We start from the raw sequence: 43,729 nt of genomic DNA, 5'->3' as shown, positions 1-43,729 counted from the left end.
AGCCAAGCGGACTGACGAAAACGCCCAGAGTTCCTGAGTGGTTCCGTCCATCCGGCTGAGTGCCGGATGCAGCGTAAGCCGGATGCCGCACTCACGCACGGCCGGAAGCAGGCCCCGTGCCCTCGCGATCCCCTTGCGCGCCTGTATTGACGCCGGGTTAATAGTAACCCGGGGCCGCCCCGGGGCATCCAAGCCCCGAAGCCAAGGCGATACGGGCCCGGAGCGGGTTTCTGCAGGGCTCGCGCGGGAAAGGAGTGCCGGAAATGAAAGGGCGCGGAGTTTGGGGGGCCGTCGTCTCGGGGGTTCTCGTGCTTCTATTCGCGGCCGGGGCCCGGGCCGAGGTCCGGGCGTTGGACACCCAGGACGTGCGGGCCCTTCTGAACCGGGAAGGGGCCGAGGTGTTCCTTCTCGACGTCCGGACCCCCGGGGAGTACCGCCGCGGGCACATCCCGGGGGCGGTCTTGATCCCGATGAACGAGGTGCCGGCCCGGTTGAGGGAGATCCCCCAGGATAAGAAGATCGTCGTAGTGTGCGCGAGCGGGGCCCGCAGCGCGGCCGTGGCGCGGTTCCTCGACTCCCGCGGGTACCCCTGGGTGGCGAACTACACGGGCGGGGTGTTCGACTGGGCCCGGGCGGGGCTTCTCCTAGACCGCTAGCGTCGCGGCCACCCGCTCCCACTCCGCACGGGCCGCCTCGTCCGGGAGTTGTCCCCCCGCGAGTTCGAGCATCTCCCGGGCCTCCCGGGCCCAGCCCCTGGCGTGGTACGCCTCGGCGACCCTGAGCAGGTACCACCACCCCCGCTCCGGGTCGATGCGGGCGCAGCGCTTGAACACCTCGGCGGCCCGCTCGGCGTGGGCCTCGCCCTTTCCCAACAGAATCCGGCCCAGGGGCACCAGCGCCTCCACAAGATCGGGCCGCCGGGCCAGGACCTCCCGCAGGGCTTGGAGCGCGTCGTCGGTCCGGCCGACGGCCTCCAGGGCCCGGGCCCGCAGGAGTCGGGGCTCGGGCCGGTCCTCGGGCAACGCCGCCTGGGCGCGATCGAGGGCCTCCAGGGCCGCCTCGGCATCCCCGGCGTCGAGCCTGAGCGCCCCCAGCCGAAGCCAGGCCACCCCGTCCCCGGGGTGTTCCGTAACCCACCCCTCGAGGAGCTCGACCGCCCGGTCGGGCCGACCGCCTTCCCGGAGCCCGTCGGCCAGGTGGTGCACGGCCGGCGCGAGGTCCGGGGCGGCCTCCAGCGCCTGGCGCATCCGGTCCTCTGCCGCCTCGAGCTCCCCCGTGAGGAGATGGAGGACCCCGAACGCGTAGTGGACGCCGGGGGCGTCCGGGTGCTCGGCCTCGGCCCGTTCGAGCCAGCGCCGCGCCTCCTCGGCCTCGCCCTGCTGGAGGGCCACGAACCCCGTCCGGAAGGCCTCCCCCAGCCCCTCGAGAACGGCCCGTTCCGAGGGCTCGAGCGCCTCCAGGTAAAACTCGAAGAGGTCCGCGTCGGGTCCGGTTTCGGGGAGTTCGTGGGGATCGGGCTCCGACGCGCAGGGGGCGGCACACGCACACGGGGTCGCGAATCGCGGCTGCGGGCGCGGCTCGGCCTCGGGCCGGGGGGCGATGCGGGCCTCCAGCCCCCGGATCCGGGCCTCCAGTTCGGGGTCCTCGCCCCCGAACTCCCGGGCCAGGGCCAGGTGCTCCCTCGCCCGGTCCGGATCGCCGGCGTTGAGGCACGCCCCCGCTTCCTCCAGGTTCAGGGTGGCCAGGGCCCTTCGGCACTCCCGGATCTCCTTTTCGAGGCCGGGGGGCGCGTCCGGGGCTTGGGCCGCGGCTTCCAGGTGGGAAAGGGCCTCCCCCCACCGCCCCTGCCGGGCGAGCTTGCGTCCGGTCTCGGCCAACGCCTCGACGCCCGCTTTCCGTTTCCGAAACCACCAGAAGGCCATGGAAAGCCCTCCTGCTAGGGGAGGCGGACCTGGGCACGCCCGGGCCCGAGCTGATACACTGCACCGCCTCGTGGGGGCCCCAGGTTCCTCGGGCCCGCCGCCTCGGCGCGGGCTAGCCTAGAGGGGCGGTTCGACGCGTGTCAAACGGGGAGACGAGGGTGGCCGATACCGAACGGACGGTGATCTACACGGACGGGGCGTGCCTGGGCAACCCGGGACCGGGGGGATGGGCGGCCGTGATCGTGGAGCCCGGGAACCGGGTCCGGGAGATCGGGGGGCGCGACCCGGCCACCACGAACAACCGGATGGAGCTCACCGCGGTGATCGAGGGCCTTCGGCAGACCCGGCCCGGATCCCGGGTGCACGTGGTCACCGATTCCCGGTACGTCCACGACGGCATCTCCCGGTGGATCCACGCGTGGAAGAGGAGGGGTTGGCGCAAAGCCGACGGCGGCGCCGTGCTGAACCAGGACCTCTGGGAGTCCCTGGACCGCCTGGCCTGGGGGGAGGGCCGGGATGTCACCTGGGAGCACGTGCGGGGGCACCGGGGCCACCCCTTCAACGAGCGCTGCGACGAGCTGGCCACGGCCTTCGCCCGGGGGGAGTCGCCCGAGCTCCGAAGCGGCGATGGCGCGTGGATCGGGGGTGAGGGAACCGAGGGGCATCGGTCCTTCCCCTGCTACGTGAGCCGGGTGGACGGGGAGATCCGGCTCCACGACACCTGGCCCGAGTGCGAGGCCCGGGTGAAGGGGGTGAGCGGTGCCCGGTACCGCAAGGTGCGAAGCCCTGTTGAACTCGAGGCGGTCCTGCGGGAGTGGGGGGGGGCCTGAGCCGTGGGCGAGGAGCGGATCCGAAACGCCTTCGTGCTGGCGGCCGGGTACGGCACCCGACTCCGGCCCCTGAGCCGGGTGGTGCCGAAGCCGGCCTGGCCCCTTTTCGACGTGCCCCTGGCGGCGCGGGTTTTGGACCTCATCGCGGCCGCGGGCCTCCGCCGGGCCATCGTGAACCTCCACCATCTGCCCGAGGTGCTGCGGGCCCGGCTGGAGCCCTGGATCCCCGGGGGGCTGGACGTCGCCTGGAGCTTCGAGCCGGAGATCCTGGGCACGGGAGGGGCGCTTGCGCCCTGGAGGGAGACGTTGCGGCCCGAACCCTTCGTCTTGGCCAACGCCGACACCTACCAGGAGATCGACCTCCCGGCGATGGTGCGGGAACACGCGGCCAACGGGGCCCTGGCCACGCTGTCGGTCGCTCCCGCGGCCGGTGGCCCCCTGGAGGTGGACGAGGAGGGGCGGATCGTGCGGTTCCTCGACGCCCGGGCGCCGGGTGCCGGGGCGGGGCGGCCCTGCGAGTTCACGGGGATCCACGTGCTGGAGCCCGAGGTGCTGGACCACGTGCCCGACCGCAGATGCTGCATCAACGCCGACGTGCACCGCCACCTGGTGGCCCGGGGCGCCCCGGTGTTCGCCCACGTGTTGCCGGCGGACGCCTTTTGGAGCGATCTCGGGACGGTGGAGCGGTACCTCTCGGCACACCGGGACCTCCTGGCCCGTGGCCGGGTCCCGCGGGCGCCGGGCGAGGTGGTGGAGACGGAAGGGGGGCGCTGGTACCGGGGGACGGGGGCCCGGATCGGGGTCGGGGCCCGTGTGGGACCCGGGTGTGCCGTGGGACGCGGGGCCGAGATCGCGCCGGGGGCCCGGCTGGCCGGGAGCGTGGTCTGGCCAGGGGCCCGCTGCGGCGACGCCGTGGGGTGCGTGGTCCCGGACGTGGGTCCGGTGGTGGGGGCGCGGATCCCATGAGCCGGGACGACGGGATCCTGGTCGGCGGAGAAACCGGGTATCGGGTGCGCCTCGAGGGGTTCGAGGGGCCTCTGGACCTCCTTCTCCATCTCATCCGCAAGCACCGGTACGACATCTACGACATCCCCATCGCCCGGATCCTCGAGGAGTACCTGGAGGTGCTCGACACGATGCGGGAGCTCGACCTCGACGTGGCGAGCGAGTTTCTCGTGATGGCCGCCACCCTGGCCGAGATCAAGTCGCGGATGCTCCTGCCGAGGCCCGAGGAGGAGGAAGAGGAGGGGGAGGACCCCCGGGCCGAGCTGGTGCGCCGGCTCCTGGAGTACGAGCGGATGCGGGCGGCCGCCGAGCGCCTCGCCGAGCGGCCGCTCCTCGGCCGGGAGGTGTTCGCCCGCACGTTTCGCTCCCCGGACCTGGACGAGATAGACCGGCCCGACGCCCCGATCGAGGCCGATTTCTTTCAGCTCCTCCTGGCGTTCCGCGAGGTCCTGGCCACCGCGTCGGAGTCGTTCGCCGAGGCCGTGGCCCGGGAGCGGATCTCGATCCAAGAGGCCATGCAGGAGGTGCTCGGGCTCTTCGCCGCGAGTCCCCCGGGCCGGGGCCTCGCGTTCCGGGACCTCTTCCCCCCCCGGCCGACCCGGACCCGGGTGGTCACCGTGTTCCTCGCGGTGTTGGAGTTGGTGCGGCTGCGGGCCCTGCGGGTGGTGCAGGTGAGCCCGTTCGGGGAGATCCGGCTCTTTGCCGTTCCCGTGGAGGAGGAGTAGGCATGGATCGGGAAGCGGTGGCCCGGGTGCTGGAGGCCGTTCTGTTCGCGTCGCCCGAGCCGGTGGCGCTCGGGAAGCTCGTGGAGCTGTTCGCGCCGGAGGGGCTGGGCCGGCAGGAGGTCCTGGACGGGCTCGGGGCCCTCGGTGAGGCCCTCGGCGGCCGCGCCCTCGAGCTCCGGGAGGTGGCGGGGGGCTACCAGCTGCGCACCCGGGCCGAGTACGCGCCCTACCTGGGCCGGCTCGAGATTCCCCGGCCCGTGCGGTTCAGCCGGGCGGCCCTCGAGACCCTGGCCATCGTGGCGTACCGCCAGCCCATCACCCGGGCCGAGGTGGAGGAGGTCCGGGGCGTGGACTGCGGAGGGGTGCTCAAGGCCCTCCTCGAGAAGGGGCTTGTCCGGGTGGTGGGGAAAAAGGACGTGCCCGGCCGGCCGCTTCTGTACGGCACGAGCCGGAAGTTCCTGGAGGTGTTCGGGCTCACCTCGCTCGCGGACCTGCCCAGCCTCCAGGAGATCGAGGAGATGCTGGCCGAGGAGGTCGAGGAGGAGACCGGCGAGGGCCCGGCGGGGCCTCGGGAGCCTCCGGAAGATGCCTGAGCGCCGCGGCGAACGGCTTCAGAAGGTCATCGCGGCCCGGGGCCTCGCGAGCCGGAGAACCGCCGAGGAGTGGATCCGACAGGGCCGGGTCCGGGTGGACGGGGCGGTCGTGACCGAACTCGGGGTCCGGGTGAACCCCGACGTACAGGCGATCGAGGTGGACGGCCGGCCGATCCCGCCGCCCCCGGAGCGGATCGTGGTGGTCCTCCGGAAACCCCCGGGCTACGTGACCACCCGGTCCGATCCCCACGCCGCGGCCACGGTCATGGATCTGGTGGCCGACCTGGGGGCCTCGGTGGTCCCGGTGGGCCGGCTCGACCGGGATTCCCGGGGTGTGCTCCTCCTCACGAACGACGGGGGCCTGGTGCACCGGCTCCTCCACCCCCGGTCCGGGGTGGAGAAGGTGTACCGGGTGGAGGCGCGGGGCCGCTTCGACCCGAGGGCCCTCGAGCGGGGGGTACGGCTCGACGACGGCCCCGCCCGGGCCGACCGGGTGTGGGACGTGGAGCGTCATGGAGAAACGCTACGGTTCCGGTTGGCCCTCCACGGGGGCCGAAAACGCCAGATCCGCCGGATGGTGGCCGCGCTCGGGGGCAGGGTGGTGGATCTCGAGCGGGAGGCCTTCGGGCCGATCCGGGCCGACGACCTCTCCGAGGGCCGCTGGCGCCCCCTGACGGCCGACGAACTGGAGGCCCTCGACCGCGCCGCACGGCGGGCCGGGGGACCCGACGGGAAGACGAGATGAGCGATCCCAAGAAGCGCCTGGCCGAGCTGCGCTCGGCCATCGACCGGATCGACCGGGAGATCCTGGAACGGCTAAACCGCCGGGCCGAGCTCGCGCGGGAGGTGGGGGAGATCAAGCGGGCGAGCGGGGCGCGGTTTTACGCCCCGGGGCGGGAGGAGGATCTCCTGCGCCGGCTCGAGGCCGAAAACCCGGGGCCCTTCCCCGCGGCTGGGGTGCGGGCCGTGTGGCGGGAGATCATCTCGGCGTCGCTCGCCCTCGAGGCGCCGATGGTCGTGGCGTACCTGGGGCCTCCGGCCACCTTCACCCACCAGGCGGCGCTTCGCCGGTTCGGGGAGTCGGCCCGGCTCGAGCCCGCCCGCACCATCGGCGAGGTGTTCGAGCGGGTCGAGAAGGGCAAGGCCGCCTACGGCGTGATCCCCGTGGAGAACACCACCGAGGGGGTCGTGAGCCACACCCTGGACATGTTCCTGCGGTCCGATCTCAAAATCGTGGCCGAGGTGTACCTGCGGGTGGCCCACCACCTGCTGAACCGGTCGGGGCGCCTCGCCGACGTGGAGCGGGTGTACTCCCACCCTCACGCCGTGGCCCAGTGCCGCCGGTGGCTCGAGGAACACCTGCCCGACGTGCCCGTGTTCGACGCGGCAAGCACGGCCCAGGCCGCCAAGATCGCCTCCGAGGACCCAGGGGCCGCGGCCATCGCGGCCGAGGTGGCGGCCAAGGTGTACGGGCTCGCCGTGGCCGAGGCCCGGATCGAGGACAACCCCAACAACACCACCCGGTTCCTCGTGATCGGCCCCGACGTGCCCGACCCGAGCGGCCGGGACAAGACCTCGCTGGTGTTCGCGGTGCGGCACGAGGTGGGTGCCCTCTACCGCATGCTCCAACCCTTCTATGACAACGGGGTGAACCTCACCAAGATCGAGTCCCGGCCCATGCCCGAGGAGGCCTGGCAGTACGTGTTTTTCGTGGACCTGGAGGGGCACCTCACGGAACCCCGGGTGGAACGCGCGATCGCCGAACTGCGGGGCCGCTGCCGGTTCCTCAAGGTGCTGGGGTCCTACCCCCAGGGAAGCCCCTGACCCGGTTCGTCGCCCCGGGATCGCCTGGACGTCTGGGGGCGGCTTCGGCTATACAGGGCGCCCGTGCCGGGTGCCAGGTGCCAGAAGACAGACGACAGAGGACAGGGGACAGGGGTTCTCTGATATCTGACCTCTGAATTCTGGCCCCCGATACGGCAGCCGCTCCCACGGGGTGGGACAGCCGCTGGCGAAGGAATCACAAAGGATTTTAGCATCCTAGCGTCCTAGCCTCCCAGCGTCCCAGCGAGAAGTTACTTGGAAAATCCCATGACCGACACCGACCGTTTCGGCTCCCTCGTGAGCCCGTTCGTGCGCGAGCTGGAACCTTACGTCCCGGGGAAGCCCATCGAGGAGCTTCAGCGGGAGCGGGGCTTCGACCGCGTGGTGAAGCTCGCGAGCAACGAAAACCCCCTGGGCCCGTCGCCGCGGGCCGTGGAGGCCGCCCGGCGTGCCGCGGCTGAGGCGCACCGCTACCCCGACGGATTCGGCCGGCGGCTCAAGGAAGCCCTGGCCGCCCGCTGGGGCGTGGGGGTGGAGAACCTCGTGCTCGGAAACGGGAGCTCCGAGGTGATCGAGATGGCCGTGCGGCTCCTGGTGCGGCCGGGCTCCGAGGTGGTCGTCGCGAGCCCTTCGTTTAGCATCTACGAGCTCACGGCCCGGGCCCAGGGGGGCACCATCCGGTCGGTCCCGCTCAAAGACCACCGGGTCGATCTCGAGGCCGTGGCCCGGGCCGTCGGGCCGGCGACGGCGCTCGTGATCCTCGGGAACCCCAACAACCCCACGGGCACGGCGTTCACCGCCGCCGCGTGGGAGCGGTTCTGGAACGCCTTGCCCGAGGACGTCGCCGTCGTCCTGGACGAGGCCTACGCCGAATACGCCGACGATCCGGGGTTTCCGGACGGGGCCCGGTACGTGGGCGAGGATCGGCCGCTCCTCGTGGTGCGCACGTTCTCCAAGGCCTACGGGCTCGCGCTCCTGCGCATGGGATACGGCATCGCCCCGGCCGGCCTCGTGGACTATCTGAACCGGCTGCGGCTCCCCTTCAACGCCAACGGCGTGGCCCAGGCCGCGGCCGTGGCCGCCCTGGAGGATGGGGAGTACCTCGAGCGGGCCCGCCGGGTGAACCGGGAGGGCCGGGAACGGCTCTACGCCTTCTTCTCCCGGCTCGGGCTCGAGTACCTGGAGAGCCAGGCCAACTTCGTGGCGGTGCGGGTGGGCGACGGCGATGCCGTGTACCGGCGGCTCCTCGACCACGGGGTGATCGTGCGCTCGATCCGGAGTTTCGGCATGCCCGAATGGATCCGGGTCACGGTGGGCCTGCCGGAGGAGCTCGACCGGTTCGAAACGGCCTTCGCGGCCGTGCTCAAGGAAGGATAGCCCCCAAGGGATGGGTGGGGGCCTCGATCGGCAGGGGGGCGAGCGTCCCAGCCGCAGAGCTTTCTAGCGTTCCAGCTTCCCACGAAGGGGACCGCGATGATCATCGTGTTGCGACCGGACCACAAAGAGGAAGACCGCCTCCAGCTCGTCCAAACCCTGCGGGCCCTCGGGTTCGCGGTGCATGAGTCGAAGGGGGTGCAGCGCACGATCCTCGGCGCCATCGGCGACGAGGAGGCCCTGCGGGACCTGCCTCTGGAGTCCATGCCGGGGGTCGAGCGGGTCATCCCGATCCTGAAGCCCTACAAGCTCGTGAGCCGCGAGTTCCACCCCGAGGACTCCCGGGTGGAGGTGGGGGGGGTGACCTTCGGTCCGGGGCCGGTCCAGATCATCGCCGGGCCCTGCTCCATCGAGGACCGCCAGCTCCTCCTGGAGACGGCCCACGCCATCCGGGAGGCCGGGGCCACCTGCCTGCGGGGCGGGGCCTACAAGCCCCGCACGAGCCCCTACGCGTTTCAGGGACTGGGGGAGAAGGGGCTCGAGCTCCTGGCGGAGGCCCGCGAGGCCACGGGGCTGCCGGTGGTCACGGAGCTCATGGATCCCCGCGACACGGTGCTCGTGGCCCGGTACGCCGATATCGTGCAGATCGGCGCCCGCAACATGCAGAACTTTCGCCTCCTCAAGGAGGTGGGGAACCTGGAGAAGCCGATCCTCATCAAACGGGGCTTGGCGGCCACGATCACCGAGTGGCTCATGAGCGCCGAGTACGTGGCCGCCCAGGGGAACCGGCGCATCCTGCTGTGCGAGCGGGGCATCCGAACCTACGAGACCGCCACCCGAAACACCTTGGACATCTCGGCCGTGCCCGTGCTCAAGAGCCAGACCCATCTGCCGGTGCTCGTGGACCCGAGCCACGCCGCAGGCACCTGGGAGCTCGTGGAACCCCTGAGCCGGGCGGCCGTGGCGGCCGGGGCCGATGGCCTCATGATCGAGGTCCACGCCCGGCCCGAGGCCGCCCTGTGTGACGGGAACCAGAGCCTGAAGCCCGAGCGGTTTGCGCGGCTGGTGGAGCAGGTGGCCGCCGTGGCCCGGGCCGTGGGGCGGGGCGTGGGGGGGCGGCCATGACCCCCGGCACCCTGGCCGTGATCGGGCTGGGCCAGATCGGCGGGAGCGTCGCCGCGGCCGTGAAGGTCCACGGCCTGCCGTACCGGGTGCGGGCCTGGGACCGGCGGGCCGCGGCGGTGGGCATGGGCGCCGAGCGGGGGTGGGTGGACGAGGCGGCCGCCGGACCGGTCGAAGCCGCCCAGGGGGCCGATCTCGTCGTGCTGGCGGCGCCGGTTTCGGCCGTGCGCCGGCTCCTGGGGGAGGTGGCGCCGGCCCTTCGCCCCGGGCAGGTGGTGACCGACGTGGGAAGCACCAAGGGGTCCATCGTGGCCGAGGCCGGCCGGGTGCTCCCCGAGGGGGTGGTGTTCGTGGGCGGGCATCCGGTGGCCGGCACCGAGCGCTCCGGGATCGAGGCGGCCGACCCGCGGCTGTTCGACGCGCGGCCGTGCGTGCTGACCCCGCTTCCGGGGGCGCCGGAGGAGGCCGTGCGGCGCGTCTCGGATTTTTGGACCGGCCTGGGGGCGCGGGTGGTCACGATGGACCCCGAAGCCCACGACCGGGTGTTTGCCTGGGTCAGTCACCTGCCCCACGTGCTCGCCTACACCCTGACCTGGGCCGTGCTGGAACGCCTGGACGACCGGGCCCTGGGTCTTGCCGGCCCGTCCCTTCGGGACTGGACCCGGGTGGTGGGCAGCCCGCCGGCCCTGTGGCGGGACATCTGCCTCGAAAACCGGGACAGCCTGGCCGAGGCGATCCGGGAGTTCGAGGCGGAACTCCAGGCGGTGCGCCGCCGCATCGAGACCGGGGACGCCGCGGCCCTGGAAACCCTGTTCCACGGGGCCAAGGAAGGGAGGAGCCGGCTGTGGACCGTGTGAGGGTGGCCCCCCCGGGGCCCTTCGATCGGGAACTGCGGGTGCCGGGGGACAAGTCCATCTCCCACCGGGCCCTCCTGTTTTCCGCCTTGGCCGAAGGGACCTCGCGGATCCGGGGGCTCCAGGCCGGCGAGGACGTGCGCTCGACCCGCCGGGCCCTGGAGGCCCTCGGGGTGGCGATCCGGGACGAGGGCGAGGTCGTCGTGGTGGAGGGCCGGGGCATCGGGGGGCTGCGGGAGCCCGAGGACGTGGTGGACTGCGGGAACTCCGGCACCACGATGCGGCTCCTGGCCGGCATCCTGGCCGGCCACGGGTTCCTTTCGGTTCTCACGGGCGACGCGAGCCTGCGGCGCCGGCCCATGGCCCGGGTGCTCGACCCCTTGCGGGAGATGGGTGCCTTGGCCCTGGGCCGCGACGAGGACCGGCTGGCGCCGCTGGTGCTCCGGGGCGGGAGCCTCCGGGCCCTCACCTGGACCCTGCCGGTGGCGAGCGCCCAGGTGAAGAGCGCGGTTCTCCTCGCCGGACTCCACGCCCGCGGGGTGACCTGGGTCGAGGAGCCCGCCCCGTCCCGGGACCACACCGAGCGGATGCTGGACGCCCTGGGGGCCGAGGTCCTGCGGGAGGGGAGCCGGGTGGGGATCCGGGGGCGGACCCCCCTTCGGTCCGCCGACTGGCAGATCCCGGGCGACCCCTCCTCGGCCGCCTTCTGGGCGGCGGCGGCGCTCCTCGTGCCCGGGGCGCGGGTCCGGGTGCGGGGGGTGTGCCTCAACCCCACCCGAACGGGGTTCTTTCGCCTCCTCCAGCGGATGGGAGCCCCGGTGGAACTCCGGGAGACCGGGGTGGCCGGAGGGGAGCCGGTGGGGGACGTGGTTGTCCAGCACGGTCCGCTGAGCGGCGTGGAAGTGGGGCCGGAGGAGGTGCCGGCGGCGATCGACGAGTTTCCGGCGCTGGCCGTGGTGGCCGCGCGGGCCGAGGGCGAAACGGTGGTGCGGGGCGCCGAGGAGCTGCGCCACAAGGAGTCCGACCGGATCGGCACGCTGGCCCGAGAGCTCCGCAAGGCCGGGGTGGACGTGGAGACCTTCCCGGACGGGTTTCGGATCCGCGGGCCGGCGGCGCTGCGGCCGGCCGCGTTCGAAAGCCACGGCGACCACCGGCTGGCCATGGCCTTGGGGGTGCTGGGGCTTGCGATCCCAGGAGGGGCCGAGGTCGACGGGGCGGACGCGGCCTCGGTCTCGTATCCGGCGATCTGGGACGAACTCCCCGGGGCCGACCGACTGTCTTCTCGGGCGTGACCCGGCCGGGGATGTCGAAGATTCTTAAGAGGACGGATTCGTGAGCACCGAAGAACCGAAGAAGGGAAAAGGGCTGTTCGGCCGGCTGTTCCGCCGCGGACGGGCCGAGGAAGCGGCACCGGAGACGGAACCGGAGCGGGAGGAGACGTCGGTACCCGAGGAGGAGCCGATCTCGTCCTCTCCCGCCGGACCGGAGGAAGGGGAGGTTGGGGAGGAAGGGGCCAGGGCGCCCGAACCCGCTCCCGAGGGCCCACCGGCCGGGGCGGCCGAGGACGAACCCCCGGGGGAGGAGGAACCGCCCGCGCCGGAGGGAGAGCCGCCCGCAGAGGAGCCCGAGCCATCGGGGGAGGAGGAAACCGGGGCGCCCGAGGCGCCCTCTCGGGGGGGGCTCTTCTCCCGGCTTCGCCAGGGGTTTTCCAAAACCCGCCAGGGGCTCGTCCAGAAGGTCGACCGGATCCTGTTCGGCAAGAAGGAGATCGACGCCGAGACCCTGGACGAGCTCGAGGAGGCCCTGGTCACGGCCGACCTCGGGGTGGCCACGGCCATGCGGCTGGTGGACGAGATCCGCGACAAGGTGGGCCGAAAGGAGCTCCGGAGCCCCGAGGCCCTGCGGGAGCATCTGAAGGCCGCGATCCGGGAGATCCTCGTGGCCGAGGAGGCCCGGTTCGAGCCCCCGGCCGAGGGGCCCTGCGTCATCATGGTGGTGGGCGTAAACGGGGTGGGCAAAACGACCACCATCGGGAAGATCGCGGCCCAGTACCGGGCCCAGGGCAAGCGGGTGATCCTGGCGGCCGGCGACACCTTCCGGGCGGCCGCGATCGAGCAGTTGGAGATCTGGGGCCAGCGGGTGGGGGCCCAGGTGATCCGGCACCAGCAGGGCTCCGATCCGGCGGCCGTGGCCTTCGACGCGGTGGAGGCGGGCAAAGCCCGGGGGGCCGACGTGGTCATCGTGGACACGGCCGGCCGGCTCCACACGAAGCGAAACCTCATGGAGGAGCTCAAAAAGGTCCGCCGGGTCATCGGGAAGGCCCTTCCGGGAGCGCCCCACCAGGTACTCCTGGTGCTCGACGCCACCACCGGCCAGAACGCCGTGAGCCAGGCCCGGCTGTTCCACGAGGCCGTGGGGGTGGACGCCATCGCGCTCACCAAGCTCGACGGCACGGCCCGGGGCGGCGTGATCGTGGCCATCTGCGACGAGCTCAAGATCCCGGTCCAGTACATCGGCATCGGCGAGGGCGTGGACGACCTGCGGCCCTTCGACGCCCGGGCCTTCGTGGACGCCCTGTTCTGAGCCGGGGGGCCCCTCCGGCCGAGCCCCGGTTGCTTTAGTTTTTCAGCCGTCTGGCCGAACCGTGGCCGGACGGGACCCGCTTTGGTGTTCGGGAGGAACGAGCCATGGAACGTCGACGCCTGGGCCGCGCCGCTGCGGCCGTCCTTCTTGTCACCCTATGCGCCTCGGCCGCCTGGGCCTCGGGGGGCGAGGGTGGGGCCGGGCTGGGGAGCGAGCTCCACCTGTACTGGGGGATCCCGTTCGCCGGGATTCTCCTGTCCATCGCCCTGTTTCCGCTCCTGGCGCCCCGGTTCTGGCACCACCATTTCGGTAAGGTCTCGGCCTTCTGGGCGCTGGCCCTCGCCGTGCCGTTCCTCATCTCATATCGGGGTGAGGCGCTGCACCACATCATCCACATTTATCTGGCCGACTACATCCCGTTCATCATTCTGCTGTGGTCGCTCTACACCGTGGCCGGTGGGATCCTGGTGACCGGGAGCCTGGCGGGTACCCCCCTGGTGAACTTGATGCTTCTCGTGATCGGGACGGCGATTGCCTCGTGGGTGGGCACCACCGGCGCGGCCATGCTCCTCATCCGCCCGTTCCTTCGGGCCAACGCCTGGCGGAAGCGCCGGACCTACCAGGTGGTGTTTTTCATCTTTCTCGTGTGCAACATCGGGGGCGCGCTCACCCCGCTGGGGGACCCGCCGCTCTTCCTCGGGTTCCTTCACGGGGTGCCGTTCTTCTGGACCTTCAAGATCTTTCCGCCCATGCTGGTGGTGTCCGGGGTGCTGCTGGCGGTCTTCTTTGCCATGGATTGGTACTACTACCGCAAGGAGGAGGGACAGCCCCCGGCACACGACGGGTCGAAGCTCCGGGTCGAGGGCGTCCACAACCTTCTCTTCCTGGCCGGGGTGGTCGCCGGGGTGCTCCTGAGCGGGGTGCTCCACACCCGGCTTGGCGAGGTCACGATCCTGGGGGTCCACCGGGCCGTGGCCGACATCGCCCGGGACGTCCTGCTCGTGGTCATGGGGATCCTGTCGCTTCGGACCACGAAGCGGGCCATCCGGGAGCGAAACGAGTTCACCTGGTTTCCCATCCTTGAGGTGGCCTACCTTTTCGCCGGGATTTTCGTCACCATGATCCCGGTCCTCGAGATCCTGAAGGCGGGCACCCACGGCCACTTCGCGTTCCTGATCGAGGCCGTGAAGAAACCCTTCCACTACTTCTGGATCACGGGGATTCTGTCGAGCTTCCTGGACAACGCCCCAACGTACCTCGTGTTCCTGAACACCGCCCTCGGGAACTTCTTCCCCGGGGTGCCCGAGCGCCAGGCGATCCTGAACTTAATCCAGCACAAGGAGATCTACCTCGAGGCGGTGGCGGCCGGCGCCGTGTTCATGGGGGCCAACACCTACATCGGCAACGCCCCCAATTTTATGGTGCGGTCCATCGCCGAGGAGGCCGGCGTGGAGATGCCGAGCTTCTTCGGATATATTTTGAAATACTCGCTTGTGTTCCTTGTCCCGACGTTCGTCCTCGTGACCCTCGTTTTCTTCCTGTGAGGGGGAGGTAGCCATGGAAGCGATCCGCAAGGTTTTGTTCCCCACCAAGTTCGAGGATCTGTCGTTCCGCTGCCTAGAGCGCCTCCTGCCGCTCAAGGAGGCCGGGCTCGAGGAGGTGATCCTCCTGTTCGTGATTGACCGGGACGAGGTGGCTTACAACCTCTTCCGGGGATTCGACAAGAAGCTCGCGGACCAGCTCCGGGAGGAGGCCCGCATCCGGTTCGAGGACTGGGAGAAGGAACTCGCCGAGCGCGGTGTGAAGGCCCGCCACCTGATCGAGATTGGCTCGCCCGAGGGGAAAATCCTGGAGATCGGGTGCCGGGAGGAGGTGGACCTCATCGTGGCAGGCCGCCAGCACGAGCACCTGGCCGACGCCGTGTACCTGGGCGGCACCACCATGGGGATCCTCCGGCGGTCGGCCATCCCGGTGTACGTGTGCAAGCACCCCCCGGAGGGGGCCTGCGAGGTGCCGAGCACGAGCCCGTTCGAACGAGTCCTCTATGCCACCGATTTCTCCCCCGACAGCGAGCGGGCGCTGGTTTTCGTAAGGGCCCTGGGGCCGCTCGTGAAGGCCGTGGACGTGGTGCACGTGATCACCGAGCGGGACTTCCAGAAATGCCCGCCGGAGGAGGTTGCCCGGGCGGAGGCCGAGGCCAAGGAGCGCATGGCCGCCGTCTGCGACGACCTCAAGGCCGCGGGCAGGGAGGCCGACTGGCACCTGCTGGCCGGGAACACGGCGGCCGAGATCCTGAAGGCCGCCCAGGATCACCACAGCACCCTGATCGTGATGGGCACGAAGGGCAAGCACGGCATCAAGGAGATGTGGGTCGGAAGCGCCTCCCACCGGGTGGCCGAGCTCTCCCCGGTGCCCGTGGTGCTCGTGCCCACGGAACGGGCCGAGTGCTACATCTGAGGGCCGGCCCGGGGGCTTAGCCGGCCCTGGGCGGCTCCCGGAGCACAGCCGCGAGGTCCCCGGGGTCGGTGATGGGGGCCTGGCAACTGAAGTTCTGGCACACGTAGGCGGCCGCCCGGCCGCCTACGGTTTTCATGCCCCGGGTAAAGGGCGCGATCTCGGCCAGCGATCCGTCCGGGGGGGCGAGGAGCACGGTGGTTTCCGGCGCGTAGGCCGATCGCACGGCCTCCATCAGGGCCCGGGTGTCGTCGTAGCCGGGCTGCCCCGCGATCACGACCTCCCGGGTCGGTTCCACCAGAAGCGCGAGCCCCGCCAGGTACCCGGTGAACGCGGCCGGGTAGCGGGCCACCCGGCCCGCGAGGGCCCGGGCCAGCGCATGGGCCCGCTCGGTCCAGGCGGGTTCCCCCGTGAGGAGCCCGAGTCGCGCAAACGACTCCAGCGCCACGCTGTTGGCAGAGGGGGTGGCCCCGTCGTACACCTCCTTGGGCCGCCAGAGGAGCGCCTCCCCGTCCGCGGGGGTGTCGAAGAGCCCGCCCTCCCCCTCGTCCCAGAACCTCCCGAGGAGTTCCTGTCCCAGTTCCAGCGCCCGGGCGAGCCACACCGGGTCGAAATCGGCCCCGTAGAGGTCGAGAAAGCCCCGGCAGAGAAATGCGTAGTCCTCGGCCACGGCGTCCACCGCCGCCTCGCCGTCCCGGTACCGGCGAAGGAGCTTCCCGTCCCGGCGCAGGTGCTCCCACAGGAACTCCGCCGCCCCCCGGGCCGCCTCGGCGTAGGTCTCGTCCCCCAACACCGCGGCCGCCCGGGCCAGGGCCGAGACCATGAGCCCGTTCCACCCCGTGAGCACCTTGTCGTCCTTGAGCGGCCGGGGGCGGGTGGCCCGTCGGTCCAGGAGCCGGGCCCGGTCCTCCTCGAGTTCCCGCTCCAGGGCCTCGGGATCGAGGCCCCACTCGGCGGCCCATGCGGCCACCGGCCGCGGGAGGTGGAGCACGTTGGCGCCGGTGCGTTCGCCGGTGGCCTCCTCCCGGAAGTTCCCCTCCTCCGTGATCCCGTAGATCCGGCAGAACCGCTCGCCCCGTGCGGCGCCCAGCACCTCCAGGATCTCGGCCCGGGTCCAGACGTAGAACTTGCCCTCCACCCCCTCGGAGTCGGCGTCCTCGGCCGAGTGGAACGCCCCCTCGGGCCCCCGGAGATCCCGAAGCACGTAGGTGAGCACCTCCCGGGCGGTGCGGCGGAACAGGGGGTCTCCGGTCGCCTGCCACGCCTCGAGGTAGGCGACCGCGAGCCCGGCCTGGTCGTAGAGCATCTTCTCGAAGTGGGGCAGGAGCCAGTCGGCGTCGGTGGAGTACCGGTGGAACCCGAACCCCAGGTGGTCGAAGATGCCGCCGTGGCGCATGGCCCGAAGGGTTTCGGTGGCCATGCGAAGCGGGTGGTCCTCTCCGGTCCGCCGATGCCGGCGCACGAGGAACACCAGGTTGTGGGGCGTGGGGAATTTGGGCGCCGCCCCGAACCCGCCCCGCCGGGCGTCGAACTCCTGGGAGAAGATCTCAACCGCCGCCGCGAGGAGCCGGGGGGTCGGCTCCCCGGGTTCGGGCTCCCCCAGTTCCCGCAGCCGGCCCACGATCTGCCGGGCCGAGGATCGGACCTTATCGGGGTCCTCCTGCCACAGGGCGGCCGCCCTGCGCACCAGTTCGATCACCCCGATCCGGCCGTGGCGGCTCGTTTTCGGCAGATAGGTGGCGGCGAAGAAGGGCTCCCGGTCGGGGGTGAGGAGGATCGTCAGGGGCCAGCCGCCGGTGCCCGTGAGCGCCTGGCACACGGCCATGTACACCTGGTCCACGTCGGGCCGCTCCTCCCGGTCCACTTTGACGGGCACGGTGAGGGTGTTCAACACCGCCGCCACCTCGGGATCCTCGAAGCTCTCCCGCTCCATGACGTGGCACCAGTGGCAGGTGGCGTAACCGATCGAGAGGAACACGATCCGGTTCTCCGCCTTGGCCCGGGCGAAGGCCTCCTCCCCCCAGGGGTACCAGTCCACCGGGTTGTGGGCGTGCTGCAGGAGGTACGGGCTTTTCTCGTGGATGAGCCGGTTGGGGCGGTGGGATGTGGTCATCGGAACCTTCCGGGTGGTTTCAGGCTAGGCGGCTCGGCGGCTCGGCGGCTTGGCGGCTGACCCCCCCTCGGGGTTCCCGCGCCGTCGCCCGTCCCAACCTATGGGAGCGGCTGCCGTATCGGGGCCGGAGTTCAGAGGTCAGATGTCAGAAAACCCTTGTCCTCTGTCCTCCGGCGTCTGTGTTCTGGCACCCGGCACCTGGCACGGGCGGCGGTACCGTATCGGGCCGATCCTGGCCCCGCCGCTTCGGGGGAAGCGAACGAGGACCGGCGAGGGGGACGTCGGGACTCGGGCGACCAGGGTACCGCAACCGGGGCCCGGCGCCAGCGCGCCCCCCCAAAACACCCGCGGCCGCCCCCCCAGGGGGAGCGACCGCGAGACGATCGTTCGACGGGCTCCGGTCCCGATCGCCGACCGAAACCCCTCAGTTCACCACCTCGGCCTCGTACACCTCGGGCTCGTCGGGGCCCCTGCCTTCCTCGGGCGGGTTCTCCCACCGGACCACGAGGTCGTCGCCCTCCACGTCCACCGTGATCGTGGCCCCGTCCCGCACGTCGCCTGCGATGAGCGCCCGGGCGATCCGGGTTTCGAGCTGGCGCTGGATGTAGCGCTTGAGAGGCCGCGCGCCGTACACCGGGTCGTACCCGGCCTGGGCGATGAACTTCCGGGCCGCCTCGGTGAGCTCGAACCGGATCCGGCGGTCCTGGAGCCGGCGCACCAGGTCCTGGGTCAGGAGATCCACGATTCGCTCGATCTCCTCGAGCGTCAAGGGCTTGAAGAGAACGATCTCGTCGACCCGGTTCAGGAACTCGGGCCGGAAGTGGGCCCGGAGTTCCCGCATCACGGCTGCCCGCGCCTCCTCCTTGATCTCCCCTTGGTCGGTCACGCCCTCCAGGAGGTAGTGGGACCCGATGTTGGAGGTCATGATGATCACGGTGTTGCGGAAGTCCACCGTGCGGCCGTGGGAGTCGGTGAGCCGCCCGTCGTCGAGGATCTGCAGGAGCACGTTGAACACATCGTGGTGCGCCTTCTCGATCTCGTCGAACAGGATCACCGAGTAGGGCTTGCGCCGAACGGCCTCGGTGAGCTGGCCGCCCTCCTCGAACCCCACGTACCCCGGCGGGGCGCCGATGAGCCGGCTCACGGCGTGTTTTTCCATGTACTCGCTCATGTCGATCCGGATGAGGTTTTCCTCGGTGTCGAAAAGCGCCTCGGCCAGGGTCTTGGCGAGCTCGGTCTTCCCCACCCCCGTGGGCCCGAGGAAGATGAACGACCCGATCGGCCGGCGCGGGTCCTTGATGCCCGAGCGGGCCCGGAGCACGGCGTCGGCCACGAGTTGCACGGCCTCGTCCTGGCCAACGACCCGCCGGTGGAGCACCTCGTCGAGCCGGAGGAGCTTCTCCCGTTCGCCCTCCATGAGGCGGGACACCGGGATCCCGGTCCAGCGGGATACGATCTCGGCGATCTCCTCCTCGGTCACCTCCTCCCTGAGGAGCCGGGTGCCGCCGAGGCGGTGGAGTTCCTCCTCCTTCTGGCGGAGTTGCCGCTCGAGCTCGGGCAGCCGGCCGTGCTTGAGTTCCGCGGCCTTCTCGAGATCGTAGTTGCGCTCGGCCACGGCGATCTCCTGGCGGACCCGCTCGATCTCCTCCCGGAGTTGCTGCACGGCCTTGATGGCCTCCTTCTCGTTCTCCCACTGGGCCCGCATGGCGTCGGCCTTGGCCCGCAGGTCCGCGAGTTCCTTCCGGAGTTGCTCGAGGCGCTCCTTGCTCGCCGCGTCCTTCTCCTTCTTGAGCGCGGCCTCCTCGATCTCGAGTTGCATGATCCGCCGGGTCACCTCGTCGAGTTCCGCGGGCATCGAGTCGATCTCGGTGCGGATCATGGCGCAGGCCTCGTCCACCAAATCGATGGCCTTGTCCGGCAGGAACCGGTCGGTGATGTAGCGGTGGCTCAGCACCGCGGCGGCCACCAGGGCGTTGTCCTGGATGCGCACCCCGTGGTGGACCTCGTAGCGCTCCTTGAGGCCCCGGAGGATCGAGATGGTGTCCTCCACCGAGGGCTCCTCCACCAGGACAGGCTGGAACCGGCGCTCCAGGGCCGGGTCCTTCTCGATGTATTTCCGGTACTCGTCGAGGGTGGTCGCACCGATGCAGTGGAGCTCGCCCCGAGCCAACATGGGCTTGAGCATGTTGCCGGCGTCGATGGCGCCCTCGGCCTTGCCCGCGCCCACGATGGTGTGAAGCTCGTCGATGAACAGGATGATCCGGCCCTCGCTCTCCTTGATCTCCTGGAGCACGGCCTTCAGCCGCTCCTCGAACTCGCCCCGGTACTTGGCGCCCGCGATCAGGGCCCCCATGTCGAGGGCGTAGATCGTCTTGTCCTTGAGGCCCTCGGGCACGTCGCCCCGCACGATCCGCTGGGCGAGCCCCTCCACGATGGCGGTCTTCCCGACCCCCGGTTCGCCGATCAGCACCGGGTTGTTCTTGGTCTTACGCGACAGGATCCGGATCACCCGCCGGATCTCGGCGTCCCGGCCGATCACCGGGTCGAGCTTGCCCCGCTGGGCCTCCTTGACGAGGTCGCGGCCGTAGCGCTCCAGGGCCTCGTAGGTGGCCTCGGGGGTCGGGCTCGTGACCCGCTGGTGGCCGCGCACGCCCACCAGAGCCTCCATGAACCGTTCGGCCGTGATGCCGTATTCGGCGAAGATCCGGCCCGCGTCGGTCTCGGTGCCCTCGGCGATCATGGCGAGCACCAGGTGTTCCACCGACACGTACTCGTCCTTCAGGCGCTTGGCCTCCTCCTCGGCCCGCACCAGGAGGCGGTTCAGGCGCTGGGTTACGTAGATCTTGCCGCCCTCCACACCCGGGCCCGAGACCTGGGGCCGCTTGTCGAGCGCCCGGAGCACCTTGGCCCGGAAGTCGTCCACCGAAACGTCGAGCTTTTCCAGGAGCCGCGGGATGAGCCCCTCGGGCTGGTCCACCAGGGCCAGGAGGAGGTGCTCCCCGTCCACCTCCACGTGGCCCCGCTTCATCGCGATCTTCTGGGCTTCGGCCAGGGCCTCCTGGGATTTTTGGGTCAACCGATTCAGATCCATGGTCTCTCTCCTTTCGGCCCCGGCTGGGGGCCGTTCGTTTGTTGGGATGGGATCCGGCCCGCCCGGGCCGTGCGGCCACAAGGTAAGGCCGAAACCCGGGCGTGCAAGGCCTTCTGCCACCGAAGGCAAAAAGAAAGCCCCCCGGGGATGTCCCGGGGGGCACGATTCGGCCGCTTGAGCGGGCCGGCTATTTCTTGAGAATGGCCAGGGCCTTCTCGTCTAACGCCTCGGTCACGTAGGGGATGCCGGTGACCTCCGCGGTCTCCCGGTTCATGCTCATGAGGTCGTCCCGGGAGATGGCCGGGATCGAGAACTTCCGGGCGCCGGCCATGAACTGCTGGAGCCCGCAGGCGATCTTGTCGGCCCAGGTATAGAGCGCGATCGCGCCGAAGGGAATGTTCTCCATCTCCTTCTCGCCCACCTTGTTCTTCACGGCCTCCCACCCGGCGAAGATCTCCTCGGGGTAGGTGCCCACCACCTTGACCGAGTTGGGCAGGCTCTCCCAGTGGCCGTTGAGCTCCACCCGCTTCTCGGGCTTGAACACGCCCTCGATATTGGCGCCGAGGAACCCGGGGATCATGGGCGCCCGGCCCATGCAGACGAGACGGGTGTACGGGGCGCAGATCGCCAGCGCCTTGAACACGTGGTCCTCCCGGGCAAACCCGCCGGCGAGCGAGATGTCGGGGGGACGGATACCCCGCTCGTCGAGGATCTTGCAGTACTCGTAGGTCTTGGCGTGGAGCGGAAGCGACGGCACGCCCCAGTGCTGCATCATGTTCCAGGGGCTCATGCCGGTGCCGCCGCCCGCGCCGTCCACCGTGAGGAGGTCGAGTTCGCAGTCGGCCGCGTACCGGATGGCCATGGCGAGGGCCTCCATGCCGTAGGCCCCGGTCTTGAGGGAAATCCGCTTGTAGCCGAGTTTGCGAAGGTACTCGACCGTGGCCTTGAAGTCCTCCTCGACCGCGTCGGGCGTCGCCCGCTCCGCGGCGCCCAGCCGGCTGTGGCGGGCGAACGATTTGACGGCCCGGGCCTTGTATCCCTCCACCACGATGGGGTCGTAGGGGTCGGGGTCCACCACGTACCCCCGGTCCTTCAGGAACCGGGCGTACTCGATGTCGGTGACCTGGATCTCGCCGCCGATGTCCTTGGCGCCCTGGCCCCACTTGAGCTCGATGATCACCTTGTCGCTGTATTTGTTGATCACGTACTCGGCCACCCCATTCCGGGTGTCCTCCACGTTGAGCTGCACGATGATGGCGCCGTAGCCGTCGTAGTAACGCAGATAGGTGTCGATGCGGCGATCGAGTTCCGGCGAGGACACCACCTTGCCGTTCTCGATCTTCGACTCCTTGTCCACGCCGACGACGTTCTCCCCGACCACGATCGGGAACCCGCACAGGGCCGCGCCCACCGCAAACCCGGTCCAGTACTTGGCGGCGATGAACGTCGAGCCCAGTGCGCCGGTCATGATGGGGATCCGGCAGGGGGTCTCCACCCGACGGCCGAACCGGGTCTCGAGGCTCACGTTGGGGAACACGCAGTCGTCGGCGTTTTCCGAGAGCCCCGGGGGGAGCCCATGGGCGCCGTAGGCGTACCCCTGGATCCGCAGGGCGTGGTACCCGACCCCCACCGCGCTCACGTGGCTCGCGCCGGAGGTGGTGTTGCCGAAATCCCTCGGGTACAGCAACTTCCGGCCCACGAGGGACGAGAGCCAGGTTTCGCATTTGCCCTTGCACCCGCTCTCACACAAGGTGCACAGGCCGGACTCCGCGGGCTGGCCGCGGTTCACGGTTCCGAGGGCGTCGTTCAGCTTGGGCCATTCCATCATTGGGCTCCTCCTTTGGTGGGGTGAGAGTGGCACGCGGTTGCCAAGACGGCGTTTGTGTAGGACAATCGAAACCGGGTAGGCAAGAGAAAAAAATTAGCAACAAAAAAGCAAAATGGGATATGGTCGATTTGCCGGGGAGGAAGGGGGAATGAGGTCGATTTGGGCAAATTTGCCAATAGGAGACGAAGTTCCCGGGCCCCGCTCCGGGGGGGCGGGAAGGGGGGTGAGGCGGGAGCGCCGGCGCCGGGCGGTCCTACGGGTGCTCCACGAGACGAGCCGACCCCTGGGCTCCCATGAGATCGTGAGCGAACTGGCGCGCCGGGGCATCGACCTCGCTGAGCGGACTGTCAGGTCGTACCTCGCCGAGTTCCGGGCCGAGGGACTGGCGCGGAGGGAGGGGCGCCGGGGCTACGTGCTGACTGCCCGGGGGAGGCAGACCCTGGACGACGCCGCCGGGTTGGAACGCGTGTCTCTCCTTTCCGCGAAGATCGACCGCATGACGTTTCAGATGGACTTCGACCTGCGCGCCCGCCGCGGAAACCTGGTGGCGAACACGACGCTGACCCGCCGGGACGCCCTGGAAGCCTGCGCGGACACGATCTGCGAGGTGTTCCGGAAAGGCTACGCCATGGGGTCCCTCCTGGGGTTGCTGGGCCCGGGGGAACGGGTGGGGGCGTGGGAGGTCCCCGCCGGGCGCGTCGGGTTCTGCACGGTTTGCTCGATCACCGTGAACGGGGTCCTCCTGAAGATGGGGATTCCCGTGCGTTCCCGGTTCGGGGGGCTCCTCGAGATCCGCGACGGCCGGCCGGTTCGGTTTGCGGAGGTGATCCTCTACGACGGCACCAGCATCGATCCCCTGGAGATCTTCATCCGCGGCCGCATGACCGATTACTGCGGCGCCGTGGAGAGGGGCGCGGGCCGGATCGGAGCGAGCTTCCGGGAAATCCCCATGGAGAGCCGGGAAACCGTGGTGGAGGCCGCCGGGGAGCTCCGGGATGCCGGGTTGGGGGCGATTTTGGAGGTGGGCCGGCCCGGGGCCGAACTCTACGGCATCCCGGTTCCGGAAGGCCGGGTCGGCATGGTGGTGGTGGGAGGGCTCAATCCGGCCTCCGTGCTGGAAGAGCGCGGCTACCCCGCGGAGTCCAGGGCCCTATGCGGTTTTCTGCCCTATGAGCGGTTTTTCCCGTACCACCGGCTCCGAGACGAACTCCGAAAACTCCAATAAAAAACAGGGCCCGGCCGTTCGGCCGGGCCCTGTGCGCAAGGGAGGGGAAGGGAGGAAGGGTTCGGTTACGCGCCGAAAGACCGGGCGAACAGGTCCTCGATGGCCTTTCGGCCCGCGTCGTTCAGGTTCCGGGTGCCGGTGCCGCAGATCGCCTTGTGGGCGATGACCGGCTCGTCCTCGATCCAGGTGTCGTTGCGCCAGGTGAACCAGTGGCCCCGTTCCTGGTCGAACACGTGGAGCGGCCGGTTCCACATCTTGGCGAGCTCGGCGGCCCAGCCGGTGCCGCCCTTGACCGTGCCGTCGTTCTGGATGGTGCCCACCACGAACACCTGGTACCCGTTGTTCACCTGGTGCCAGATGCTCTGGAGGATCTGGCGCATCCAGGGGCGGGTGGAGTAGTCCCGGTGGAGCCGCTTGGCCACCTCGGTCATGCTCACGTCGCCCTTGGCGAGCTCCTCCGGCGTGAGACGCCGCACGCCCTTCGTGCGATGGATGTGGTGGCCGTCGAACGTGAAGTTCACCTCGGCCACGCCGTAGCCCTCGGCCACCTCGCCGAACGCCGCCTCGGCGCCCCGGGCGCCGCCGCTATAGAGGGTCACCTCTTCGGGTCGCATGCTTCATTCCTTCCTTTCGGCCCCGGCCGAACCGGAAGCCGTGGGTTGTCGGGAAAAGGGCCGGCGTTTATACAGGTCGGAACGGGCCGGGTCAAGAAAAAAAATGGAAAAAACGGGGAAGGAGGGTGGGGCAGGGGTTACGGGCCTCCGAGGAGTCTGCGCACCGCCTCCTCCAGCACCTCCCCCTCCACGTAGCCCTCCCGGCGCTCCACGACCGCGCCCGAACGGTCGAGGAGTATCGTGGTGGGGAGGGCCATGACCCGGTATTTCCGCTTGACGTCCCGGGTGCCCAGCACCACCGGGTAGGGCACCGGGGTTTTCCGCAGGAACCGGTCCACGGCGTCCGGCCGCGTGTCGAGGCTCACCCCCAGCACCTCGAACCCCTGGCCCTGGTATTTCTCGCGGAGCCGGGCGAGCTCGGGGATTTCCCACTTGCACGGCGGGCACCAGGTGGCCCAAAAGTCCACCAAGACCACCTTGCCCTTGAGTTCCGAAAGCCGTTTTTCCAGACAGTCGAGGTCGCAGGTTTCCACGGCGGCCGAAGGTCGGCCCGCCAGGAGGAATCCCGCGACGGCCAGCAGGGTGAAGAGCGCGTTTCGTCGGTTCATGGGGAGCTCCAGTAGGCGCGGCGGCCCGGACGCCCGACCCAGCCTACTGCGGATCCGTCCCCTGTCCACCCGGAAGGCCGAGAAGCTCGCGGACCGCGGCTTCGAGATCGGCCAAGCGAAAGGGTTTTCCTAGAAACCGGTCGGCTCCCGCCTCCAGGGCGCGCGTCGCGACCTCGGGGTGGATCTCCACCGAGACCACCAGGATCGGGACGCTCCGGGTGTCGTCCCGTTCCCGGAGGCGCCGGATCAGCTCGAACCCGTGCTCCCCCGGCATCACGAGGTCGGTGACCACCAGGTCGAACGGGCCGGGGCGCTGGAGCGCGTCGGCCGTCCCCTCGGCCTCGACCACCTCGAGCCCGAGCCGTTTGCGCAGCACCGTTCCGACGATGTCCCGAATGGTGGAAGAGTCGTCGACCACGAGGGCCTTCATGGCATCCCCCTGTGCGTTGCGTGGGTGGGCGGATCGCCCCACGGGTTGGTCAAAATCGTCACTCCGACGGATCGGCGAAGCCCCTCCCGTTCTTTAGGGACGCCTCGGCCCTCGCCTCCGGGGAAGGGGTGAGCCCACCGAGGAAGCCCACCCAGGCATTCCAGTAGGGCTCGCCGCCCACGAAGGCGGGGTCGTCGTGGCCGGCGCCGGGGATGGTTCGGAACCGCTTGGGGCCGCCGTACCGGTCGTAGAGCCGCCAGGCGAGCCCGATGGGGACCACCTGGTCCCGGTCGCCGTGGAGGAAGAGGGCGGGAACCTTCACCTCGGGCGCGAGGGCCAGGTTGTCCCAGAGGGGCTCCAGGTACCGCCGAAAGGGCCAGGACAGGACCGGGTAATGGAACCGGGCGAGGTCCGCGACCCGGGTGAACGCCCCCTCGAGCACCAGGCCCTCCACCGTGGTCCGCGCCGCCGTGTGGAGCGCCACCGCCGCCCCCAGACTCCGGCCGAAGAGCACCACGGGCCCGTCGGCCCGCCGGCGGGCCTCGGCGACGGCCGCGAGGGCGTCGCCGAGGAGCCCGGACTGGGTGGGCCGGCCGTCGCTTCGGCCGTAGCCCCGGTAGTCCAGGGCCAGGATCGACAGGCCCAGCCGCTCGTGGAGCCGAACGATCAGATCGACCCGGTCCGAGAGATTTCCCGCGTTCCCGTGGAGGAAGACGATGGCGGGACCCTCCCGGGTGCCCGGAACCCACCAGGCGTGGACCGTGACGCCGTCCGAGGCGACCAACCGGAGGTCCTCGTACCCGAGCCCCCGGGACCCGGGGGTGAGCCCCCCCGATGCCGACGGGTGGTACACCCAGCGTTCCACCCACGCGGAACATCCGGCCAGCAGCATCGCGGCGACGGCGAGCATGTAGGCAGCTCCCCTGATCGCGGAGGGCGATGACATCCGTTGGCGCAACGTCGGTCCTCGGCCTTTCGGGGTCGGCAAACCGGCAGCCGGCATCGGGTGGGGCGGGGCCGGAGCGCCGAACTTCCCCGGGCCCGACCCCGCGGATTTGGCGTCGCGTTGTGTCCGACACCCAGGTCCCCTAGCATAGAAGGTTCGCCGTTTGTCGCAAACCCGCGCGAGGCCCCGCCCCGGATTCCCGGTGGGCGGCCGCGATTCGCTGGCGCGCGGGAAGGAGGTCACGCCGCACCATGGAACCGCGCTGGATCGACCCCGCCCTCATCTACCGCCGGCTGCGGGCCAGGCGGCCCGGGCCGGCGCCCGAAGGCCGGGTGGACCGGTTCGCCGAGAGGTGGGATGAGGGGCGTGGAGAGGCGCGGGGCCTCGTGGCCCTCGCCGGGGAAGGGGGCCACGAGGCGGTCCTCTACGCCACCCCCACCCGGGTCGGGGGCACCTGCGGGTGCCGGGAGGTATGGCCCTGCGGGCACCTCCTGGTCCTGGCGAGGAAATGGGCCGAGGAGGCCTCCCGCAAGGGCTGCGAACCGGCCCACTGGCGGCCGCTCCTCGACGCCCTTGTGGGGCGGACGCCCCGCCCGGCGGGCCCCCGGCGGCTCGCCCACTGGGTGGCCCCCGCCCCCGCCGGCCGGACCGCGGGGTTGCTCCTCCACTGGAGGCTCCACCGGGCCCGCCCGGAGGGGCTGGGCCCCGGCCGGGTCGTGGCGTGGGAAGATCTCGCGGAGGCGGCGAGCCGGTGGGGCGCGGCGGTCGACCGGGAGGTGGCCCGCCGGGTCGGCGCCCTCGTGGCCGCGGGGGCCCAGCGGGCGGGGCCGGGAATCCGGGTGGACCCCGGCGACGTCGATCTCGTGCTCCGGTGCCTGGCGGAGGCGGATCACGTGTTCGACCAGCGAACCGGGAAGCCCGTCGAGGTCCGGCTCGACCCGGTGCCGGTCCGCCTGCGGGTCGAGGGGGAGGGCCAGGAATTCGTGCTCCGGGCGGATCTGGGGGGCGGGCCGTCGCTAGTGGTCGGGGAGCGGCAACCGTGGGTCTGGCGGGGAGGAGAGATTCGGCCGGTGGCGGGAGCCCGAAGCGGGTCGGCCCTGGCGCTCCTCTCGCGCGATGGCGCCCCGGTCGAGCCCGAAGAGGTGCCGGCCCTGGTCGGGGCCGCCTCGGGAGCCCTGGAGGCGGCGGGGGTCCGGTTGGATCTGGAGGGATTTCGGGCCGAGCGACTCCTCGTGGACGAAACCCCAAAGCCCCGGGTGTATCTGGAGGAGGCCGATGGCCGGCTGGTGGTGCGCCTGGCCTTCCGGTACGGGGACCTGGAGATCCCGGCGGAAAACCCCGACCCTACTCCCCGGGTGACCGTGGGTGCGCACTCGGCGTACGTGCGTCGGGACATGGAGGCCGAGTTCCGGGCCACACGGCGCCTCATGGAGGCGGGGCTCTCCCTGGTGGAACCCGGCTGGTTCACCGCCGAGGGCGAGGACGCCCTCGGGTTCCTCCTGGACGGGGTGCGGGAACTCGGGGAAGAGTGGGCGGTGTTCGGCGCGGAGCGGCTGGTCCGTTGGCGCGTGCGCCCGAAGCCCGTGGTCCTCCGGCTCCGGGCCCGCACCGGGATCGACTGGCTCGAGGTGGAGGCCGGGGCCGAGGCCGACGGCGTGCCGGTGGGCGTGCCAAGGCTCCTCGAGGCCCTTCGGCGGGGCGATCGGTACGTTCGGCTCGAGGACGGGTCGTTCGCACGGGTGGCCGAGGGGTTCCAGGACCGGGCGCTCCGGGTCCTGGAGGACCTGCGGATTGGGACCGGGGCGGCCCGGCTGCCGAAGCACCTGGCCCCCCTGGTGGAGGAGCTTGCGGATCTCGCCGAGGGGGCCGAATGGGAGGGCCGGGAGCTCTGGGCCGAAACCGTGCGTCGGCTCGCCGAGGCCCGGACAAAGCCGATCGGCCCCGTGCCGGGCCTCCGGGCAACCCTTCGGCCGTACCAGCGGGCCGGGGTGGGGTGGCTCGTGGCCGCTGGGGAGGCCGGCCTGGGTGTGGCGCTCGCCGACGACATGGGGCTCGGGAAGACCGTGCAGGCGCTCGCGGCCGTGGCATCGGGTGCCGGGGCCGGCCGGCCCAGCCTCGTGGTGGCCCCCACCTCGGTGGTGCCCAACTGGGAGGCCGAGGCCCGCCGGTTCACCCCGAACCTCAGGGTGCTTCGCCACCACGGGGCCGAGCGGGGGCAGGGCCCGGAGGCCTTCGGCGGTGCGGATCTGGTGATCACGAGCTACGCCCTCCTGCGCCGGGACCGGGAACTCCTGGCCGGGGTGGAGTGGGACTGGGCGATCCTGGACGAGGCCCAGGCCATCAAGAACCCCGACACCCAAACGGCCCGGGCCGCCCGGGCCCTGCGGGCCCGAAGGCGCCTCGCGCTGACCGGCACCCCCTTGGAAAACCACCTGGGCGAGATCTGGAGCCTGTTCCAGTTCCTGAACCCCGGCCTCCTCGGGAGCCAGCGCTCGTTTGCGCGCCGCTTCGTGCAGCCGATCCTGGCCGGCGACGAGGGGGCGGCCGAGGCGCTCCGGCGCCGGATCGCGCCGTTCGTGCTTCGGCGTCTGAAATCCGAGGTGGAGCCGGAGTTGCCTCCGAAGGTGGAGGCCGTGTTGTGGTGCGAGATGGAACCCGAGCAGGAGGCCCTGTACCGGTCGCTCCTCGAGGCCAGCCGGAGGCAGGTGGAGGCCGCCATCCGGCGCTCGGGGTTCGACCGGGCCCGGATGTCGGTGCTGGAGGCCCTGCTGCGGCTCCGTCAGGCGTGTACGCTCCCGGCGGTCCTGCCCGGGGGGGTGGGGGAGGGCGTCCCCTCGGCCAAGTTCGACCGGTTCCGCTCGTTCATGGCCGAGACCATCGAGGAGGGGCACCGGGTTCTCGTGTTCAGCCAGTTCACCCAGGTGCTCTCGCGGCTGCGGGACTGGTGCGAGCAGGCCGGGTACCGGCCGCTCTACCTCGACGGCCGCACCCGGAAGCGCGAGGAGAAGGTGCGCCGCTTCCAGGAGGACGAGTCGGTGCGGGTGTTCCTGATCAGCCTGAAGGCCGGCGGAGCGGGGCTGAACCTCACCGGCGCCGACTACGTGGTGCTCTTCGACCCCTGGTGGAACCCGGCCGTGGAGGCCCAGGCCACCGACCGCACCCACCGCATCGGCCAGACCCGGAAGGTGTTCTCCTACCGGATGGTGGTCCGGGGCACGGTGGAGGAGAAGATGCTGGAACTCCAGGCCCGCAAGCGGGGGCTCCTGGAGGCCGTCCTCGGCCCGGACGGCGCGGGCGCCCTCTCCGAGGAGGACGTTCGCGACCTTCTCGGCATCGAGGGGTGACGGGGCCCCCGCGGGCGGTGTCCCCGGGGTGTGCAGGGGGAAAGGGAGGCGCCACGGCGTGCCACGTTGGGTCGTGGACGACGGCTGATTTCTGTCCTCCGTCCTCTGATCCCCGGTCCCCTGGCCGGTTCCCGAAACGATGATAGGATCTCCCACCATGGCTTGGAGGCGCTCGAACCCCCAGGGGGGCCGGTGGCCCGTGTCGTTTCTCGGGCTCGCCTGGGCCGCGCTCTTGGCGGTGGCCCTGCCTTTCGGGGGCGCGCTCGTGGGGGCGGGGTGGTGGGCCGTCGATCTCGCCCGGGACGCGGCCGAGGGGCTGGAGGAGACCGCCCTCCAGGGGGCGTGGAGCCGGAGGCTGGAGGACAAACTCCTCGGTCTGGAGCGCAAGGCCCGGCAGTTGGTGGTGCTGGGGGACGCGGAGATCCTGGCCGACTACGAGGCCCGCCGGGGCGAGTTCCTGGAGGTCCTGGCGTGGCTCGAGGGGGCGGCTCCGGCCGAGGACGTTCGCCGGGAGTTGGCCCGCATCCGGGAGATTGAGGCCGGGGTGTACGCGCGGCTCGTGGCGGGGCCGGCCCCCCCCGGGGAGGTGGGCGGGGCGCTGGCGCGGTTCGGCGAGGCCCACGCGGCGGCCCGCGCCGTGACGAACCGGGTCCAGGAGAGGGTCGAACGGCGGGCCGAGACGACCCGGCAAGAGGCCGAGCGGCTGCGGCGCCGGCTTTGGGGGGTGGCCATGGCGGCGATCCCCCTGACCCTCGGGCTGGCGGCGCTCTTCGCGGTCCTCCTGTCCCGGCCGGTCCGCTCCCTGGAGGCCGCGGTGGAACGGCTCGGGGAGGGCGCGTTCGAAGCCGCGGTGGAGATCCACGGCCCGGCGGACCTGGCGAACCTCGGGGAGCGGCTCGACTGGATGCGCCGCAGGCTCCTGGAGCTGGAATCGGAGAAGACCCGGTTCCTCGCCCACCTGTCCCACGACCTGAAGACCCCGCTCACCGCGATCCGGGAGGGCGCGGAGCTCCTGCTGGGTGGGGTGGCCGGCGAGATGGACCCGGAGCAGGAGGAGGTGGTCCGGATCGTCCGGGAAAACGGGATCCACCTCCAGCGCCAGATCGAGAACCTCCTCGCCTTCAGCCTGGGGGAGGCGCGGGACCGGACCGAGCCCCGGGAAACCGTGGACCTGGCCGAGGTCGTCCGCCAGGTCGTCGAAGATCTGCAGCCGGCCTGCCGGACGAGGGGACTGGGGCTGGAGTCTCGGATCGAACCGGTTTCGGTGGAGGGGGTTCGCCGCCGGTTGCGCTCGGTGGTGGAGAACCTGGTGTCCAATGCCGTGAAGTTCACCCCCGACGGGGGCAATATTTTGATCCGTCTGGAATCCCAAGGGGACAGGGCCGTTCTGGGGGTCTACGACTCGGGCCCTGGGGTGCGGGCCGAGGATCGGGGCCAGGTGTTCGAGGCCTTCTTCCAGGGGAAGGCGCGGGGCGCGGGGCCGGTCAAGGGGAGCGGCCTCGGGTTGGCGATCGTGAAGGAGTATGTCGAGGCCCACCACGGGGCCGTGGAGTTGTGCCCGTCCCCGTTGGGCGGGGCGGGGTTTCGGGTGACCCTCCCGGTGCGGCAGGGATAGGCCGGGGGCGAAACAGGGAGGAGGTTCCGTGGAGAGGTCGGCGGGCAGGGGTGCTAGACGTTACCGCACGGTGCGGGCCCTCCTATTGGCAGGGGTGTGCGGCCTCCAGGCCTGCGGGGTCCTCCCCGCCCGGGGCGTGCGCGACCGGGAGGTGCGGGTCACGGCCGAGGCGCCGGCCCCGTCCCCCTGTCCGGACCCCTTGCGGCCGCTCCGGGAAGCCCTCGCCCTGCCCCTCCCCGAGGCCGAGGCCCGGTGGGGGCGAGAGGTAGCCGAGGCGGCCCTGGGGAATCCAGAGGCCCGGGTACGGGTTCTCGCTCTGGCCGTGCGCCTCCCGCCGGCCGGGGGCCGGCGGGCCGACCTGGATCGCCTGTTTCCCCCGGGGGAGGACGGTGGGGTGTCGGACCCCCTCGAGCAAGTCCTGCTCGCCGCCGCCCGCCGCGTTCCCCCGCCGGCCCTGCCCCCGGCCGAGCCGAAGGCGGCCGACGAGGCGTGCCGGCGCCGGCTCGCGAAGGCCGAGGAGGCCTCCCAACGGGCACAAGCCCGGGTGCGCGAACTGGAGCAACGGCTCCAGCGGCGTGAGGAGGAGAATCGGGCCCTCGAGCGGCAGATCGAGGAACTCAAGACGATCGAACGGATCCTGGAACACCGGAGGCCCGAGTAGCCGTGACCGAGCCAGCCCGCCACCTGTTGGTCGTGGACGACGACCGGGATCTCCTGAAGCTCCTGGCCCTGCGGCTCAAGGCCGCCGGGTTCCGGGTCACCACGGCCGCGAGCGGCGAAGAGGCCCTGGCCGCCCTGGCGGCCGACGCCCCGGACCTCGTGATCACCGACCTGCGCATGGACGGCATGGACGGCATGGCCCTCTACGACGCGATCCGGGAGCGCCACCCGTCGCTGCCGGTGATCATCCTCACGGCCCACGGCTCGATCCCGGAGGCCGTGGAGGCCACCCGCCGGGGCGTGTTCGGGTTCATGACGAAACCCTTCGACGGCCGGGAACTCGTGGCCGAGGTCCGGCGGGCCCTGGCCCTGGGGAGCGGCCCCAGCGCCGGGGCCGGGGAGTCGTGGCGGGAGGAGATCGTGACCCGGAGCCCCGCTATGGAAGAGGTGCTGCGCCGGGCGAAGCTCGCGGCCCAGGGGGAGGCGGCGGTGCTCATCTACGGGGAGAGCGGCACGGGAAAGGAGCTCCTCGCCCGGGCCATCCACCGGGCGAGCCCCCGGGCGACGGGCCCCTTCGTGGCCCTGAACTGCGGGGCGATCCCCGAGCCGCTGCTCGAGTCGGAACTCTTCGGCCACGCCCGGGGGGCGTTCACGGGGGCCACCGAGGAGCGGCCGGGGCTCTTCCGGTCCGCCCAGGGGGGAACGCTGCTTCTCGACGAGATCGGCGACATGCCCCTGAACCTCCAGGTGAAGCTCCTGCGGGTCCTGCAGGACCGGGAGGTCCGGCCCGTGGGGGCCACCCGCGTGTTCCCGGTGGACGTACGGGTGATCGCCGCGACCCACCGGGACCTGGACCGGGAGGTGAGGGAGGGGCGGTTCCGAGAAGACCTCTACTACCGGATCCACGTGGTGCGGCTGGAGATCCCCCCTCTCGCCGAGCGCCGGGAGGACATCCCGCTCCTGGCCGAGCATTTTCTCCGGCGCCTGGCCGAGCGCTCCGGGCGCCGCGTGGCCGGTTTCGCCCCCGAGGCCATGGAACTGCTCCTCGCCGCCCCGTGGCCCGGGAACGTGCGCCAGTTGGCGAACGTGGTGGAGCACGCGTTCACGCTGTGCACGGCGCCCTTGATCCCGGCCGACCTGGTGCGAGAGGCGCTTCGGGAGCCGGCGGAGGCAGTGCCCACCCTGGCCGAGGCGCGCCGGCGGTTCGAGCTCGAGTACCTGGTGCGGGTGCTCCAGATGGCCGAGGGGAACGTGACCCGGGCGGCCCGCATGGCCGGCCGGAACCGCACCGAGTTCTACCGGCTCCTCCGGCGCCACCACCTGGACCCGAACCTGTTCAAGGCCGAGGGGTAGGGCGGGGCGTTCCGTCAGGATGCGAGCGCGACCTCCGGGGGCACGTACTCCAGCCCGTGGGCCTCGGCCACCGCGGGGTGGGTCACCCGGCCCCGGTGCACGTTGAGCCCGTTTCGGAACCCGGCATCCTCCCGCACGGCCCCGAGGCCCTTTTCTGCCAGGGCGATGACGTAGGGCAGGGTGGACTGGACCAGGGCCAGGGTGGAGGTGCGGGCCACGGCGCCGGGCATGTTGGCCACGCAGTAGTGGACCACCCCGTCCACCACGTAAGTCGGGTCGTCGTGGGTGGTGGGCCGGGAGGTGGCGAAGCAGCCGCCCTGGTCGATGGCCACGTCCACGAGCACGGAGCCCCGGGGCATCGCGGCCACGAGGTCCCGCGAGACGAGCTTGGGGGCGGCCGCCCCCGGCACGAGCACGGCGCCGATCACGAGGTCGGCGGACGTGACGAGCCGCTCGATGGCCTCGGTCGTGGAGTAGATCGTGCGCACCCGGCCGGCAAAGAGGTCGTCCAGTTGGTGCAGCCGCTCCACCGACCGGTCGAGCACCGTGACGTCGGCCCCCATGCCGGCGGCCACCCGCGCCGCGTTGGTGCCCACCACACCCCCGCCGATCACCACCACCCGGGCCGGCTCCACCCCCGGGACCCCGCCGAGGAGCACCCCCCGGCCGCCCTGGGCCATCTCGAGGGCCCGGGCGCCCGCCTGGACCGAGAGCCGGCCGGCCACCTCCGACATGGGAGCCAAAAGGGGCAGCCGACCGGCCGGATCGGTCACGGTTTCGTACGCCACGGCCGTGCAGCCCGACGCCAGAAGGCCCCGGGTCTGCTCGGGATCGGGGGCCAGGTGGAGGTACGTGAACAAGATCTGGCCCTCCCGCAGGAGCGCCACCTCCCCGGGCTGGGGCTCCTTGACCTTGACGACCAGGTCGGCCTGGGCGAACACCTCCCCCGGCGTGGCGAGGATCCGGGCGCCGGCGGCCTCGTAGGCCTCGTCCGGGAACCCGATGGCCGCCCCGGCGCCGGTTTCCACCGACACCTCGTGCCCCCGGGCCGTGAGCTCCCGCACGGCGGCGGGGGTGAGCCCCACGCGAAACTCCCGGTTCTTGATCTCCTTGGGTACCCCGATCCTCATGGCGGCCTCCTGGGCTGGGAATGGAACCTCTCGACTTGGGAGAAGAATACGTTGTTTCTTGCGCAATGTGCTTGCAAAGTGGGGCTGTCCGAAGCGATCTTGTGACGGAACCCGTGAAAAAGAGGACGTGAGATGCAAGAATCTGCGCAGGTGGACCTGGACCACCTGGACCGCGCGATCCTGCGGGAACTCCAATCGGACGGCCGCATCACCAACGCCCAGTTGGCCAGGCGGGTGGGGTTCTCGGAGTCGGCGTGCCTGCGGCGGGTGCGGCGGCTCGAGGAGGCGGGCGTCATCGACCGGTACGTGGCGATCCTGCGGCCCGAGGCCGTGGGGAAGGCGGGCACCGTGTTCGTGCGGGTCTCGCTCCACGGCCAACAGCGGGACGCCCTCGAGCGGTTCGAACGGGCCATCCGGGAGGTGCCCGAGGTGATGGAGTGCTACCTCATGAGCGGAGACGTGGACTACCTCGTGCGCGTCGCGGTGGGAGGGTTGGCCGACTACGAGCGGGTTCACGACCGCCTGACCCGGCTTCCGGGCGTGGCCCGAGTGCTCTCGTCGTTCGCGCTGCGGACCGTGCTCAAACGGACGGCCCTGCCCCTCGGCTGACCGGGTTGGACGGCGCCGCGAGCGTGCCGTATCCTTGCGGCTGGGCGGCTGGGCGGCTGGGCGGCGAGGCGGCGAGGCGGCTAGGCGGCTAGGCGGCTAGGCGGCTAGGCGGCTAGGCGGCTAAGCGGCGGAAAGCCTTTGGGGGGTCGGCGCCGGCGCCCGTGTCAGGGGTCCGTGGCGAGACGACAGAAAGCAGGGGTTCTCTGACCTCTGAATTCTGGCCCCCGATACGGCAGCCGCTCCGACGGATTGGCCGGCGCGATGACGCTGGAATCCCGAATGTTCTTAGCCGCCTAGCTGCCAAGCAGCCCAGCCGCCTAGCCGAAGTCTCTTGGAATCGCGATGCCGAAACGCCTCTTTCTGAAAGTGGGGGACCTGGTGGTCCACCGGGACTGCAAGGCCTGGGGGGTGGGCCGGGTGGTGGAGCTTCGCACCTCGAGCCTGGAGGGCGGGCCGGCCCTGGTGCGCATCCGGTTCGAGGACGGCGAGGTGCGCACCTTCTTCAACGACCTCTCCGAGCCCAACTGCTGCTACTACCGGGGCATCCGGTTCTACCGAGGGTGATGGGAATGGGGAGCCCTGTGGTGCGGGACGCCGATGTTGCCGATTTTCCGCGCATTCTCGAGCTCAACCGCGGCGTCGTCGCGGTGACGAGCCCGCTCGATTGGGCCGGGCTCCAACGCCTCCATGATCTGAGCTGTCACCACCGGGTCGCAGAGAGTGCAGGCCGGGTGGTCGGGTTCCTCCTCGCCCTGGCCGAGGGGCAGCCCTACCGGAACCCCAACTACGAGTGGTTCGCGGCCCGGTATCCCACCTTCGTCTACATTGACCGGGTGGTGGTGGCGCCCGAGGCGAGGGGGCGCGGGGTGGGGCGGTTGCTCTACGAGGATCTCTTCCGGGCGCTCGCGGCGCGGGGAACCGGGGTCGTGGGCTGCGAATACACGGTGGATCCCCCCAACGAGGCCTCCCGCAAGTTCCACACGGCCCTGGGGTTCCGGGAGGTGGGGCGGCAGCGGGTGGCGGGCGGGGCCAAGGAGGTGTCGCTCCAGGTGTTCCGGCCGTGACCGGCCGCTCTTTTGCGTTGACACCGCGGCGGAGGGGCTGGTAAAAGAAGCGCCTTCCGGCCGCCTGCGCGGCCCGAACGCAGCGAGACCCGCTTGTAGGCACGTAGCTCAGTGGGAGAGCACCTGCCCGACACGCAGGGGGTCGGCGGTTCAATCCCGCCCGTGCCTACCACTTCTTGCTCGTTCGCGGATGAGGCATCGCGTGGTCTCCACCGGTGCCTTTTGTTTTTTGCCGGCGCGTTCCCGCGGCGCCGAAGGAGTTCGAGCCATGGCGATCCGGGTGACCCTGCCCGACGGAAGCGTGAAGGAGGTGCCCCCCGGCACAACGGCCCTGGAGGTGGCGGAGTCGATCGGCAAGCGGCTCGCCCGGGAGGCCGTGGCCGCCGAGGTGGACGGCCGGCTGGTGGATCTCACCGCGCCCCTGACGGCGGACTGCCGGCTCCGGATCCTCACCCCCGACAGCCCCGAGGGCCTCGACGTGCTCCGGCACTCGGCCTCCCACGTCATGGCCCAGGCGGTCAAGCGGGTGGTGGGCGATGCCAAGCTCGCTATCGGCCCGGCCACGGCCGACGGGTTCTATTACGACTTCGACACCCCCCGGCCCCTGACCCCGGAGGACCTGGAAAAGATCGAGGCCGAGATGGCCCGGATCGTCAAGGAAGACCTCCCGGTGCGGCGCCGGGAGCTTCCGCGCGACGAGGCGATCCGGTTCTTCCGGGATCGAGGGGAACCCTACAAGGTGGAGCTCATCGAGGACCTGCCCGACGAGGAGACGATCTCGCTCTACGAGCAGGGGGAGTTCGCCGACCTCTGCCGGGGCCCCCACGTGCCCTCCACGGGCCGGGTCAAGGTGTTCAAGCTGCTGTCCGTGGCTGGGGCGTACTGGCGGGGCGACGAGCGAAACCCCATGCTCCAGCGGATCTACGGCACCGCCTTCGGCACGAAGGAGGAGTTGGCCGAGCGGCTCCGGCTCCTGGAGGAGGCGAAAAAGCGGGACCACCGCAAGCTCGGCCGGGAGCTCGAGCTGTTCTCCATCGAGGACGAGGTGGGTCCGGGGCTCGTGATCTGGCACCCCAAGGGAGCCCTCGTGCGCACGATTCTCGAGGATTTCGAACGCCGGGAGCATCTGCGGCGGGGCTACCAGATCGTGATCGGCCCCCAGATTCTGCGCAAAGAGCTCTGGGAGCGCTCGGGCCACTACGACAACTACCGGGAGAACATGTACTTCACCGAGGTGGAGGAGGGGCAAGTTTACGGCATCAAGCCGATGAACTGCCTCGCCCACATGGTGATCTACCGGTCCAAGGTGCGCTCGTACCGGGATCTCCCCCTGCGGTACTTTGAGCTCGGCACCGTGCACCGGCACGAAAAGTCCGGCGTGCTCCATGGGCTCACCCGGGTGCGGGGGTTCACCCAGGACGACGCCCACATCCTGTGCACCCCGGAGCAGTTGCTCGACGAGATCTCGGGCATTCTCGATTTCGTCCAGGACGTCATGGGGCTTTTCGGGTTCGAGTACGAGGTGGAACTCTCCACCCGGCCCGAGAAATCCATCGGCGACGACGAGGCCTGGGAGCGGGCCACCCGCGCCCTTGAAGAGGCCCTTCGCAGCCGGGGGATGGCCTACGGGGTCTGCGAGGGGGAGGGGGCGTTTTACGGGCCCAAGATCGACGTGAAACTGCGCGACGCGCTTGACAGAAAGTGGCAGTGTGCTACAATCCAGGCCGATTTTACCCTCCCGGAACGGTTCGATCTCACCTACGTGGGGGCCGACGGGGAGCGGCACCGGCCGGTGATGCTCCACCGAGTGATCCTGGGTTCGATCGAGCGGTTCATCGGGATCTTGATTGAGCATTTCGCCGGAGCGTTTCCGACCTGGCTGGCCCCGGTCCAGGTTGTCCTCCTGCCCATCTCCGACCGTCACGCCCCCTACGCCCGCAAGGCGGAAGGGCTGTTGCGCGCCCGCGGGGTGCGGGTGGAGGTGGACGACCGCAACGAGACGCTGCGGTACAAGATCCGGGAGGCGCAGCTCCAGAAGGTGCCCTACATGGTCGTGGTGGGCGACCGGGAGGTGTCCGACGGCACGGTGTCGCCGCGGCCCCGGTCGGGGGATCCGCTGCCCACCATGCCGCTGGAGGAGTTCGTGGAGCGGGTGGCCGAGGAGGCCGCCGTGCCCCGATTGGAGGAGCGACGCTGAACGCCCTGACCGAGGAGGTGCCCCATCGCTGACCAACCCCGCATCAACCGCATGATCCGGGTCCGGGAGGTCCGGACCATCGGGCCCGACGGTTCCCAACTCGGGATCCTGCCGATCGAACGGGCCCTGGCCCTGGCGGAAGAGATGGACATGGACCTGGTGGAGGTGGCGCCCCAAGCCCGGCCGCCGGTTTGCAAGATCATGGACTACGGCCGGTACAAGTACCACCAGGCCAAGAAAGCCCAGGAGGCCCGCAAGCGCCAGGTCCAGACCCAGGTCAAGGAGGTCAAGGTCCGCCCCAAGACCGACGAGCACGACTTCCAGGTCAAGCTGAAGAAGGTGCGCGAGTTCTTGGACGAAGGGCACAAGGTCAAGGTCACGGTCATGTTCCGGGGCCGCGAGGTCACCCTGCCGGAACGGGGCCTGCAGCAGTTGCAGCGAATGGTCGAGGAGTTGGGCGACGAGGCGAAGGTGGAGCAGGCCCCCCGCATGGAGGGCCGCAACATGTTCATGCTGCTCTCCCCGCCGCCCCGGGCCGCGAAGAAATCCTGAAGCGCGAGAGAGGAAGACGCCATGCCGAAGATGAAGACCCACCGGGCGGCGGCCAAGCGGTTCAAGAAGACCGCCACCGGAAAGTTCAAGTACCGCCGGGCGTTTCGCAGCCACCTGCTGGGCGGCAAGAAGGCCAAGCGCAAGCGGCAACTGCGCCGGCCCGATTTCGTGGACGCCACCCACGCCCGGCACATGCAAAAGCTCTTGCCCTACGCGTAGTCCCGAACCGTTTTCCAGTTCCCCGCGGAACGCACCTCATCCCCGGGTCCGCCATGTACCTGGGGGATAGGGGGTCCGACCCGGACCGGCCGCGGGGACGCGTTTGCCAACCCAAGGAGAAAAGCCATGGCACGTTCCCGTCCCTCGGTTGCGTCGCGCCAGCGCCGCAAAAAGATCCTGAAGCAGGCCCGCGGGTACTACGGCGCCCGCCGCCGCCACCTCCGGAAGGCCATCGAGACCCTGCACCGGGCCTGGGTGTACAGCTACCGCGACCGCAAGAACCGGAAGCGGGAGTTCCGGCGTCTGTGGATCGCCCGGATCGGCGCGGCCGCCAAACAGAACGGCACTTCCTACAGCCGGCTCACGCACGCCCTCAAGACGGCCGGGGTGGAACTCAACCGCAAGATGCTCGCCGAGCTCGCGGTGCGCCACCCCGAGGATTTCGCCCGGCTGGTGGAAGAGGTCCGCTAGGCCTCCCCCCGGCCTAGCCCACCCCCGCTCCCGCCATGATTGACCAGCTCCGAGCCCTCGCCGACCGGGCCCTGGCCGAGATCCGCGCCGCGCCCGATTCCCAGGCCCTCGATGCCCTCCGGGTCCGGTACCTGGGGCGCAAGGGCGACCTCACCGCCTGCCTGAAGGAGATGGGCCGGCTCGACCCGGCCGAGCGGCCCGTGGTGGGCCGGGTGGCCAACGAGGTCAAGGCGGCCATCGAGAGGGCGCTGGCCGAGCGGAGGGAGGCTCTCGGCCGGGCCGAGTTGGATCGTAGGCTCCAGGCCGAGGCCGTGGACGTCACCCTGCCGGGCCGCAGGGGCCACCGGGGCGGGCTACACCCGATCACCCGGGTGGTGCGGGAACTCCTGGAGATCTTCGGCCAGATGGGGTTTTCGGTGGCCGAGGGGCCCGAGGTGGAGCTCGAGTACTACAACTTCGAGGCCCTGAACATCCCGGCCGACCACCCCGCCCGTGACATGCAGGACACCTTCTTCGTGGCCCCCGGGGTGGTGCTTCGTACCCACACGAGCCCGGTGCAGATCCGCACCATGGAGGCCCAGAAGCCCCCGGTGAAGATCGTGGCCCCGGGCAAGGTGTACCGGTGCGACTCCGACGTCACCCACTCCCCCATGTTCCACCAGATCGAGGGGCTGCTGGTGGACCGGGACGTGACCTTCGCCGACCTCAAGGGCGTGCTCACCGAGTTCGTGCACCGGTACTACGGTCCCGACACGGGGGTGCGGTTCCGTCCCAGCTTTTTCCCGTTCACCGAGCCCAGCGCCGAGGTGGACATCCAGTGTGTGCTGTGCGGGGGTTCGGGCTGCCGGGTGTGCTCGGGCACGGGCTGGCTCGAGATCCTGGGCTCGGGCATGGTGGACCCGGCGGTGTACGGGTTCGTGGGGTACGACCCCGAGGAGGTCCAGGGGTTCGCCTTCGGCCTCGGGGTCGAGCGGATCGCGATGCTCAAGTACGGCATCGACGACATCCGGCTCTTTTTCGAAAACGACCTTCGGTTCCTCGGGCACTTCGGCTGAGCGTCCCATGCGCGTTCCGGTTTCCTGGCTCAAAGAGTACGTGGAGTTCGACCTCGGGCCCGAGGCCCTCGCCGAGCGCCTCACCATGGCGGGCCTCGAGGTGGGCGCCGTGGAGCGCCGGGGCGAGGGGATCGAGGGGGTGGTGGTGGCGCAGATCCTGGAAAAGGGGCCCCACCCGAACGCCGACCGCTTGAGCCTGTGCCGGGTCACCGATGGGGCCGAGACCTACGAGATCGTGTGCGGCGCCACAAACATGGCCGCGGGCGACAAGGTGGCCCTGGCCCGGGTGGGGGCGCGGCTTCCCGGCGGGTTCAAGATCAAGAAGACCAAGATCCGGGGCCAGGTGAGCTACGGCATGATGTGCTCCGAGCGGGAGCTCGGCCTCGGCGAGGACCACTCGGGGATCCTGATTCTGCCGGCCGACGCCCCGGTGGGCACCGACCTTCTGGAGTACCTGGGACTCCCGGAGACCGTGATCGAGGTGGAGATCACCCCGAACCGGCCCGACTGCCTGTCGGTGGTGGGGGTGGCCCGGGAGGTGGCGGCCCTGACCGGAGGCGAACTCCGGATCCCCGAGCCCGAGGTCCCCGAAGAGGGGCCCGCCGTGGAGGAGCTCACCTCGGTGGAGATCCGCGACCCCGACCTCTGCCACCGCTACGCGGCCCGGGTGATTCGGGGCGTGCGGGTGGGGCCGTCGCCCCTGTGGCTGCGCCGGCGCCTCGAGGCCTGTGGGGTGCGGTCCATCAACAACGTGGTGGACGTGACGAACTACGTGCTCCTGGAGCTCGGGCACCCCTTGCACGCTTTCGACCGAAACCGGCTCGTGGAGGGCCGCATCGTGGTCCAGCGGGCCCGGGACGGCGAGCGGTTTACCACCCTGGACGGCCAGGAGCGCGAGCTCGACGCCGACACCCTGGTCATCTGCGACGCCGAGCGGCCCGTGGCCCTGGCCGGCGTGATGGGGGGCGAGAACTCCGAGGTCGAGCCCGACACCACCGAGATCCTTCTGGAGAGCGCCTGGTTCCTGCCCTCGAACATCCGGCGCACGTCCCGGCGGCTCGGGCTTCGCACCGAGGCCTCCTACCGCTTCGAGCGGGGCACCGACATCGAGGGACTCCTCCGGGCCCTCGACCGGGCCACGGAACTCATCGTCCAACTGGCCGGCGGCACCGTGGCCCGGGGCGTCTACGACGCCTACCCGACCCGGCACGAGCCGGCGCGGGTGCGCCTGCGGTACGACCGGGTGCGGGGCCTTCTGGGAACCGAGATCCGGGCCGACGAGGTGCGAACGATCCTCACGAGCCTTGGCATGGCCGAGGAAGCGGCCGACGACGCCTCGGTTACCGTGCGGGTGCCCACCCACCGGGTGGACCTGGAGCGGGCGGTGGACCTGATCGAGGAGGTCGCCCGGATCCACGGGTATGAGCGGATCCCCACCACGCTTCCCCGGGTGCCGATGCGGCCCGACCCGGTGCCGGCGCGGCGGCGCACGGCGAACCGGGCCCGGGACCTCCTGGCCGGTCAGGGGTACTACGAGGCGGTGTGTTTGAGCTTCGGGGACCCGGCCGACGACGACCGGCTGGGCCTTCCCGAGGGAGATGCCCTGCGTCACCACGTCGTGCTCGCCAACCCCCTGGGCCGGGACTCCTCGGTGCTCCGGACGACGCTCGTGCCGGGCCTGTTGCGGAGCCTCGCCCGCAACCAGCGACGCCAGGTGGGCTCCGCGAGGCTCTTCGAGGTGGGGCGCACGTTCCATCCCCGGGAGGGCGAGGCCCTGCCGGACGAAACCCTCCGGGTGGCGGCGGTGGCTGCCGGTGCCCGGGACCCGCTGGCCTGGTGGAGCGGGGACGAGGCCGTGGATTTCTTTGACGCCAAGGGCGCCCTCGAAACCCTGCTCCTGGGGTTCGGGCTCGGCAGCCTCCGGTTCGTGCCCACCGCCGACCTTCCCTGGCTTCACCCCGGCCGGGCGGCCCGGGTCGAGGCCGAGGGACGGGCGCTCGGATGGGTGGGGGAGTTTCACCCCGGCCGCCTCGGGGATTGGGACCTCGAGGGCCCCGTGGCCGGGTTCGAGGTGGACCTCGACGCGGTTCTGGATCTTTCCCGGGAACCCGGGGCGTTTCCGGGGCTTCCCCGGTATCCGGCGGTGCAGCGGGATCTTGCCGTCCTGGTGGATCCGGCCCGGGCCCGGGCCCAGGACGTCGTGGACGCGGTGTGGGCCGCCGGGTCTGCCCTCGTACGGGAGGTCGAGATCTTCGACGTGTACCGGGGCGAGCGCATCCCGGAGGGGTTGGTGAGCCTGGCGCTCCGGGTCACCTATCGGGCCGACGACCGCACCCTGACGGATGAGGAGGTTCGGGCCGAGGAGGCCCGGGTTCTCGAATCGTTGGCCGCGCGTACCGGGGCTCGCCTTCGGTAGGGCCGCCCGGACAGGGCGGCGAGGAATCGTTTCCATGCACGCGAAAAAGGACGGGACAACCATGACGAAATCGGATCTCGTGGAGGCGCTGCACGAGCGGGTGGGCTTTAGCCGGAAGCGGTCGGCCGAGGTGGTGGGGCTCATCCTGGAGCTCATCAAGGAGGCCCTGGAGCAGGGCGAGAAGGTGAAGATCAGCGGGTTCGGCAACTTCGAGGTGCGCCAGAAGGCGGCCCGCCGGGGCCGGAACCCCCAGACCGGCGAGTCCATCACCATCCGCGAGCGCCGGGTGCTCACCTTCAAGCCGAGCCAGGTGCTCAAGGAGCGCCTGAACAACGGCTGAACGGCGCGCCGGGGCCGTTGCACCGGGCGGCTCTCGCTGGTATGATTGGCGCCCTTCCGGGCGAAGGAGCGGGCGTTGGAGAGCCGGGGGATCCCCCAGAAGCTCTACTACCGGATCGGGGAGGTGGCGGAGATCGTCGGGGTCAAGCCCCACGTGCTCCGGTACTGGGAGAGCGAGTTTCCGTTCCTCTCCCCCCGAAAGAGCGACGGGAACCAACGGCTCTACACCCACCAGGACCTCGAAAAGGTCCGGTTGATCAAAAAGCTCCTCTACGAGGAGCGGTTCACGATCAGCGGGGTGAAGCGCAAGTTCCGGGAGATCTGGAAGACCGAGCGCAACGCCCCGCGGGCCGGAACCCGAAAGCAGCTGCTCGCGCGGCTGCGGGCCGACGCCGAGGAGGTCCTCCGGATCCTGGGGCAGGGCTGAGACAACCGAATACCGTGTCGGGACGTGGCGCAGTCTGGTAGCGCACCTGAATGGGGTTCAGGGGGTCGGAGGTTCGAATCCTCTCGTCCCGACCAGCAATATCAAGGGCTTACGGGTCATCCCCGTAAGCCCTTTTC

38 protein-coding genes, 2 tRNA genes and 1 pseudogene are annotated in these 43,729 nt (G+C 70.8%); 32 read left to right on the top strand and 9 right to left on the bottom strand.

Annotated elements, in window-relative coordinates; all coding sequences use genetic code 11:
• Positions 1-263: 263 nt before the first annotated feature.
• Entirely contained in the window at positions 264-656 is a 393-nt protein-coding gene (locus ACYQ8L_RS10595; protein WP_459941763.1) for a rhodanese-like domain-containing protein, read from the top strand.
• On the opposite strand, the gene ACYQ8L_RS10590 is transcribed toward ACYQ8L_RS10595, so the two are convergent.
• Positions 645-1,922 carry a tetratricopeptide repeat protein gene (locus tag ACYQ8L_RS10590; protein ID WP_459941762.1) on the bottom strand — a complete coding sequence of 426 codons (1,278 nt, stop codon included), beginning with the start codon at positions 1,920-1,922 and terminating at the stop codon, positions 645-647. The genes ACYQ8L_RS10595 and ACYQ8L_RS10590 overlap by 12 nt on opposite strands.
• Before the next feature lie 158 nt (positions 1,923-2,080).
• Here ACYQ8L_RS10590 and rnhA point away from each other — a divergent pair, with 158 nt between their 5' ends.
• The 13 genes from rnhA (at position 2,081) to ACYQ8L_RS10525 (ending at position 15,289) form a co-directional block, all read left to right on the top strand.
• A complete protein-coding gene (gene rnhA / locus ACYQ8L_RS10585) occupies positions 2,081-2,752 on the top strand; it encodes a ribonuclease HI (protein WP_459941761.1) in 672 nt (223 codons plus the stop codon).
• Positions 2,753-2,755: 3 nt separating this feature from the next.
• Positions 2,756-3,718 (top strand): nucleotidyltransferase family protein, encoded by a 963-nt coding sequence (locus tag ACYQ8L_RS10580; protein ID WP_459941760.1) that lies wholly within the window; start codon positions 2,756-2,758, stop codon positions 3,716-3,718.
• On the top strand, positions 3,715-4,482 hold the full coding sequence (locus ACYQ8L_RS10575) for a segregation and condensation protein A (protein WP_459941759.1): 768 nt from the start codon (positions 3,715-3,717) through the stop codon (positions 4,480-4,482). The genes ACYQ8L_RS10580 and ACYQ8L_RS10575 overlap by 4 nt, the downstream gene beginning before the upstream one ends.
• Positions 4,483-4,484: 2 nt before the next feature.
• The gene (scpB, locus tag ACYQ8L_RS10570; RefSeq protein ID WP_459941758.1) at positions 4,485-5,075 is read left to right on the top strand and encodes an SMC-Scp complex subunit ScpB; all 591 of its coding nucleotides are present in this window, start codon (positions 4,485-4,487) and stop codon (positions 5,073-5,075) included.
• Complete coding sequence (locus ACYQ8L_RS10565; protein ID WP_459941757.1) at positions 5,068-5,820, top strand: pseudouridine synthase; 753 nt, start codon at positions 5,068-5,070, stop codon at positions 5,818-5,820. Before scpB ends, ACYQ8L_RS10565 begins: the two co-directional genes overlap by 8 nt.
• Complete coding sequence (gene pheA, locus ACYQ8L_RS10560) at positions 5,817-6,899, top strand: prephenate dehydratase (RefSeq protein WP_459941756.1); 1,083 nt, start codon at positions 5,817-5,819, stop codon at positions 6,897-6,899. Before ACYQ8L_RS10565 ends, pheA begins: the two co-directional genes overlap by 4 nt.
• Positions 6,900-7,166: 267 nt before the next feature.
• Positions 7,167-8,276 (top strand): histidinol-phosphate transaminase, encoded by a 1,110-nt coding sequence (hisC, locus tag ACYQ8L_RS10555; RefSeq protein WP_459941755.1) that lies wholly within the window; start codon positions 7,167-7,169, stop codon positions 8,274-8,276.
• A 96-nt stretch (positions 8,277-8,372) separates the two neighbouring features.
• Positions 8,373-9,398 (top strand): 3-deoxy-7-phosphoheptulonate synthase, encoded by a 1,026-nt coding sequence (aroF, locus tag ACYQ8L_RS10550; RefSeq protein WP_459941754.1) that lies wholly within the window; start codon positions 8,373-8,375, stop codon positions 9,396-9,398.
• Positions 9,395-10,252, top strand: coding sequence for a prephenate dehydrogenase (locus ACYQ8L_RS10545; protein ID WP_459941753.1), 858 nt, complete (start codon positions 9,395-9,397; stop codon positions 10,250-10,252). The genes aroF and ACYQ8L_RS10545 overlap by 4 nt, the downstream gene beginning before the upstream one ends.
• Positions 10,240-11,541: a 3-phosphoshikimate 1-carboxyvinyltransferase gene (aroA, locus tag ACYQ8L_RS10540; protein WP_459941752.1), complete on the top strand. Its 1,302-nt coding sequence runs from the start codon at positions 10,240-10,242 to the stop codon at positions 11,539-11,541. Before ACYQ8L_RS10545 ends, aroA begins: the two co-directional genes overlap by 13 nt.
• Positions 11,542-11,581: 40 nt before the next feature.
• A complete protein-coding gene (gene ftsY / locus ACYQ8L_RS10535; RefSeq protein ID WP_459941751.1) occupies positions 11,582-12,832 on the top strand; it encodes a signal recognition particle-docking protein FtsY in 1,251 nt (416 codons plus the stop codon).
• 104 nt (positions 12,833-12,936) lie between these two features.
• Positions 12,937-14,376 (top strand): sodium:proton antiporter, encoded by a 1,440-nt coding sequence (locus ACYQ8L_RS10530; RefSeq protein ID WP_459941750.1) that lies wholly within the window; start codon positions 12,937-12,939, stop codon positions 14,374-14,376.
• 13 nt (positions 14,377-14,389) lie between these two features.
• A complete protein-coding gene (locus tag ACYQ8L_RS10525) occupies positions 14,390-15,289 on the top strand; it encodes a universal stress protein (RefSeq protein ID WP_459941749.1) in 900 nt (299 codons plus the stop codon).
• Positions 15,290-15,305: 16 nt separating this feature from the next.
• Here ACYQ8L_RS10525 and ACYQ8L_RS10520 read toward each other — a convergent pair whose 3' ends face one another.
• The 3 genes from ACYQ8L_RS10520 to ACYQ8L_RS10510 all read right to left on the bottom strand — a co-directional run bounded on the left by ACYQ8L_RS10520 (position 15,306) and on the right by ACYQ8L_RS10510 (position 22,318).
• Positions 15,306-17,399, bottom strand: a complete 2,094-nt coding sequence (locus tag ACYQ8L_RS10520; RefSeq protein WP_459941748.1) for a thioredoxin domain-containing protein — start codon at positions 17,397-17,399, stop codon at positions 15,306-15,308.
• A gap of 424 nt (positions 17,400-17,823) precedes the next feature.
• Entirely contained in the window at positions 17,824-20,490 is a 2,667-nt protein-coding gene (clpB, locus tag ACYQ8L_RS10515) for an ATP-dependent chaperone ClpB (RefSeq protein WP_459941747.1), read from the bottom strand.
• Between the two features lie 187 nt (positions 20,491-20,677).
• A complete protein-coding gene (locus ACYQ8L_RS10510; RefSeq protein WP_459941746.1) occupies positions 20,678-22,318 on the bottom strand; it encodes a glutamate synthase-related protein in 1,641 nt (546 codons plus the stop codon).
• A gap of 223 nt (positions 22,319-22,541) precedes the next feature.
• Between ACYQ8L_RS10510 and ACYQ8L_RS10505 the strand changes: the two genes are divergently transcribed.
• Positions 22,542-23,543, top strand: a complete 1,002-nt coding sequence (locus ACYQ8L_RS10505; RefSeq protein WP_459941745.1) for a DUF128 domain-containing protein — start codon at positions 22,542-22,544, stop codon at positions 23,541-23,543.
• Positions 23,544-23,608: 65 nt separating this feature from the next.
• On the opposite strand, the gene ACYQ8L_RS10500 is transcribed toward ACYQ8L_RS10505, so the two are convergent.
• The 4 genes from ACYQ8L_RS10500 to ACYQ8L_RS10485 all read right to left on the bottom strand — a co-directional run bounded on the left by ACYQ8L_RS10500 (position 23,609) and on the right by ACYQ8L_RS10485 (position 26,105).
• Positions 23,609-24,157 carry a hypothetical protein gene (locus tag ACYQ8L_RS10500; protein WP_459941744.1) on the bottom strand — a complete coding sequence of 183 codons (549 nt, stop codon included), beginning with the start codon at positions 24,155-24,157 and terminating at the stop codon, positions 23,609-23,611.
• A 137-nt stretch (positions 24,158-24,294) separates the two neighbouring features.
• The gene (locus ACYQ8L_RS10495; RefSeq protein ID WP_459941743.1) at positions 24,295-24,765 is read right to left on the bottom strand and encodes a TlpA family protein disulfide reductase; all 471 of its coding nucleotides are present in this window, start codon (positions 24,763-24,765) and stop codon (positions 24,295-24,297) included.
• Between the two features lie 43 nt (positions 24,766-24,808).
• Complete coding sequence (locus ACYQ8L_RS10490) at positions 24,809-25,195, bottom strand: response regulator (RefSeq protein WP_459941742.1); 387 nt, start codon at positions 25,193-25,195, stop codon at positions 24,809-24,811.
• A 58-nt stretch (positions 25,196-25,253) separates the two neighbouring features.
• The gene (locus ACYQ8L_RS10485; protein WP_459941741.1) at positions 25,254-26,105 is read right to left on the bottom strand and encodes an alpha/beta hydrolase; all 852 of its coding nucleotides are present in this window, start codon (positions 26,103-26,105) and stop codon (positions 25,254-25,256) included.
• Positions 26,106-26,392: 287 nt separating this feature from the next.
• Between ACYQ8L_RS10485 and ACYQ8L_RS10480 the strand changes: the two genes are divergently transcribed.
• The 4 genes from ACYQ8L_RS10480 (at position 26,393) to ACYQ8L_RS10465 (ending at position 33,113) form a co-directional block, all read left to right on the top strand.
• Positions 26,393-29,485: a DEAD/DEAH box helicase gene (locus tag ACYQ8L_RS10480; RefSeq protein ID WP_459941740.1), complete on the top strand. Its 3,093-nt coding sequence runs from the start codon at positions 26,393-26,395 to the stop codon at positions 29,483-29,485.
• 157 nt (positions 29,486-29,642) lie between these two features.
• Positions 29,643-31,100, top strand: coding sequence for a sensor histidine kinase (locus ACYQ8L_RS10475; RefSeq protein ID WP_459941739.1), 1,458 nt, complete (start codon positions 29,643-29,645; stop codon positions 31,098-31,100).
• A 28-nt stretch (positions 31,101-31,128) separates the two neighbouring features.
• Positions 31,129-31,761, top strand: coding sequence for a hypothetical protein (locus ACYQ8L_RS10470; protein ID WP_459941738.1), 633 nt, complete (start codon positions 31,129-31,131; stop codon positions 31,759-31,761).
• 2 nt (positions 31,762-31,763) lie between these two features.
• On the top strand, positions 31,764-33,113 hold the full coding sequence (locus ACYQ8L_RS10465; RefSeq protein ID WP_459941737.1) for a sigma 54-interacting transcriptional regulator: 1,350 nt from the start codon (positions 31,764-31,766) through the stop codon (positions 33,111-33,113).
• A 14-nt stretch (positions 33,114-33,127) separates the two neighbouring features.
• Here ACYQ8L_RS10465 and ald read toward each other — a convergent pair whose 3' ends face one another.
• Positions 33,128-34,243 (bottom strand): alanine dehydrogenase, encoded by a 1,116-nt coding sequence (gene ald, locus ACYQ8L_RS10460; protein ID WP_459941736.1) that lies wholly within the window; start codon positions 34,241-34,243, stop codon positions 33,128-33,130.
• A gap of 132 nt (positions 34,244-34,375) precedes the next feature.
• Between ald and ACYQ8L_RS10455 the strand changes: the two genes are divergently transcribed.
• From ACYQ8L_RS10455 to ACYQ8L_RS10395, 13 genes and pseudogenes are all read left to right on the top strand, one after another.
• Positions 34,376-34,852, top strand: coding sequence for an Lrp/AsnC family transcriptional regulator (locus ACYQ8L_RS10455; RefSeq protein WP_459941735.1), 477 nt, complete (start codon positions 34,376-34,378; stop codon positions 34,850-34,852).
• 342 nt (positions 34,853-35,194) lie between these two features.
• Positions 35,195-35,416: a DUF3553 domain-containing protein gene (locus tag ACYQ8L_RS10450; RefSeq protein WP_459941734.1), complete on the top strand. Its 222-nt coding sequence runs from the start codon at positions 35,195-35,197 to the stop codon at positions 35,414-35,416.
• Between the two features lie 20 nt (positions 35,417-35,436).
• Positions 35,437-35,916, top strand: coding sequence for a GNAT family N-acetyltransferase (locus tag ACYQ8L_RS10445; protein WP_459941733.1), 480 nt, complete (start codon positions 35,437-35,439; stop codon positions 35,914-35,916).
• Positions 35,917-36,013: 97 nt separating this feature from the next.
• Positions 36,014-36,088, top strand: a tRNA-Val gene (locus ACYQ8L_RS10440).
• 96 nt (positions 36,089-36,184) lie between these two features.
• Positions 36,185-38,113, top strand: coding sequence for a threonine--tRNA ligase (gene thrS / locus ACYQ8L_RS10435; protein ID WP_459941732.1), 1,929 nt, complete (start codon positions 36,185-36,187; stop codon positions 38,111-38,113).
• 24 nt (positions 38,114-38,137) lie between these two features.
• Positions 38,138-38,665, top strand: coding sequence for a translation initiation factor IF-3 (gene infC / locus ACYQ8L_RS10430; protein WP_459941764.1), 528 nt, complete (start codon positions 38,138-38,140; stop codon positions 38,663-38,665).
• Between the two features lie 21 nt (positions 38,666-38,686).
• Positions 38,687-38,884, top strand: a complete 198-nt coding sequence (rpmI, locus tag ACYQ8L_RS10425; protein WP_459941731.1) for a 50S ribosomal protein L35 — start codon at positions 38,687-38,689, stop codon at positions 38,882-38,884.
• Positions 38,885-39,010: 126 nt separating this feature from the next.
• Positions 39,011-39,355, top strand: coding sequence for a 50S ribosomal protein L20 (gene rplT / locus ACYQ8L_RS10420; protein ID WP_459941730.1), 345 nt, complete (start codon positions 39,011-39,013; stop codon positions 39,353-39,355).
• Positions 39,356-39,390: 35 nt separating this feature from the next.
• Positions 39,391-40,410, top strand: coding sequence for a phenylalanine--tRNA ligase subunit alpha (gene pheS / locus ACYQ8L_RS10415; RefSeq protein ID WP_459941729.1), 1,020 nt, complete (start codon positions 39,391-39,393; stop codon positions 40,408-40,410).
• 7 nt (positions 40,411-40,417) lie between these two features.
• On the top strand, positions 40,418-42,826 hold the full coding sequence (pheT, locus tag ACYQ8L_RS10410; protein ID WP_459941728.1) for a phenylalanine--tRNA ligase subunit beta: 2,409 nt from the start codon (positions 40,418-40,420) through the stop codon (positions 42,824-42,826).
• Between the two features lie 61 nt (positions 42,827-42,887).
• Positions 42,888-43,163 (top strand): annotated as a pseudogene (locus tag ACYQ8L_RS10405) (integration host factor subunit alpha); the annotation flags it as partial.
• A 78-nt stretch (positions 43,164-43,241) separates the two neighbouring features.
• A complete protein-coding gene (locus tag ACYQ8L_RS10400; RefSeq protein ID WP_459941727.1) occupies positions 43,242-43,592 on the top strand; it encodes a MerR family transcriptional regulator in 351 nt (116 codons plus the stop codon).
• A gap of 18 nt (positions 43,593-43,610) precedes the next feature.
• Positions 43,611-43,687, top strand: a tRNA-Pro gene (locus ACYQ8L_RS10395).
• Positions 43,688-43,729: the final 42 nt, after the last annotated feature.

Source organism: Deferrisoma palaeochoriense, assembly GCF_054656955.1.
Note: the sequence above shows the minus strand (reverse complement) of the source record. Positions and strands in the feature narration are given on the sequence as shown.

Coding starts and splice junctions, on each gene's coding strand:
- ACYQ8L_RS10595 (WP_459941763.1), top strand. CDS start 264: ATGAAAGGGCGCGGAGTTTGGGGGGCCGTCGTCTCGGGGGTTCTCGTG.
- ACYQ8L_RS10590 (WP_459941762.1), bottom strand. CDS start 1,922: ATGGCCTTCTGGTGGTTTCGGAAACGGAAAGCGGGCGTCGAGGCGTTG.
- ACYQ8L_RS10575 (WP_459941759.1), top strand. CDS start 3,715: ATGAGCCGGGACGACGGGATCCTGGTCGGCGGAGAAACCGGGTATCGG.
- scpB (WP_459941758.1), top strand. CDS start 4,485: ATGGATCGGGAAGCGGTGGCCCGGGTGCTGGAGGCCGTTCTGTTCGCG.
- ACYQ8L_RS10565 (WP_459941757.1), top strand. CDS start 5,068: ATGCCTGAGCGCCGCGGCGAACGGCTTCAGAAGGTCATCGCGGCCCGG.
- pheA (WP_459941756.1), top strand. CDS start 5,817: ATGAGCGATCCCAAGAAGCGCCTGGCCGAGCTGCGCTCGGCCATCGAC.
- hisC (WP_459941755.1), top strand. CDS start 7,167: ATGACCGACACCGACCGTTTCGGCTCCCTCGTGAGCCCGTTCGTGCGC.
- aroF (WP_459941754.1), top strand. CDS start 8,373: ATGATCATCGTGTTGCGACCGGACCACAAAGAGGAAGACCGCCTCCAG.
- ACYQ8L_RS10545 (WP_459941753.1), top strand. CDS start 9,395: ATGACCCCCGGCACCCTGGCCGTGATCGGGCTGGGCCAGATCGGCGGG.
- ACYQ8L_RS10530 (WP_459941750.1), top strand. CDS start 12,937: ATGGAACGTCGACGCCTGGGCCGCGCCGCTGCGGCCGTCCTTCTTGTC.
- ACYQ8L_RS10525 (WP_459941749.1), top strand. CDS start 14,390: ATGGAAGCGATCCGCAAGGTTTTGTTCCCCACCAAGTTCGAGGATCTG.
- ACYQ8L_RS10520 (WP_459941748.1), bottom strand. CDS start 17,399: ATGACCACATCCCACCGCCCCAACCGGCTCATCCACGAGAAAAGCCCG.
- clpB (WP_459941747.1), bottom strand. CDS start 20,490: ATGGATCTGAATCGGTTGACCCAAAAATCCCAGGAGGCCCTGGCCGAA.
- ACYQ8L_RS10510 (WP_459941746.1), bottom strand. CDS start 22,318: ATGATGGAATGGCCCAAGCTGAACGACGCCCTCGGAACCGTGAACCGC.
- ACYQ8L_RS10500 (WP_459941744.1), bottom strand. CDS start 24,157: ATGCGACCCGAAGAGGTGACCCTCTATAGCGGCGGCGCCCGGGGCGCC.
- ACYQ8L_RS10495 (WP_459941743.1), bottom strand. CDS start 24,765: ATGAACCGACGAAACGCGCTCTTCACCCTGCTGGCCGTCGCGGGATTC.
- ACYQ8L_RS10490 (WP_459941742.1), bottom strand. CDS start 25,195: ATGAAGGCCCTCGTGGTCGACGACTCTTCCACCATTCGGGACATCGTC.
- ACYQ8L_RS10485 (WP_459941741.1), bottom strand. CDS start 26,105: ATGCTCGCCGTCGCCGCGATGCTGCTGGCCGGATGTTCCGCGTGGGTG.
- ACYQ8L_RS10480 (WP_459941740.1), top strand. CDS start 26,393: ATGGAACCGCGCTGGATCGACCCCGCCCTCATCTACCGCCGGCTGCGG.
- ACYQ8L_RS10475 (WP_459941739.1), top strand. CDS start 29,643: ATGGCTTGGAGGCGCTCGAACCCCCAGGGGGGCCGGTGGCCCGTGTCG.
- ald (WP_459941736.1), bottom strand. CDS start 34,243: ATGAGGATCGGGGTACCCAAGGAGATCAAGAACCGGGAGTTTCGCGTG.
- ACYQ8L_RS10455 (WP_459941735.1), top strand. CDS start 34,376: ATGCAAGAATCTGCGCAGGTGGACCTGGACCACCTGGACCGCGCGATC.
- ACYQ8L_RS10450 (WP_459941734.1), top strand. CDS start 35,195: ATGCCGAAACGCCTCTTTCTGAAAGTGGGGGACCTGGTGGTCCACCGG.
- thrS (WP_459941732.1), top strand. CDS start 36,185: ATGGCGATCCGGGTGACCCTGCCCGACGGAAGCGTGAAGGAGGTGCCC.
- rpmI (WP_459941731.1), top strand. CDS start 38,687: ATGCCGAAGATGAAGACCCACCGGGCGGCGGCCAAGCGGTTCAAGAAG.
- rplT (WP_459941730.1), top strand. CDS start 39,011: ATGGCACGTTCCCGTCCCTCGGTTGCGTCGCGCCAGCGCCGCAAAAAG.
- pheS (WP_459941729.1), top strand. CDS start 39,391: ATGATTGACCAGCTCCGAGCCCTCGCCGACCGGGCCCTGGCCGAGATC.
- pheT (WP_459941728.1), top strand. CDS start 40,418: ATGCGCGTTCCGGTTTCCTGGCTCAAAGAGTACGTGGAGTTCGACCTC.